Origin of the sequence: Sphingomonas aurea, assembly GCF_030678875.1 — a bacterium.
GTDB classification, from domain to species: domain Bacteria; phylum Pseudomonadota; class Alphaproteobacteria; order Sphingomonadales; family Sphingomonadaceae; genus Sphingomonas; species Sphingomonas aurea.
The window spans coordinates 110,329-165,827 of the sequence record NZ_JAUUDS010000007.1 but is presented as its reverse complement, the minus strand read 5'-3'; the positions used below and the strand labels follow the sequence as shown (position 1 = coordinate 165,827).

General features: G+C 69.0%; 56 protein-coding genes and 2 pseudogenes (2 of these 58 only partly in view). 26 read left to right on the top strand and 32 right to left on the bottom strand.

Annotated elements, in window-relative coordinates:
• The 17 genes from fliD to Q5H91_RS13355 form a co-directional block, all read right to left on the bottom strand.
• A protein-coding gene (gene fliD / locus Q5H91_RS13435; RefSeq protein ID WP_305173930.1) for a flagellar filament capping protein FliD crosses the window boundary here: on the bottom strand, positions 1 to 1,088 show its 5' portion. 373 nt of this gene lie to the left of the window's left edge; 1,088 of the gene's 1,461 nt are visible here — the first part of the coding sequence; its start codon is at positions 1,086 to 1,088; the stop codon falls past the left edge of the window.
• 69 nt (positions 1,089 to 1,157) lie between these two features.
• A complete protein-coding gene (locus Q5H91_RS13430) occupies positions 1,158 to 2,285 on the bottom strand; it encodes an EscU/YscU/HrcU family type III secretion system export apparatus switch protein (protein ID WP_305173929.1) in 1,128 nt (375 codons plus the stop codon).
• Positions 2,286 to 2,291: 6 nt separating this feature from the next.
• Positions 2,292 to 3,065: a flagellar biosynthetic protein FliR gene (gene fliR, locus Q5H91_RS13425; RefSeq protein ID WP_305173928.1), complete on the bottom strand. Its 774-nt coding sequence runs from the start codon at positions 3,063 to 3,065 to the stop codon at positions 2,292 to 2,294.
• Positions 3,066 to 3,072: 7 nt separating this feature from the next.
• On the bottom strand, positions 3,073 to 3,342 hold the full coding sequence (gene fliQ / locus Q5H91_RS13420) for a flagellar biosynthesis protein FliQ (RefSeq protein WP_188657693.1): 270 nt from the start codon (positions 3,340 to 3,342) through the stop codon (positions 3,073 to 3,075).
• Positions 3,343 to 3,496: 154 nt separating this feature from the next.
• On the bottom strand, positions 3,497 to 4,378 hold the full coding sequence (gene fliP, locus Q5H91_RS13415; protein WP_305173926.1) for a flagellar type III secretion system pore protein FliP: 882 nt from the start codon (positions 4,376 to 4,378) through the stop codon (positions 3,497 to 3,499).
• Positions 4,375 to 4,641, bottom strand: coding sequence for a flagellar biosynthetic protein FliO (locus Q5H91_RS13410; protein WP_305173925.1), 267 nt, complete (start codon positions 4,639 to 4,641; stop codon positions 4,375 to 4,377). Before Q5H91_RS13410 ends, fliP begins: the two co-directional genes overlap by 4 nt.
• A 4-nt stretch (positions 4,642 to 4,645) precedes the next feature.
• Complete coding sequence (fliN, locus tag Q5H91_RS13405) at positions 4,646 to 4,948, bottom strand: flagellar motor switch protein FliN (protein ID WP_305173924.1); 303 nt, start codon at positions 4,946 to 4,948, stop codon at positions 4,646 to 4,648.
• A complete protein-coding gene (locus Q5H91_RS13400) occupies positions 4,945 to 5,895 on the bottom strand; it encodes a FliM/FliN family flagellar motor switch protein (protein WP_305173923.1) in 951 nt (316 codons plus the stop codon). Before Q5H91_RS13400 ends, fliN begins: the two co-directional genes overlap by 4 nt.
• Before the next feature lie 3 nt (positions 5,896 to 5,898).
• The gene (locus Q5H91_RS13395; RefSeq protein WP_305173922.1) at positions 5,899 to 6,552 is read right to left on the bottom strand and encodes a flagellar basal body-associated FliL family protein; all 654 of its coding nucleotides are present in this window, start codon (positions 6,550 to 6,552) and stop codon (positions 5,899 to 5,901) included.
• Positions 6,553 to 6,569: 17 nt separating this feature from the next.
• A complete protein-coding gene (locus Q5H91_RS13390; RefSeq protein ID WP_305173921.1) occupies positions 6,570 to 8,795 on the bottom strand; it encodes a flagellar hook-length control protein FliK in 2,226 nt (741 codons plus the stop codon).
• Positions 8,796 to 8,819: 24 nt separating this feature from the next.
• Positions 8,820 to 9,236, bottom strand: coding sequence for a hypothetical protein (locus Q5H91_RS13385; protein ID WP_305173920.1), 417 nt, complete (start codon positions 9,234 to 9,236; stop codon positions 8,820 to 8,822).
• Between the two features lie 17 nt (positions 9,237 to 9,253).
• Positions 9,254 to 10,573 carry a FliI/YscN family ATPase gene (locus Q5H91_RS13380; RefSeq protein WP_305173919.1) on the bottom strand — a complete coding sequence of 440 codons (1,320 nt, stop codon included), beginning with the start codon at positions 10,571 to 10,573 and terminating at the stop codon, positions 9,254 to 9,256.
• A gap of 8 nt (positions 10,574 to 10,581) precedes the next feature.
• A complete protein-coding gene (locus Q5H91_RS13375; RefSeq protein ID WP_305173918.1) occupies positions 10,582 to 11,322 on the bottom strand; it encodes a FliH/SctL family protein in 741 nt (246 codons plus the stop codon).
• Positions 11,315 to 12,322, bottom strand: coding sequence for a flagellar motor switch protein FliG (gene fliG / locus Q5H91_RS13370; RefSeq protein ID WP_370655264.1), 1,008 nt, complete (start codon positions 12,320 to 12,322; stop codon positions 11,315 to 11,317). The genes Q5H91_RS13375 and fliG overlap by 8 nt, the downstream gene beginning before the upstream one ends.
• On the bottom strand, positions 12,319 to 14,010 hold the full coding sequence (gene fliF, locus Q5H91_RS13365) for a flagellar basal-body MS-ring/collar protein FliF (protein WP_305173916.1): 1,692 nt from the start codon (positions 14,008 to 14,010) through the stop codon (positions 12,319 to 12,321). Before fliF ends, fliG begins: the two co-directional genes overlap by 4 nt.
• A 6-nt stretch (positions 14,011 to 14,016) precedes the next feature.
• On the bottom strand, positions 14,017 to 14,373 hold the full coding sequence (gene fliE, locus Q5H91_RS13360; RefSeq protein ID WP_305173915.1) for a flagellar hook-basal body complex protein FliE: 357 nt from the start codon (positions 14,371 to 14,373) through the stop codon (positions 14,017 to 14,019).
• Positions 14,370 to 15,680, bottom strand: coding sequence for a sigma-54 interaction domain-containing protein (locus tag Q5H91_RS13355; RefSeq protein WP_305173914.1), 1,311 nt, complete (start codon positions 15,678 to 15,680; stop codon positions 14,370 to 14,372). Before Q5H91_RS13355 ends, fliE begins: the two co-directional genes overlap by 4 nt.
• Positions 15,681 to 15,952: 272 nt before the next feature.
• Between Q5H91_RS13355 and Q5H91_RS16595 the strand changes: the two are divergent.
• Together Q5H91_RS16595 and Q5H91_RS16590 are read left to right on the top strand one after the other, a co-directional pair.
• Positions 15,953 to 16,363, top strand: a pseudogene (locus tag Q5H91_RS16595) (flagellin N-terminal helical domain-containing protein); the annotation flags it as partial.
• Positions 16,364 to 17,065: 702 nt separating this feature from the next.
• Positions 17,066 to 17,320 (top strand): annotated as a pseudogene (locus Q5H91_RS16590) (flagellin); the annotation flags it as partial.
• Positions 17,321 to 17,441: 121 nt separating this feature from the next.
• Here the strand turns inward: Q5H91_RS16590 and Q5H91_RS13345 are convergent.
• The 9 genes from Q5H91_RS13345 to Q5H91_RS13305 form a co-directional block, all read right to left on the bottom strand.
• Positions 17,442 to 17,969 carry a hypothetical protein gene (locus Q5H91_RS13345; protein WP_305173912.1) on the bottom strand — a complete coding sequence of 176 codons (528 nt, stop codon included), beginning with the start codon at positions 17,967 to 17,969 and terminating at the stop codon, positions 17,442 to 17,444.
• 80 nt (positions 17,970 to 18,049) lie between these two features.
• On the bottom strand, positions 18,050 to 18,778 hold the full coding sequence (locus Q5H91_RS13340; RefSeq protein ID WP_305173911.1) for a sigma-70 family RNA polymerase sigma factor: 729 nt from the start codon (positions 18,776 to 18,778) through the stop codon (positions 18,050 to 18,052).
• Entirely contained in the window at positions 18,775 to 20,853 is a 2,079-nt protein-coding gene (gene flhA / locus Q5H91_RS13335) for a flagellar biosynthesis protein FlhA (protein ID WP_305173910.1), read from the bottom strand. Before flhA ends, Q5H91_RS13340 begins: the two co-directional genes overlap by 4 nt.
• A 1-nt stretch (position 20,854) precedes the next feature.
• Entirely contained in the window at positions 20,855 to 21,706 is an 852-nt protein-coding gene (locus Q5H91_RS13330; RefSeq protein ID WP_305173909.1) for a lytic transglycosylase domain-containing protein, read from the bottom strand.
• Between the two features lie 92 nt (positions 21,707 to 21,798).
• Positions 21,799 to 22,113, bottom strand: coding sequence for a flagellar protein FlgN (locus Q5H91_RS13325; protein WP_305173908.1), 315 nt, complete (start codon positions 22,111 to 22,113; stop codon positions 21,799 to 21,801).
• Positions 22,100 to 22,387, bottom strand: coding sequence for a flagellar biosynthesis anti-sigma factor FlgM (gene flgM, locus Q5H91_RS13320; protein ID WP_305173907.1), 288 nt, complete (start codon positions 22,385 to 22,387; stop codon positions 22,100 to 22,102). The genes Q5H91_RS13325 and flgM overlap by 14 nt, the downstream gene beginning before the upstream one ends.
• Before the next feature lie 69 nt (positions 22,388 to 22,456).
• On the bottom strand, positions 22,457 to 22,963 hold the full coding sequence (locus Q5H91_RS13315; RefSeq protein WP_305173906.1) for a flagella basal body P-ring formation protein FlgA: 507 nt from the start codon (positions 22,961 to 22,963) through the stop codon (positions 22,457 to 22,459).
• A complete protein-coding gene (locus Q5H91_RS13310; RefSeq protein ID WP_305173905.1) occupies positions 22,960 to 23,469 on the bottom strand; it encodes a hypothetical protein in 510 nt (169 codons plus the stop codon). Before Q5H91_RS13310 ends, Q5H91_RS13315 begins: the two co-directional genes overlap by 4 nt.
• Positions 23,466 to 24,116, bottom strand: a complete 651-nt coding sequence (locus Q5H91_RS13305; RefSeq protein WP_305173904.1) for a motility protein A — start codon at positions 24,114 to 24,116, stop codon at positions 23,466 to 23,468. Before Q5H91_RS13305 ends, Q5H91_RS13310 begins: the two co-directional genes overlap by 4 nt.
• 245 nt (positions 24,117 to 24,361) lie before the next feature.
• Between Q5H91_RS13305 and flgB the strand changes: the two genes are divergently transcribed.
• The 13 genes from flgB to Q5H91_RS13240 all read left to right on the top strand — a co-directional run bounded on the left by flgB (position 24,362) and on the right by Q5H91_RS13240 (position 35,174).
• The gene (flgB, locus tag Q5H91_RS13300) at positions 24,362 to 24,709 is read left to right on the top strand and encodes a flagellar basal body rod protein FlgB (protein WP_305173903.1); all 348 of its coding nucleotides are present in this window, start codon (positions 24,362 to 24,364) and stop codon (positions 24,707 to 24,709) included.
• A gap of 2 nt (positions 24,710 to 24,711) precedes the next feature.
• Entirely contained in the window at positions 24,712 to 25,122 is a 411-nt protein-coding gene (gene flgC, locus Q5H91_RS13295) for a flagellar basal body rod protein FlgC (RefSeq protein ID WP_305173902.1), read from the top strand.
• 3 nt (positions 25,123 to 25,125) lie between these two features.
• Positions 25,126 to 25,821, top strand: a complete 696-nt coding sequence (locus Q5H91_RS13290; protein ID WP_305173901.1) for a flagellar hook assembly protein FlgD — start codon at positions 25,126 to 25,128, stop codon at positions 25,819 to 25,821.
• A 36-nt stretch (positions 25,822 to 25,857) separates the two neighbouring features.
• Complete coding sequence (locus tag Q5H91_RS13285; protein WP_305173900.1) at positions 25,858 to 27,171, top strand: flagellar hook protein FlgE; 1,314 nt, start codon at positions 25,858 to 25,860, stop codon at positions 27,169 to 27,171.
• Positions 27,172 to 27,194: 23 nt separating this feature from the next.
• The gene (locus Q5H91_RS13280; RefSeq protein ID WP_305173899.1) at positions 27,195 to 27,944 is read left to right on the top strand and encodes a flagellar basal body rod protein FlgF; all 750 of its coding nucleotides are present in this window, start codon (positions 27,195 to 27,197) and stop codon (positions 27,942 to 27,944) included.
• 11 nt (positions 27,945 to 27,955) lie between these two features.
• The gene (gene flgG, locus Q5H91_RS13275) at positions 27,956 to 28,747 is read left to right on the top strand and encodes a flagellar basal-body rod protein FlgG (protein ID WP_305173898.1); all 792 of its coding nucleotides are present in this window, start codon (positions 27,956 to 27,958) and stop codon (positions 28,745 to 28,747) included.
• Positions 28,744 to 29,451, top strand: a complete 708-nt coding sequence (locus Q5H91_RS13270; RefSeq protein WP_305173897.1) for a flagellar basal body L-ring protein FlgH — start codon at positions 28,744 to 28,746, stop codon at positions 29,449 to 29,451. Before flgG ends, Q5H91_RS13270 begins: the two co-directional genes overlap by 4 nt.
• Positions 29,452 to 29,462: 11 nt before the next feature.
• Entirely contained in the window at positions 29,463 to 30,566 is a 1,104-nt protein-coding gene (locus tag Q5H91_RS13265) for a flagellar basal body P-ring protein FlgI (protein WP_305173896.1), read from the top strand.
• On the top strand, positions 30,563 to 30,898 hold the full coding sequence (locus Q5H91_RS13260; RefSeq protein ID WP_305173895.1) for a rod-binding protein: 336 nt from the start codon (positions 30,563 to 30,565) through the stop codon (positions 30,896 to 30,898). The genes Q5H91_RS13265 and Q5H91_RS13260 overlap by 4 nt, the downstream gene beginning before the upstream one ends.
• A 9-nt stretch (positions 30,899 to 30,907) precedes the next feature.
• Complete coding sequence (gene flgK, locus Q5H91_RS13255; protein WP_305173894.1) at positions 30,908 to 32,242, top strand: flagellar hook-associated protein FlgK; 1,335 nt, start codon at positions 30,908 to 30,910, stop codon at positions 32,240 to 32,242.
• Between the two features lie 5 nt (positions 32,243 to 32,247).
• Positions 32,248 to 33,147 (top strand): flagellin N-terminal helical domain-containing protein, encoded by a 900-nt coding sequence (locus Q5H91_RS13250; RefSeq protein ID WP_305173893.1) that lies wholly within the window; start codon positions 32,248 to 32,250, stop codon positions 33,145 to 33,147.
• Positions 33,148 to 33,401: 254 nt separating this feature from the next.
• Entirely contained in the window at positions 33,402 to 34,265 is an 864-nt protein-coding gene (gene motA, locus Q5H91_RS13245) for a flagellar motor stator protein MotA (RefSeq protein ID WP_305173892.1), read from the top strand.
• On the top strand, positions 34,266 to 35,174 hold the full coding sequence (locus tag Q5H91_RS13240) for a flagellar motor protein MotB (RefSeq protein WP_305173891.1): 909 nt from the start codon (positions 34,266 to 34,268) through the stop codon (positions 35,172 to 35,174).
• Between the two features lie 164 nt (positions 35,175 to 35,338).
• On the opposite strand, the gene Q5H91_RS13235 is transcribed toward Q5H91_RS13240, so the two are convergent.
• Entirely contained in the window at positions 35,339 to 36,649 is a 1,311-nt protein-coding gene (locus Q5H91_RS13235) for a sugar MFS transporter (RefSeq protein ID WP_305173890.1), read from the bottom strand.
• A 138-nt stretch (positions 36,650 to 36,787) separates the two neighbouring features.
• Between Q5H91_RS13235 and Q5H91_RS13230 the strand changes: the two genes are divergently transcribed.
• The 3 genes from Q5H91_RS13230 (at position 36,788) to Q5H91_RS13220 (ending at position 43,212) form a co-directional block, all read left to right on the top strand.
• On the top strand, positions 36,788 to 37,933 hold the full coding sequence (locus Q5H91_RS13230) for an aldose epimerase family protein (RefSeq protein WP_370655263.1): 1,146 nt from the start codon (positions 36,788 to 36,790) through the stop codon (positions 37,931 to 37,933).
• 23 nt (positions 37,934 to 37,956) lie between these two features.
• Positions 37,957 to 39,750 (top strand): IlvD/Edd family dehydratase, encoded by a 1,794-nt coding sequence (locus tag Q5H91_RS13225; protein ID WP_305173889.1) that lies wholly within the window; start codon positions 37,957 to 37,959, stop codon positions 39,748 to 39,750.
• Positions 39,751 to 39,975: 225 nt separating this feature from the next.
• Positions 39,976 to 43,212, top strand: coding sequence for a glycoside hydrolase family 2 TIM barrel-domain containing protein (locus Q5H91_RS13220; RefSeq protein ID WP_305173951.1), 3,237 nt, complete (start codon positions 39,976 to 39,978; stop codon positions 43,210 to 43,212).
• Positions 43,213 to 43,473: 261 nt separating this feature from the next.
• Here the strand turns inward: Q5H91_RS13220 and Q5H91_RS13215 are convergent, their stop codons facing one another.
• Complete coding sequence (locus tag Q5H91_RS13215; protein ID WP_305173888.1) at positions 43,474 to 44,223, bottom strand: Crp/Fnr family transcriptional regulator; 750 nt, start codon at positions 44,221 to 44,223, stop codon at positions 43,474 to 43,476.
• Positions 44,224 to 44,404: 181 nt separating this feature from the next.
• Between Q5H91_RS13215 and Q5H91_RS13210 the strand changes: the two genes are divergently transcribed.
• From Q5H91_RS13210 to Q5H91_RS13190, 5 genes are all read left to right on the top strand, one after another.
• A complete protein-coding gene (locus tag Q5H91_RS13210; RefSeq protein ID WP_305173887.1) occupies positions 44,405 to 46,048 on the top strand; it encodes an NAD(P)/FAD-dependent oxidoreductase in 1,644 nt (547 codons plus the stop codon).
• Positions 46,049 to 46,087: 39 nt separating this feature from the next.
• Positions 46,088 to 46,687 carry a pseudouridine synthase gene (locus Q5H91_RS13205; protein WP_305173886.1) on the top strand — a complete coding sequence of 200 codons (600 nt, stop codon included), beginning with the start codon at positions 46,088 to 46,090 and terminating at the stop codon, positions 46,685 to 46,687.
• An 88-nt stretch (positions 46,688 to 46,775) separates the two neighbouring features.
• A complete protein-coding gene (locus tag Q5H91_RS13200) occupies positions 46,776 to 47,921 on the top strand; it encodes an 8-amino-7-oxononanoate synthase (protein ID WP_305173885.1) in 1,146 nt (381 codons plus the stop codon).
• Positions 47,918 to 48,541: a dethiobiotin synthase gene (gene bioD, locus Q5H91_RS13195; protein ID WP_305173884.1), complete on the top strand. Its 624-nt coding sequence runs from the start codon at positions 47,918 to 47,920 to the stop codon at positions 48,539 to 48,541. The genes Q5H91_RS13200 and bioD overlap by 4 nt, the downstream gene beginning before the upstream one ends.
• Complete coding sequence (locus Q5H91_RS13190) at positions 48,538 to 49,785, top strand: adenosylmethionine--8-amino-7-oxononanoate transaminase (protein WP_305173883.1); 1,248 nt, start codon at positions 48,538 to 48,540, stop codon at positions 49,783 to 49,785. The genes bioD and Q5H91_RS13190 overlap by 4 nt, the downstream gene beginning before the upstream one ends.
• Here Q5H91_RS13190 and modC read toward each other — a convergent pair.
• The 3 genes from modC to modA are packed head-to-tail and all read right to left on the bottom strand — an operon-like array spanning position 49,775 to position 52,076.
• The gene (gene modC, locus Q5H91_RS13185) at positions 49,775 to 50,551 is read right to left on the bottom strand and encodes a molybdenum ABC transporter ATP-binding protein (protein ID WP_305173882.1); all 777 of its coding nucleotides are present in this window, start codon (positions 50,549 to 50,551) and stop codon (positions 49,775 to 49,777) included. The two genes, Q5H91_RS13190 and modC, sit on opposite strands and share 11 nt — an antisense overlap.
• A complete protein-coding gene (gene modB / locus Q5H91_RS13180; protein ID WP_305173950.1) occupies positions 50,548 to 51,234 on the bottom strand; it encodes a molybdate ABC transporter permease subunit in 687 nt (228 codons plus the stop codon). The genes modC and modB overlap by 4 nt, the downstream gene beginning before the upstream one ends.
• A 53-nt stretch (positions 51,235 to 51,287) precedes the next feature.
• Positions 51,288 to 52,076, bottom strand: a complete 789-nt coding sequence (modA, locus tag Q5H91_RS13175; protein ID WP_305173881.1) for a molybdate ABC transporter substrate-binding protein — start codon at positions 52,074 to 52,076, stop codon at positions 51,288 to 51,290.
• An 80-nt stretch (positions 52,077 to 52,156) separates the two neighbouring features.
• On the opposite strand from modA, the gene Q5H91_RS13170 reads away from it, so the two are divergent.
• A complete protein-coding gene (locus Q5H91_RS13170; RefSeq protein WP_305173880.1) occupies positions 52,157 to 53,230 on the top strand; it encodes a beta-N-acetylglucosaminidase domain-containing protein in 1,074 nt (357 codons plus the stop codon).
• A gap of 185 nt (positions 53,231 to 53,415) precedes the next feature.
• A complete protein-coding gene (locus Q5H91_RS13165) occupies positions 53,416 to 54,060 on the top strand; it encodes a PEPxxWA-CTERM sorting domain-containing protein (protein WP_305173879.1) in 645 nt (214 codons plus the stop codon).
• A gap of 52 nt (positions 54,061 to 54,112) precedes the next feature.
• On the opposite strand, the gene Q5H91_RS13160 is transcribed toward Q5H91_RS13165, so the two are convergent.
• Positions 54,113 to 54,853, bottom strand: coding sequence for an arylesterase (locus Q5H91_RS13160; protein ID WP_305173878.1), 741 nt, complete (start codon positions 54,851 to 54,853; stop codon positions 54,113 to 54,115).
• Positions 54,854 to 54,855: 2 nt separating this feature from the next.
• Here Q5H91_RS13160 and Q5H91_RS13155 point away from each other — a divergent pair, with 2 nt between their 5' ends.
• Positions 54,856 to 55,499 carry the 5' portion of an ABC transporter ATP-binding protein gene (locus Q5H91_RS13155; protein ID WP_305173877.1) on the top strand. 49 nt of this gene lie beyond the right edge of the window, so only the first 644 of its 693 coding nucleotides appear in the window; it begins with the start codon at positions 54,856 to 54,858; its stop codon lies beyond the right edge, outside the window.

Sequence of the window (55,499 nt, the reverse complement as noted above, 5' to 3'; positions counted from 1 at the left end):
ATGCCCAGGTCGGCGAGCGTCTGCGGCCCGCCGGTCGTCGAGGTCGCCAGCTTTTTGGTGGTCAGCGTCGACAGGGCGCGGGTCAGCGCCGTCGCGGTCGTATCGGTGCGCAGCACGCCATCGACGCTGTTGGTTTCTTCCGAGATCAGGCTCTTCAGCTCGTTGAAGGTCGCGACGACATCCTGCACCGCCTGGGTCAGCGCCGATCCGGGCGCGGTGGTGCCCAACGTCACCGACGGGGTCGTCGCCGAGGTGGTCGATACCAGGTCCAGCTTCACGCCTGTCAGCAGGTCGGAGATGGAGTTGGTGGGGCGCGAGAAACTAGCGCCGTCCAGCGTCAGCAGCGCGTCCTTCGCGGTCGCGCCGATGGTGGTGCCGGTCGCACCTGCGCCGACCGACAACGTCGCCAGCCCCTGCCCCGCATCGGAGGCGTTGTCATCCGTGCCGACGATCTCGAACGCCTGTGCCGCGCCGGTCGAACCCTTGATGGTCAGGCGGACGCCGCCATTGTCGTTGACCAGCGTGGTCTGCAGCCCGGTCTTCGCCTTGATCTGCGCGGCGATCTGATCGAGCGTCGCATTCGGCGCGATGGTGATCGGCACGCTCTTGGTCGGCGACAGCGTCGTCGTGCCGTTGGTCGTGACATAGCTGCCGATATTCACGGTCAGCGTGCCACCACGGAACGCCTGCGTCGCGGGTATGGCAGTCTTGGTGGTGGCGGCCTGCGCCCCCGCCAGCTGCTCCACGGTCATCTGGGCCGACAGACCGGCGACGTTCGCACCGGCGATCGCCGACACGTTCACCACGCCGGTGCTGGAGCTGTAGGGCTGGGTGGTCAGCGTCCCGCCGTTCACCAGCGACTTCAGCGCACTGTCGAATCCGGTGATCCCCGCCTTCAGCTTGGCAACGCCCGAGATCTGCGCGGTCAGCGCGTCCGACTTTTTGGTGAACTGGCTGTTCTTGGCCGAGAATTGTGCATCGACCAGGCTCGACACCAGCGACTTGATGTCGATGCCCGATCCTGCGCCCAGCGTCTGCGCGATCGACGTGCTGCTGCTCGAGCTGCTGGTACTGCTCACCGTGGTCATGACGCGTTCTCCGGCATGTCTGGGTTAACGACCGGATGGCGCGGATATTAAGCGCGAATCGGTCGGCGATCAGGCGGTTTTCTGGCCATTCTCGTCGAAGCGCGCGGTCGGCGGCACGTCGACCGGCGGGGCGCTGCCGCCCGCCTGGACGTTGACGCCGAACACGAACGCCAGCACCGTCGCGATCGGCAGGTACAGGTCGTCGCGAACCTCCTGCCCCTCGCGGCTGGTATAGTAGACGGCGCGGGCGAGCTGCGGATATTCCAGCACCGGCACCGCGATCTCGCCGGCCAGCTCGCGGATCGCCAGCGCGGTGGCGCCGCGACCCTTGGCGACCACCACCGGCACCTGGTCCCTGCCCCGGTCATAGCGCAGCGCGACCGCGAAATGGGTCGGGTTGGTAAGCACGACATGCGCCTCCTGCACCGCCTTGCGCATGCCGCCCGACAGGATCTCGCGCATCTTGGCACGCTGGTGGCCCTTCGCTTCCGGGTTACCCTCGCTCTCCTTGTGCTCGTCGCGGACCTCCTGCTTGGTCATACGCATCTGGCCCATGCGGCGGATGATCTGGATCGGCACGTCGATGCCGGCGATGGCGACGAGACCCATGGCCATCGCGATCATGATCCCGGTGAAGGTGCCGCCGACCTGCTGCAACGCATCGTCGAGGTTCGACTGGGCAAGGCCCAGTGTCGAACGCGACGCCTTCCACAGCATCCAGCCGCCGACGCTGCCGAGCAGGACGACCTTCAGCAGCGACTTGCCCAGCTCGATCCAGCCGTTCATCCCCAGGATGCGCTGGAGGCCGGAGGCGGGATTGATCCGCTTGAACTTGGGCGCCATCAGCCCGCCGTTGAAGCTCGCCCCTCCCAGCATGACGCCGCTGACCACCGCCGCGACCAGACTGATCGCGAGCAGCGAGCCGACCGGCATCGCCAGCCGCCAGCCCGCCTGCGCCAGCGGACGCCAGGGCGAGAAGCTCTCGACATCGCCACGCCCGAACTGGAAGCTCGCCGCCATCACCTCGCGGCAGGCGGCCAGCAGAGCCGGGCCCATGAACACCAGCCAGGCGACACCCGCCAGCACGACCAGCGCCGTCGCCAGATCGCGCGAGCGCAGGACGTTGCCGTCGTCGGCCGCCTGTTGCTTGCGCTTGGCTGTCGGGGCTTCTGTCTTTTCGCCGCCTCCCTCGGACATGGCGCGTCAGCCCAGGATGATGGTCTGGAGCGCGCCCAGACTCTCGCGGATGATGACGAGCATGTAGTCGCCCATCGCCGGGAAGGCGACGGCAAGCGCGATCACGCCGACGGCAAGGCTGGCCGGCATGCCGACCGAGAACAGGTTGAGCGCCGGCGCCGCCCGGCTCATCATCCCGACGACCAGGTTCAAACACAGCAGCAGGAACCCCACGGGCAGAGCCAGCAGCAGTCCGGCGAGGAAGGCATAGCCGCCGAAGAAGGCGATCGCCCGCAGCCGGTCCGCGCCCAGCCAGGCGGCACCGGGGGGCAGCGCCTCGTAGCTCTTCACCAGCATGTCGACCAGGACGAGGTGACCGTCGACGGACAGGAACAACAGGGTCAGCATCACCGACATGAACTGGCCGAGCGCGGGCGACGAGCGGCCGTTCTGCGGGTCGATCGACGAGGCGAAGCCGATCCCCATCGTGCCGCCGATCATCTCGCTGGCGATCAGCGGCGCGGCGAACGCGGTCTGGAGGATGAAGCCCATCGCGAGGCCCACCAGCGCTTCGGCGGCGACCGACACGAAGGTGCCGACCGCGAAGACATTGGGCGGCGGCACGATGCTGTGCGTCGACAGGACCAGGATGCCGATCGCCCCGGACAGCGACACGCGCACGGTCAGCGGCAACGACACCGCGCCGAACACCGGCGCCGCGACGAACGCCGCCCCGATCCGGACCATGACAAAAACCAAGGCCCAGATCTGCGGTTCGATGGCAAGGCCCAGCCCCAGCATCGTCCGGCTACTTCACCAGGTCTGGAATACGCTCGAACATCCCGATCGTGAAATCGCTCAGCAGCCCAAGGATCAGGCTACCGAAGATCAGGATGGAGAATGCCACCACGACCAGTTTCGGCACGAAGGTGAGCGTCTGCTCGTTGATCGAGGTGGCGGCCTGGATCATGCCCAGGATCAGCCCGGCGAGCAGCGCCGGCACCAGGATCGGCGCGCTGGCGAGCGCCAGCACCCACATCGTCTGGTTGGCGACGGTCAGGAAATAATCGGCGTCCATCGTCTCTTCCTAGATCCTCCCCCGGCGGGGGAGGTGGCAGGGCGCAGCCCTGACGGAGGGGTGTCCCCCGGTTGTGGCATCTCCGGACGGCGACACCCCTCCACCACCGCTTCGCGGCGGTCCCCCTCCCCTTTCAGGGGAGGAGTGATCGGCTTCACGTCACGAACGAGTTGGCAAGACTGCCCATGGTCAGTGCCCAGCCGTCGACCAGCACGAACAAGAGGAGCTTGAACGGCAGCGAGATGATCGTCGGCGACAGCATCGCCATGCCCAGGCTCATCAGCACGGTCGCGACCACCAGGTCGATGACGATGAACGGCAGGAAGATCAGGAAGCCGATCTGAAACGCCGTCTTCAATTCCGAGGTGATGAAGGCCGGCAGCAGGACCGAGAAGGGAATGTCCTTGGCACTGGCGAACGGCCCGGTTTTCGCCATGTCGGAGAACATCTTCAGGTCCTTGATCCGCGTCTGCTTGGTCATGAAGTCATGCAGCGGCGCGCCGGCGGTCGAGATCATCTGCGTGCCGGCCAGCTGCCCGGCGGCATAGGGCTGAATCGCGGTCGTGTTGATCTGGTTGATCGTCGGCGCCATGATGAACAGGCTGAGGAACAGCGACAGGCCGATCAGCACCTGGTTGGGCGGCGTCTGCTGAAGGCCAAGTGCCTGGCGCAGCACCGCGAGCACGATGATGATCCGGGTAAAGCTGGTCATCATCAACAGGATGCCCGGCAGGATCGTCAGCAGGCCCATGATGATGAGGACCTGGAGCGACAGCGACAAGGGCGCCGACTGGCCCTGCTGCCCGCCCAGCTGCCCCAGCGCGCGGTCGACCGCGTCGCCGACGCCCGGCACCGGCGCGCCCGGCGCACCGAGCGGCGTGGCTTGCGCGAAGGCGGGCGCCGCGACGATGACCGCCAGCAGCACGGCCAGCACGATCCACACCAGCGTCGCCATCGGCGAGCGGGCGGGCCGTGCGGGTTCGCGCGCGCGGACCAGCGCGGGGCCGCTGCCCCGCCGTGTCACGGAAATGCTCACTGGTCGGCCCCGATGCCGGTCTTGTCGATCAGCGCGACACCGCCGCGACCGACAGAGACGAGCAGCCGCTTGCCCTCGAAATCCAGCACCGCGAGGCGCAGGCCGGGCGAGATCATCATCGTCTCGCGCACCGCGATCAGCCGGTTGGACTGTTTGCCGGGCATCCGCCCCTCCAGCTTGCGCCACAGATACAGGCACCCGATCATCAGGCCGCAGACTAGCGGCAGCAGCACGACCAGCTTCAGGATGTAGGACCAGAGCATCGGATCAGCCGCGCTTCTCTGGCGAGACCAGCTCGGTCATGCGCACGCCGAAACGCTCGCCCACCGTCACCACCTCGCCCCGGCCGATCAGCGTGCCATTGACGAACACGTCGAGCAGTTCGCCCGCCTGCCGGTCCAGCTCGATCACGCTGCCCTCGCCCAGCGCGAGGAGTTCGCGCAGCGTCAGGTTGGTCGAGCCGATCTCGACCGTCAGCTTGACGTCGACATCCTGCAGCAGCCGGAAATTGTTGGCGACGCCACCGGGCACGGCGGGATCGGTCGTGAAACCGCCGGTCATGTCGTTCATGGATTCAGTCCTTCATCGGATTCGGGTTGGGCAAGCGAGGTCAGGCGGATCGCCGCCCGGCCATTGGAGGTGCCGACGGTGCCGCAGCCCAGCCGGTCACGGCCGACCATCACCGGCACGTCGGGGGCGATCGCGATCGGGATCACGTCACCGGCCTTCAGCTCCATCAGCATCGACAAGGGCACGACCGGCTCGGCGAGGACGGAGCGGACCGGGAAGCGGACGCCCATCGTCGCGCGCGCCAGCGCATTGCGCCATGCCGGATCGGGTTCCGCCTTGTCGACGACCTTGCCGGTCAGGGTGGCACCGTGCGGCTTCAGCGCGAGAACGGGATAGAGGATGTCGACGAACATCGGCTTGGCCGTGGTGTCGACGCCGACGCGGGTGACGATCACGGCGTCCTCGCCGTCGATATCGGCCGCCTGTTCCAGCCTGCCTGCCTCGAACGAGACCCGGGCCAGCGGTTCCCAGGCCGTGCCGAGCGCGTCGGCGAACATACCCGCCACCCGCACCGCCATCGCATCGGCAGCGGGCGAGAACTCCGCCGGCATCGGCAGCGGCGCGACGCCGGCCCCGCCAAAGAACAGGTCGAGCATCTCGATCAGGAAACGGCCGTCGATCACCAGCCAGGCATGGGTCGGTCCGCCCGCCGTCCCGGGTGTCATCGCCAGTGGCAGCCAGCCCGTCAGCAGGTCGCCACGCTCGGCCCGGTAATCGGCGAAGCGCTGCACGCTCAACGGCTCGGCGAACGAGCGCACCTCGCGCCGCAGCAGCGTCTCCCACACCGGCCGCAAGCCCCGCGCGAGCCGCGCGGACAGATGCTGAAGCGTGTGGAGGTCGCCGAACGGATTCAGCTTCTGTGCGCCCAGCACTGCCGCCTCGGCAGCCGCACTGTCCCCGACGCGGGGACGGGTGCGTCGATCGGTTGTTGGCTGGGCGTTAACCATGCCTCACTGAACAACGAAACTGGTAAAGTAAACGTTACTGATGCCGCCGAATCCTTCCTTCTGCTGCAACGTATCGTTGATTGCCTTGACCAGTCGCTGCTGGAGCGCGCGCTTGCCCTGCGACGAGAAAACCGCCTCCTCGCTGGTCTCGCCCAGCGCCATCAGCACCGCCGAGCGGACGGCGATGTCGTTGGTCTTCAGGTTGGTGATGACCTTTTCGTCATAGGGCGTGGACACCGCTACGCCGACCTGGACGAAATGGACCGAGTCCTGCAGGTTCGCGGTGAACTCCTTGTCCATCGCGTAATAGTTGGACGCGTAGGGGTCGCCGCCATGGCCCTCGGGCGTCGGTGCGCCCTCGACCTTGGCCGCGCCGCCTTCCTCGCCGCCGCCATGGCCACCGCCCTCGCCGCCTTCGCCGCCCTCGCCCGCGTGCTTCTGCTCGCTCTTGGGCACCAGCTTGGGCTTGTTCGGGTCTTCCTTCTCGGCCGCGGCATGGCCGCCGCCGCCGATCATGCCGGACTGCGCGGCATAGACGCCCGCGCCGACGCCGCCGCCGACCAGCACGACCAGCGCGACGACGCCGATCAGGATCTTCTTCATGCCGCCCTTCTTCTTCGGCGGCGTCTCGTCCTTGGTATCCTTCGCGTCACTCATCGGTATTTTCCTTCAGATCAGGCGATGCGGGCATCGTCGGCCTCTGCGGCCATGGTGGTCGGGCGGGCGCCGGCGGGGCGGGCCGGGGCGGCGGGCTGGCGGCCCTGCCCCTGCGGCTGGCCGGATTGGGCGCTGTTGCCCTGCGACTGGGTCTGCGCCTGCAAACCGGAGCCGGTCGACGCCTGATAGGCGGACGAGCTAGACGAGGATGAACCCTGCGGCTGCCCCTGCGGCTGCTGGCCGGTCTGCGCGGACGGCGCTGCCGCCTCGACGCTGGTCTGGCCCAGCTTCAGCCCGCGCTGGTCGGCAACCTCGGCCAGGCGCGGCTGCGCCTCCTGCAACAGGGCGCGGGTCTGCGCCTGCTCGGCGGTGAAGCGGACATGGATCGTGTCGCCGTCGCGCGTCAGCCCGATCTCGATCGCGCCGAGCGCGTCGGGGACCAGCCGGATACGAGTGTCGGCGGCATTGGCGGCATCGGCAGCGGCGTCGCGCAGCGTCTCGATCCGCTCGACCATCGCCTGTGGCCAGCGTGGCTGGGTCATGTCGAGCGGCGGCTGCTGCACCGTGTTCGCGGCGACTGGCGCGGCGGTGGCGGCAACAGGCTGAGGCGTGGCGATCGGATCGGCCGGCGCCGCCGCGTCGTTCGGGACGGCGCGCCGCTCCTGCTCGTCGGCGGCGGCGATGGCCGGCGCGAAGACAGCGGCGGCTGGCGCGGTGATGCGGACTGGGGCCGCGGCGGGCGTTGCCACGGGTATCGGCGGAGCGGCCTGATGCGGCGTGGCCGGTGCGGGCGCAACCGGAGCGGCCATGTCCGCGACGATCGGACCGACGGGATCGGCCGGCGGCGCCGCTGCGGGCTGCACGACAGGCGCGGGCTGAACGACCGGGGCCGCGGCAAAACGCCAGGGGACGCTCGGCTCGACGGGCTGCGGCGCGACGGCGGCGCGCAGCGTGACCGCACCGCTATCGGCAAGCAAGGTCGCGGTGGAGCTTGCCGGCGCCTGGGTCCGGCGCGGCGCCGCCGGTGCCACGACCGGGGCGGCGGCTGCGATGATCGGTGCGATCTGTTCGGACAGGACGGCAGGAACCGGCGCCCCATCGGTCGCCGGCATCGCGGCAGGTGCCGACGCCGTGCCGGCCGGAAGCGTCGCAGCCATGGCCGGTGCGGCGCGCTCGGTGGCGCGCTCGATCGCCGGAGTTGTCGTCTGCGCCCGTGCGGGCAGCGGGGCCGTTATGACGGCGGACGGCTGGTCGGGCATCACCATCGGCTGGGCGAGAGGAACCGCGTCCGGCGCCGGCGGTGCGGTAAGGACCACTTGCGGCGTCGATGCCGTCATCGGCTCTCGAGCGGGTGCGACAGAGACGCGTTCGGCCTTCGCGTCGGGAACCGGATCATCGGCGGCGGCTTTCCCGCGAACCGGGGCCGCCTTGCCGATAATGGATCGGGGTTCCTGCGCTACGTGCAGGGTTGGGTCGGCGATCACGGCCGGCTGATCCGTAACCACCAGCGCGGCGTCCTGCTTGGCCTGCGGCGTGACGAGGGTCGAGAGCACGGCCGGAGGTGTCGCAGCTTCGATTGTCGTTGCCGGCACTGCATCCGCAACGGCCGGCAGATCCGCCTCCTCGCTCGTCGGGGCGGGCTCGTCCCCGGTCGTCTCCCGCTTGACCGGCCGTTCCGCCACCTCACGGCGAACCGGCTTGGCGGCGAGCTTGGGCGGTGGCAGCTGCTCGGGAAGGACCGGCCGGGGCATCTCGGCGGCAGCGGGTTCCGCGGCGGCCGTTTCGGTCTCGGGCACTACGGCGTCAAGCTTGGCGACCATGCGCGGCAGCGCCTTGGGTGTCGGTGCGGCGGCGATGTCCGGCGTGCGGACCTCAGCCGCAACGGGCGCCTTCTCGAGGGTCGGGGATGACGGCGGGGCGAAGCGCGGGTCGACCGGTAGCAGCGTCGTCGCCGGCAGCACCGGTGCCGCGACCGGTTCGACGCTCATGTCCGCCAGCATCACCGGCGCGGCGATCGCGTCCGGCAGCGTCGGCAGTGTCGCGTCGGCCACCGGCAAGATCTGGCCGGAACCGGCAGGCGCCTGCCGGACGGGTGCGGCGATCGCCTCTACGCCCACGCCCAGATCCGGCAGGACAAACGCGATCGGCGACCCGGCACCGGCTCCGGCGGGAGCGGTGCCGCGCGGGGCGACGACGGCGTTGGGCAGAGAGGCGGCGAGGCTAATCATCAGGTGCTCGGGCATCCGGTCGTTACGGTCGACCGTCGATCAGCAAGGATCGTGCCGTTTGCGTGCCTGGGGCGGGGCGTTCTGCAGATCGCGCGCCTCGCGGTACAGCGCGTCGAGGCGCGCGCGCTCCATCAGCTTCTCGACCGCGCTCTGGTCGCGGTGCGCGGCGCGGCTGGTTTCGGCGGCGCGGAGCGACCGCTGCTCGGCATTCTGGACGCGGAATGCCGCGGCATCGGCGGACTGGTTCAGCCGCTCGCGGAACAGCGCGGTGCCCGCCATCGCATAGGCGCCGGTCGCGGTCGGCGTCGGCGCCACCGCCTCGACCAGCGCGGCGATGCGCTGGGTCATCAGGGTTTCGTTCGCCAGCGCGGCGGCGGCGCGCGCCTCGTCGGCGCGGGCCAGGTTCAGCTGTGCGGTGCGGACACGGTGGATGCGTGCCAGCGTCTTGCCCTGCATTGGTTCAGCCCCCCGCTTCAGCCGTCGCCGAACACGCCGGTCAGTTCGGCCGCGGCGACGTGCAGCGGCACGACCTCGTCGGCGTCCTGGCGGACATAGTCGGTGATCGCGGGATGATAGGCGATGGCCGCATCGATCGCTGGGTCGGCGCCAGCGCGATAGGCGCCCATCAGCACCAGGTCGCGATTTTCCTCATAGGTCGCCAGATGGCGGCGCAGCACGCGCGCGGCGAGGACATGGTCGCGCCCGACGATGTCGTTCATGACGCGGCTGACCGAGGGGCCGACGTCGATCGCCGGATAGACACCGCGCTCGGCCAGCGCGCGGCTCAGCACGATATGCCCGTCGAGGATCGAGCGGGCGGAGTCGACCACCGGGTCGTTGCCGTCGTCGCCATCGGCCAGCACCGTGTAGATCGCGGTGATCGAACCCGATCCGTGCGCGTCGGCGCCGGCGCGCTCGATTAGATTGGGCAGCATCGCGATGGCGGACGGCGGATAGCCGCGCGCCGACGCCGGCTCGCCCAGTGCCAGCCCGATCTCGCGGCCCGCATGGGCGACGCGGGTCAGCGAGTCCATGATGAGCAGCACGCGCTTGCCCTCGGCCCGGAACGCCTCGGCGATCGCGTGAGTGCGCAGCGCGCCGCGGATGCGCAGCACCGGGGAGTGGTTGGCCGGCACCGCGACCACGACCGAGCGTGCGCGCGCCTCGCCTGCGACCTTGGTGTCGAGGAAGTCGGCGACCTCGCGGCTGCGCTCGCCGATCAGGCCGATCACGACCACATCCGCCTGCGCGGCGCGGACCATCATGCCGAGCAGCACCGACTTGCCGACGCCAGAACCGGCCATGATGCCGATCCGCTGCCCCTGCCCCACAGTCAGCAGCCCGTTGATCGCGCGCACGCCCACGTCGAGCGGCTGGAGCACCCGCCCCCGGTCGAGCGGCCCCTGCAACTTGCCGGCCAGCGGCCAGCGGCCAGCGCCACGGATGGGACCGAGCCCGTCGATCGGCTTGCCGGCGCCGTCGACCACCCGGCCGAGCATCGCCGCGCCGACCTCCGCCTCCCCCGGTGCGCCGACCGGGCGCACCGCGGCCTTGGGCAGCAACGGCGCGGGGCCGCCAAGGTTCATCAGCAGCGTGCGGTCGCCGCGAAAGCCGATCACCTCGGCATCCACCGTGTCGCCGATCCGGCAGACGGTGCCGACCGGCAGGGTCAGCCCGACCGCCTCCATCAGCAGCCCGTCATAGGACGCCAGCCGCCCCGACACGGTCGGCGTCGGGCGGAAATCGGCATCGGCCAGCGTGTCGAGATAGTCGGCGGTGAAGCGGTTCAGCATGGTCGGAGTCAGGCAGCCAGCGCAGTGGGGAGCGGCACGCGGTCGATCGCAGCGGCGAGTTGTTCGAGCCACATCGCCGGGCCGTCCTCGACCACGGTCGAGGCGCTCTCCAGCACGAAGCTGCCGCGGTCGACGCTCGCGTCGCCGACGGCGAAGATGGTCGCGGGCAGTCGCCCGTCGAGCAGCGCGACGTCGTCGGGATGGACGCGCAGCATCGCCGATTCGGCAGCGTCGGCGAGCATGCCGGCCGCCGCGTCGATCCGCGCCGCCAGCCGGTCCGCCGCGACGCCGACATCGCCGACGACGCGCGTGACGAGCATCAGTACGGTCTGGCGCAGCCGCGCCGCCATCGCCTCGCGGTCGAGCCGGTCGGCGCCCAGCGACCCGGCGATCCCGGTCAGCAGGTCCGCGTCGCGCGACTGGGCGGCGTTGGCGGCGGCAGCGGCAGCGGCCACCCCCTCGGCATAGCCGGCGGCATGCGCCGCCTCGACGGGATCGACGAACGGGGTCGGCTCGGCCGTGGCGTCCAGCGGGTTCCAGCCGGCGGTCGGGTTCTCGGCACGATTGGCGGGGCTGAAATGCTTCGGCCCGGCTTCGCCGCCCATCCCGGCCGCACCCGCAGCCATCGGCGCGACGCGCGCGCGCGGATCGACCGCCGCGAAGCCGGTGGGCGCCGGCGCGAAGGCGGCGCGCAGCAGCCCGGCGGCAACCTCGTGACGGGCGGCGAAGCCGGCGACGAACTCAGACATAGTCGTCCTCGCCCGCGCCCATCTGAATCGTACCGTCCTTGGCCAGATTGCGTGCAATGGCGATCATCGCCTTCTGCGCCTCCAGCACCTCGGCCAGCTTCATCGGGCCGCGTGCCTCCATCTCGTCGCGGATGCCGTCGGCGGCGCGCGCCGACATGCAGCCCAGGAAACGGTTGCGAATCGCCTCGTCCACGCCCTTCAGCGACTTGACCAGCACCTCGCCGTCGACGTTGCGGATCAGCGTGCCCAGGTTCTTGTCGTCCATCTCCAGCAGGTTGTCGAAGACGAACAGCGCCTCCTCGATCGCCTTGGCGACGTCGCGGTCGATCTTGAACAGCTTGGGCATCACCCGCTGTTCGACCGACTTGCGCGCGCCCGACAGGATCTTTGCTGCCTCGCGCGCGCCGCCCAGCGTCACCTGCTGGCCACCGCCGGCACTGCTGCGCTGGGCCAGCAGCGCCTTCAGCGTCTCTACCGCCTCGGGCGTGATCGGCCCCAGCTTGGCGATGCGGTGAAGGATGTCGGGCTGCATATATTCGGGCAGTATCTCGAGCACCTGGCCGCCGACCGTCGGATCCAGATTGGCGATCAGGACGGCGGCGATCTGCGGATGCTCCTTCTCGATCATCGCGGCGATGTCGGTCGGCTCCATCCAGTCGAGCAGTTCCAGCTCACACGCTGCTTCCGCCGGGGTGATGCGGGCGAGCACGCTCTCCGCCTTCTCGGCGCCGAGCGCGCGGTTCATCACCGCCTCGACCTTGTGCCGGGGATCGAAGGTGATGCCGGTCCGCTCGCGCGCGCGGCCGACGAAATCGTCCAGCACGTCCTCGACCTCTTCCTCGGACACGTCGGCGACCGAGAACATCGCCGCGCCCAGCTGGCGCACCTCGTCGGGTTCCAGCTTCTGGAGGATCGCGGCGGCCTCTTCCTCGCCGACGATCATCATCAGCACGGCGGCCTTTTCGATGCCCGTGTACGTACGCGCGGCAGCGGTGGTCACTTGGCGTCGGCCTTTATCATGTCGCGCACGGCCAGTGCGGCGCGCGCGGGATTGTCGCGGGTGAAGCCGCGGACGGCGCCGATCCGCTCGTCATAGCCTTGCGTGTTCTGCATCTGGTCGAGGCTGACCGCAGGAGCGACCATCGGCAGCGGACCCGTGGGCTGCCCGTCCGGGCCGATCGCGGGAGCGCCGGTGGCGAGACGCGGCGCCTCCGCCTCGTCCTTCTTCTTCATCAGGGCCTTCGCCAGGGGGCGGACACCCAGCAGCAGCACCAGCAGCGCGATCAGGATCGCGGTCAGGTTGCGCGCCAGCATCGGCAGCCAGCTATTGTCGTACCATGGCGCCTTGTCGGCCATGTCGGTCGCGCTACCGGCGAACTGGCGGCTGATGACCGTGACGTTGTCCTGGCGCTGCTGGTCGTAACCGACCGCGCTCTTCACCAGGTCGGTGATCTGGTTGATCTCCATCGCGGTACGGCGACCCTTTTCGGGCTCGCGCAACACCACCGCGACCGACAGCCGCTTGACGGATCCGGGCGCCGCGCGCGTCACCGACACCTCGCGGCCCAGGTCATAGGCGCGCTGATAGCTGTCGGACTGTTTGGCGGGATCGGGCGCGGGACCACCGGCGACCGGCTGCGGGCTGCCGCTGGCACCGACCGCCGGGGTCGGCACCTGCAACATGCTGGCGGGCGGCGGCGTGTTCGACAGCGCGCCGGGGATGCCGCCGGGGCCGCCGCCGGTCTTCTGGTCGCCGGTCCACTGCCCGGTCTCGGCGCGCAGCGTGCCCTGCTTCTCATAGCTCTCGCGCGTCGCCTGGGTCTCGTCGAGGTTGACGTCGGCCTGCACCTCGGCAGAGAAATTGCCGGTGCCGAGCAGCGGGGTCAGCAGCTGCGTCAGCTGCTGGCGGTACTTGTCCTCGACCCGGCGCTGGAAGTCGATGCGCTCGTCGCCCAGCGCGGCGGTGGCGTCGCGGCCGCCCGGCTTGGTCAGCAACGCGCCGGCCTGGTCGACGATGGTGACCGAATCGGGCTTCATCCCCGGCACCGACGAGGCGACGAGGTTGATGATCGACGAGACCTGCGCGTCCGACAGGCTGCGCCCGGCCGCCAGCTTGACGATCACCGACGCGGATGGCGCGGCATTGTCGCGCACGAAGACGCTGACTTCGGGGGTGGCGAGATGGACCCGCGCCTCGATCACCGCGTCGATGTCCTGGATCGAGCGGGCCAACTCGGTCTCGCGCGCCTGGCGCAACCGCTCACCCTCGACGGCGCGGCTGACGCCCATCGGCAGCTGGTCGAGGATCGCATAGCCGCCGGGCGCCTGCTTGGGCAGGCCCTGGCTGGCGAGCAGCATCCGCGCGCGGCTGTAGCTTTCCTCGTCGACGGTGATCGCGCCGGTGCCGTCGTCGACATGCGCGCCGATGTTCGCCTGTTCCAGCGACTGCATCACCGCCGCCTTGTCGGCATCGGCGAGGCCGGTGAACAGCGTCTTCTGCGACGGTGTCGACAGCGTCGCCCAGGCGAGCGCGGCGGCGCCGACCAGACCGACGAGCATCGCCATCGGCGCGGCACGGCGGACGGCGGGCTGCGCCATCACGCCCTTCATCTGCTGAAGCGGGTTGGCGAAACGCTCGGGGATCGCGCCAGAAACGGCGGGCGTGGTGGTGGTCAGGGCAGTGCTCATCGTCGATTACACCGGCATGCTCATGATGTCCTTGTAGGCGGACAGCAGTTTGTTGCGGACTTGCAGCGTCGCCTCGAAGCCGACACTCGCCTGCTGGCGGGCCAGCATGACCTTGGCGATGTCGACCGTCTCGCCCCGCTCGTAGCTCTCGCTGATCTTGGCGGCGGCGTTCTGGCCCTCGTTGACGCTCTTCAGCGCACCGTCGAGCGTGTCGGCGAAGCTGGTCGGCTTCGTCTCGGCCGGGCCGGTCGGAACCGGCGCGCTGCTGGCGCGGGCCAGCGCTTGGTTGCGCTCCAGGATCTGGGCGCGCAACTGCATCACCCGGTCGACACCGCCGACGCCGCCCACTCCACCGACGCTCATGCGCTGGCCTTCCAGTCATTGGCGGCGGGGACGATCTCCTCGCCCTGCTCGCGGGCCTTTGCCAGGCGATAGCGGAGCGTGCGCTCGGAAATGCCCAGCCGCCGCGCCGTCTCGATCCGGCTGCCGCCACAGGCGCGCAGCGTGTCGCGGATCGCGGCGAACTCGCTCATCTGCACGACCTTGCCGAGCGACTCCGGTGCGGCAGGCGCGGCGATCGGAGCGGGTGCAGCGGGCATGGTGCGCGCGAAGCTCATGGTGACCGGGCGGTCGAACACGATGTCGGTCGCCTCGATCGTGTCGCCGCCGGCGAACAGCAGCGCGCGCTGAATCACGTTCTCCAGCTCGCGGACGTTACCCGGCCAGTCATGCGCCTTCAGCTTCTCGATCGCGTCCGTGGTCGGCCAGGGCACCACCGCGCGGGCGCCGGCGTGGCGCAGGATCATCGTCGCGGCGAGCGCAGGCACGTCCTCCGGCCGGTCGGCCAGCGCCTTGGTGGTCAGCGGGAACACCGCGAGGCGATAGTAGAGATCGGCGCGGAAGCGGCCGGCGGCGACTTCGGCCTGCAGGTCGCGATTGGCGCAGGCGATGACGCGCACGTCGATCGGCTGCGGCACGGAAGCGCCGATCGGCACCACCTCGCGCTCCTGCAACACGCGCAGCAGCTTGGCCTGGAGCGACACCGGCATCTCGGCGATCTCGTCGAGCAGGATCGTGCCGCCATCGGCCGCGCGGAAGAAGCCCTCGCCGCCCGACGACGCGCCGGTGAAGGCGCCCTTCTGGTGGCCGAACAGCAGCGCCTCGAGCATCGTCTCCGGCAGCGCGGCGCAGTTGATCGCGATGAACGGCTTGTCCCGGCGATCCGAGTTCAGGTGGATGGTCCGCGCCAGCACTTCCTTGCCGGTGCCGGTCGGACCGTTGATGAGGACGGTTATGTCGGCCTGCGCCACCCGCTCGGCCAGCGCGAACAGCGCCAGCGTCTCGGGATCGGCGGCCGTCGGCAGGTCGGGACCGCCCAGCATCGCGCGGACAAAGGCATTGCCGACCGCCGCGTCATTGCCGCCGAACGCGATGCGGTGCGGGCCGCCATCGCGCGCCGGGGCGACGTGCCGCCCCTCGGCACCCTCTGCCTCGCCGACGATCAGCGTGCGCGCCGGCAGCAGCACCGATTCGCCCTCCGCGACGACGAACAGGTCGCCGACACGCGGCTGGGTATCGGCCGCGCCGATCGCGAAACCCTGCGCGCGCAGCGACGACATCATCGCGTAGCGGTTCCGGGTGATCGCGGCAGAGGGGAAGATCGTTCGCATGGTGGTCCTCGGGTTCGCCACTCGATTGCACCGATGAAGGTAAACCGCCGGTAAACTCCTGCCCCTTGCCGGCAGATATTTTCCGGGCGCGCGCGGGCCCGCCCATGCTCGTGCATGCGGGGCGAATCCCCGCCTGCACGAGGGATCGCCCAAAACGATTGCCGTGCGATTTTCCCGCTTAAGCCGCGCCGCGCCCGGCCGTTCCTTGCTGTGACGGCTCGGCCCTCCGCTCTGGGGGCGGCGGTAGAAGCCGTAGTGGACGGAGACCAGATATGACCGTTATTGCAACCAACACCTCGGCCATGCGCGCCGCCAATGCCTCGATGAGCGCCAGCTCGTCGCTGTCGACCGCCATGGAGCGCCTGGCGACCGGCAAGCGCATCAACTCCGCCAAGGACGACGCCGCCGGTTCGGCCATCGCCAACCGCATGGCCAGCCAGGCCCGCAGCATGTCAATGGCGATCCGCAACGCGAATGACGGCATGAGTCTGGCGCAGACCGCCGAAGGCGCGATGAGCGAGGTCACCTCGATGCTGCAGCGCATGAAGGAGCTGGCGACCCAGTCGGCCACCGGCACGCTGCAGGATTCGGACCGCACCGCGCTGCAGGCCGAAATGTCGCAGCTGACCAGCGAGATCAACAACGTTTCGAAGAACACCACCTTCAACGGCGTGAAGCTGCTCGACGGCAGCCAGAAGTCGGTGAAGCTGCAGACCGGCATCAACTCCGGCGAGACGATCGGCATGGCGATGGTCGACAGCCGCGCCGCGACCCTGGGCCTGACCGCACAGGTCGACGCCGGCGTCATCGTTCCGACCGGCCCGCTGGCCAACGGCGACCTGACCATCAACGGCCAGGCGGTCGCTGCCTCGGCCGCCGATGCCAAGACGATCGCCGCGGCGATCAACGCGACGACCCCCACATCGAACGTCACCGCGACCGCCAAGAACGTCGTCACCGCGACGGTCGGCACGATCGCAGCGAACAACACGCTCGTCATTAACGGCACCACCGTCACGATGACCGCGTCGGAAAAGAGCGCCGACTCGCTCGCCGCCAAGATCAACACCACGCTGAAGGCGGCCAACTCGACCGTCACCGCCAGCACCGACTCGAGCGGTTCGCTGGTCCTGACCGAGAAGGACGGCGGCAACATCACGCTGACCGACACCAACTCGATCCTCAGCGGCGTCAAGGATGTCGAGGGATCCGCGGTGACGATGTCGGGTGCCACGGCGATCCGCGGTTCGCTGACCCTCGAAGGTCAGGCCGGCACCGGCATCACCATCGGCGGCGCGACGCCCGGCAATGCCGGCCTGACCGCGACCAGCGTGTCGGCCGTGTCGATCGGCAGCCAGGCAGGCGCCTCCGCGGCGATGGCGGTCATCGACGCCGCACTGGACAAGATCTCGGCCGGTCGCGGCGATCTGGGCGCGGTGCAGAACCGCCTTCAGTCGACGGTCAACAACCTGACCACCACCACGACCAACCTGTCGGACGCCAAGAGCCGCATCGAGGACGCCGATTTCTCGACCGAATCGACCGCCCTCGCCAAGGCGCAGATCCTCAGCCAGGCCTCGACCGCGATGCTCGCCCAGGCGAACCAGTCGCAGCAGTCGGTGCTGAAGCTGCTCCAGTAATCCGGATCGGCGCCGGCACCTGCCCCCAAGGATCGGGGTGCCGGCGCCGGCCCTTCCTTCGGGCAAGGGCAGCGAGAACCCCGGCGGTTCCCGAACAGGGAGCCGCCGGGGTTTTTTCGTGTCAGAAGGAGAAGGACGTCAGCACGAGGATGCCGGTCTGGAGCGTCTCGCGGTAGCGGACCTCCGTCTCGTTCCCGGGAGGCGGCTGGTTTTCTCGAAAGCCGTCCCCGAGCACTCTGGTGTTTGGATCCAGCACGATCCCCACACCGATGTTGAAGCTCTGCGTGCTTTTTGTGTTGTGACGGAAGCCGATCATTACGCCCATTCCAATGGCTTCAATGATCTCGCTCGATCCGGGTTGAACGGCGATGAATGGGCCGACACCAGTTTTGGCAGAGTTCGACGCGAAGAAGTGGTGCCCCTCCAGCATGATCCGCGCGCGGCCGTTATTCTGGTGCGTCACACGCACTTTACCGTCGACGATGACCGCTTCGCTGATCCGGTCGAGCTTACCGACGTCCAAGGTAAACGACAGTCCCGCCCCTAACTTGAACTTGCTCCAGTCCGCATCTGTCGCTTGCTGTGCGACAGCCGGCGCAGAGACGAGCAGCCCCGCAATTGTCAGGACCGCAGAGATATAACGTCGCATAGGAACCCCTCCCTGTTATGCAGGGTGAGGTTCCGGCAGATTGACTGGATTTGTCGATCGGAACTCGGTCCGATCCGGCGCTAGCCGCGCGCCATCGCCTTCTTCAGCTTGGCGTGCGCGCTCGCCTTGATCTGGCAGATGCGGGCGGAGCCGACGCCGAAGACCTGGCCGATCTCTTCGAGGTTGAGTTCCTCGACATAGTAGAGCTGGATCACCTGCGCCTCGCGTTCGGGCAGCGCGGCAATCGCGGCGATCAGGCGGTCGCGGGTCTGGCCGTCGGACAGCTGCGCGAACGCGTCCGGCGTGTCGTCGGCGAACCAGGGCAGGTCGTCCGAATAGACCTCGTCGATCGGGTCGAAGCGGACCGCCTCGGCCGACTGGTACTCGGCGCGCAGCCGCTCGACCGACACGCCCAGCTGGGCCGCCAATGCGCCCTCTGCGGGCGGCTGGCCGGTCAGCGCGGTCAGCTTGTTCACCGCATCGGCATATTGCCGCCGCCGCCGCATAGCGCCGCGCGTGGTCGTCGCCTGGCGGCGCAGTTCGTCGATCATCGCACCGCGCAGGCGGGTGACCAGATACTGCTTGAACGTCACCTGCCCGCGATCCTCGAAGGCGGCGACCGCCTCGACCAGCGCGACCAGACCGACCTGGACCAGATCCTCGACCTCGACGATCGTCGACATCGATCCGTGGACATGCCACGCGATCTTGCGGACCAGCGGCAGGTGCTGGCGGATCAGCGCCTCGCCCTCGCCACGCGGCTTCTGCGCGGGCTTGTAGGTCAGCGGTCCGATCGGTTGCGCGCTCATGCGGCCAGCGCCTGCTGGTGGTGCGGCCCGCCGATCACGGCAACGACCTCGACCGCCTTCTCCTCGGGCACCTCGAAGAACGACAGGACCGGCGTGTCGGGCAGGCAGGTGCGCACCAGCTTGCGGATCGAGAGGCGAAGCGCCGGCTGGACGACCAGCGCGAACGGCTTGGCCTCGGCGATCAGCGGCTGCGCCGCCATCTGCAGCGCTTCGACGATGCGGCGGCCGAGATCGGGCTCGATGACGTGGCGGCGCGCGGTGTCGGCGCGGGCGGCCTGGCCCAGCAATGCTTCCAACTGTCCCTCCAGGGTCATGACGCGCAGGGGCTCGCGAACCCCGCACAGCTTCTGGATGATGAGCGGCCCCAAGGTCGGGCGGATCGCCTCGATAATGTCCTCGGGGTCCTGCGTGCGCGGCGCGACCGCGGCGATGGCGCCGGCGATGCGGCGGAATTCCTTGAGTGAGATGCCCTCGTTCAGCAGCCCCTTCAGCACCTGGGTCAGCTGGGTCAGCGGCAAGGGCTGCGGGCAGAGCGAGCCGACCAGGTGCGCCGCGCGCTCCTTCAGCTCGTCGAGCAGGCTCTGGACGTCGTCCGGCCCCAGCAGTTCGGCGGCATGCTGGCCAAGGACGTGGTTCAGGTGCGTCGCCATCACAGTGCCCGGATCGACCACCAGATAGCCGGCGCCGGTCGCCACATCGGCATCGGCGGTCGAGATCCAGGTTGCGTCCAGCCCGAAGGTCGGGTCCTTGGTCTGCTTGCCCTTCAGCGCGCCGAACGCCTGGCCGGTGTCGAGCGCCAGCATCTCGTCCGGCGACACCTGGTCCTCGCCGACGCAGACCCCGCCGACCATGATGCGATAGGTATAGGGCGCCAGGTTGATGTCGTCGCGAACCCGGCACTGCGGCACGACGAAGCCCAGTTCCTTGGACAGCTGGCGGCGCACGCCGGTGATCCGGCCCATCAGCGGCGCACCGCGGCGCTCGTCGACCAGCGGCACCAGGCCGTAGCCGATGTCGAGATTGACCTGCATCCCGTCGGTCACCTCGTCCCAGCCGATCTTTGACGGGTCGGCAGCCTCGGCGGCGGCGGGCGCGGCCTCGACGATGACCGGGCGGCGCTCGATCTGGCGCAGCTTCCATGCTGCGAAGCCGGACATGGCGGCGAACGGCAGGATGACGAGATGCGGCATGCCCGGGAACACGCCCAGCAGCGTCAGGATGACCGCCACCGGCATCCAGGTCCGCGACGAGCCGAACTGGCTGCCGATCTGGCCGGCGAGATCCTTTTCGGAGGACACGCGGGTCACGATCGACGCGGCGGCGATCGACAGCATCAGGCTGGGCAGCTGCGCGACCAGCGCGTCGCCGATGGCGAGCAGGATATAGCTCTTGGCGGCCGCGGCGATCGACATGCCGTGGCTGACCGGGCCCAGGATCAGGCCGCCGATCACGTTGGCCGCCAGGATCAGCATCGCGGCGACCGCGTCGCCCTTCACGAACTTGGACGAGCCGTCCATCGAGCCGTAGAAGTCCGCCTCGGTCGATACCTCGACACGGCGCTTCTTGGCGTCGTCGGGGGTGATGAGGCCGGCGTTCAGGTCGGCGTCGATCGCCATCTGCTTGCCGGGCAGCGCGTCCAGGGTGAAGCGCGCCGACACTTCGGACACGCGGCCCGCACCCTTGGTCACCACGATCAGGTTGATAATCATCAGGATCGCGAAGACGAAGATGCCGACGACGTAATCGCCGCCGATCAGGAACGTCCCGAACGCCTCGATGACGTGCCCCGCCGCGCTCTCTCCTTCATGCCCATGGACCAGCACGATGCGGGTCGAGGCGACGTTCAGGCCCAGGCGGAACAGCGTGGCGAACAGGAGGACGGTCGGGAAGGCCGAGAAGTCGAGCGGCTTCTGCGCGTTCAACGCCACCATCAGGACGGCGAGGCTGATCGCGATATTGGCGACGAAGAAGACGTCGAGCAGCGCCGCCGGGATCGGCACCACCATGACGACGACCAGCAGCAGGATGGCGAGCGGCAGCGCGCTGCCGCGAGCGTTGGCGAGCATCTTGCCCATCTCAGCCGGCCATCCGTGCGAGCATCATATAGGCGAGGCGTGCGGTGTCGGGGGTCGGGCGCATCAGGCTGGCGCGCGCGGCCCCCTGCTGACCGCCAAGCCGGCCAAGCGTCGACTGTGCCCAGGCCAGCGCATCGGACGCGCTCTCGTTGCTGCCAGTCACCACGGTGGTGTCGTCGCCCATCGCCAACGCCTGCGCGGCGAAGGACAGGTTGGCGGCCTTGGTCTCGGCGACGCTGTCGGCGCCCTGCCCCAGCTTGTCGGCGAAGCGGCGATAGATGTCGCCCAGCGACCGGGCCGACCCGTCATTCTCGTAGAAGACGCTGCGGTTGGCGTGCGCCGCGGCGGGGAACAGCGCCGCGCCGCTGGTGTTCGGGTTCGCCTCCATGGCCGACAGGAACTTGGTCGCCCCGCCCAGCCCCAGGAAATGCGCCATGTAGAGGTCGGTGCCGGTCGCGTCGCGGCCCAAGGCCTGGCCGATCGCCTGGCCGTTGTCGGACGCGTGGCTGGCCGCCATCAGGCTGGCGGCGGCGGGATCGTTGCGCAGCGACAGGATCTGCTGGCGCAGCGCCGGGCTCGACACGGTGTAGCGGCCCGAAGACGTCTGGCTGATCGCGTCGGCGGCCCAGCCCATGCCGTGCTCGGCGCCGTGCTTCTTCACGACCGCGAGCCAGCTCGACTCGATGAACTGGAAGAGGCCAGTCGCCGACGAGCTGCCGGCACGCGCGCTGGCGTTCAGCCCACTCTCGACCTTTGCCTGGCCCAGCAGATAGTCGAAGTCCACGCCGGTGCGATTGCTCGCATAGGCGATGGCCGACTTGATGCTGGAGGTGGCTATTGGATTGATGCTCACGAATACCGTCCCTGTTCGGGCTGGTATTAGCAAGCATCGTGCCAGATTTTTTCGCGTGAAATCCTCCTCTTCCCGGGGGGAGGATGAAAAGGTCAGGCGTAGCTGTTCCGCAGCACCGGCTGCGCACCGGCAAAGCTGTTGCCGGTCAAGGTTTGCAGGCGGCGGCGGGTATTTGCCGCCATCAGGTTGACGTAGATGCGGCAGGTCTCGTTCAGGCGGTTTGCTTCGTCGGCCAGCTCGCGCAGGTCGGGACCGGCCGGGCCGGTGCCGGTCGCGGCGATCGCGTCGATGCCGGCCAGCTTGTCGGCGGTGGCACGTTCCAGCGCCCGCACGTCGTTGGCCTTCAGCGCGGCGATCTCCGCGTGGAGCGCGTCGATGACGCGGATCAGGGCGTCACGCCTTGTCATGCGGGTTCCAGGCGAGCTTCAGCGCGATCATCTGGTCGGCGATGGTCGAGGGGAGCAGCGGAAAGGTTCCCTTGGCGATCGCGGCCTTGATCTGCGACACGCGGTCGGCGTCCACCGGCGGTGCTGCCGCCAGTGATTTGGCGAGAGCCGTCGGATCCGGGGCGGCGACGGGTGTCGTCGTCTCGGTCGTCGTGCTGCGCACTGGCGACACAGGGGCGGATGGCGCGATGCGCGCCACGCTTCCTGTTGCCTTGATCCCGATCGATTCCATCATCTCCGCACCTTACAGCTTGGCTGACAATCGGAGAAACGACCGGCTGCGCGGTTCTTTAAATCTTTTTTTTCAATCCCAGCCCGGCAGCACGGCGCGACCGCTGGAAACCGCCACCGCCTGCACCGGTTGCGCCGCGCCGTCGACCCGCACCGCGAAGCGCGCGCCGGGTGCGGCATCGCCGGCCGCCACCCCCTCACGCGTGATGGCGAAGCCGCCGGACGCCGCCTCAATCGTCACCGGGTCGCCGCGCCGGATCACCGGCTCGGCCTTGGCGACGGGCAGCGCCCGGACCGGGGCGGCGACCGCCGCGGGTGCCCCGGCGGGTCGGTTGACCGGCACGAACAGCCGCCAGTCGGGGCCGGTGCACGAGACGACGACGGCGTCGTGCGCCTCGGTCCGCCACGACAGCGCGACCATGTCGCAGCGCTGGAGCTTCAGCCGCGCGTCGATGCCGCCCCGCGGCCCGCCCTCCGCGCCCTGTGGCTTGCCGGTGAAGGCGACGACCGCGCGGTCGAGCGCGGCGATGTCCTGAAACGCGGGCGCCGCGGCGGCGGCGAGAAGGAGAAGCGGGATCATTGCGGAGTCCTGACGGGCTCGCCGGCAAAGGCGAGCGTGATGGTGACGGCGCCGGGGCCGGTCGCGGTGGCGATGGCGATGCGGGTCGGGGCAAGCGGCGCGAGTTCGGCCGCCACCGCGCGGGCGCGGTCGGTGGCGAGGATCGCGGCAGAGCGGGTCGCGGGATCGACGTCGTTGGCGGTCGCATCGGCACTGCCGGTGACGGTCAGCTGCACGCGCGGATCGCGCAGCTCCTCGCGCGCCCATGCGGTGATCGCCGCGGTGCCGGCGGGGAGCGCGGCGGAGCCGGATGCGAAGCCGGCGAGCCGGTTGGCGGCGACCGGCATTGGCGGCTCGACCGGCTTTATATCCGTAAAGCCGCTGCGCAGCGATCGGGCGAGCGTTCCCGGCTCGGCCCGGCTCGCCTGGATCAGCACGAAGAAGCCGACCATCAGCAGCGCCAGGTCGGCCAGCGTGATGAGCCATAACGGCCGGCTCGCCACCGGCTCGGGCCACTCGTCGGTCATGCGGCGCTCTGCAAACTGGGCTGGCGCGGCGCCTGGAGCGCGGCGAGCGCGACGAGCGGCGCGTCGAGCTGCGCACGCTCGGATGCCTCGATCCGTCCGGCAGCGCGCAACCGCGCAGCGATCGGTGCGAACACGAGATTGGCGAGCAGTGCGCCATAAAGCGTCGCCATCAGCGCCACCGCCATGCCGGCGCCGATCTTGCTGGTGTCCTCCATGTCCGCGAACATGCGGGCAAGGCCAATCAGCGTGCCGACCATGCCCATCGCCGGCGCGGTCTCGGCCGCCGCGGCCCACAGCTCGGCAGCGGCGACGTGGCGGTCGATGCGGGCGCGGCGGCGGTGACGGACCAGCGCCTCGACCTCGTCAGGCTCGGCCCCGTCGACGATCATCGCAACCGCGGCGGCAACGTCGCCGTCGGCGATGACCGCACGATCGAGCTGGAACACACCGTGGCGCCGGCTGATCCGGGTCAGCGCCGCGACCTGGCGCAGCAACCGCTCCGCGTCGAATGGCGTGCGCCACAATATGCGAAGTGCGCCAACGCCGCCGACCAGGTCACGGAACGGCGTGCGCAGGATCGTGACCAGCACGGTGCCCCCGCCGACAATGGCGAGCGCGACAGGATCGAGGAGCGTCATCAGCTGCATGCCCGCGTACCTGCAAGGTGCGGGCCAGTTGCACCCTTACCCGCTCACTCAACGTCATGCCAGCGAACGCCGGATGACGAAGGGGCAATACCCCGGCAACCCTTGCCGCTCACCCGGCAACATCTTGCCGCCCACCTTGCCGTCACCCGGCAAACCTCTCTCCCGCGGCACTTTTCCACCGTCCACGGGAAAACTGGCACGCCGGTTGCTTATGTCCCGGTGCACACAGGGTGCAGGAGGCCGTCATGGCAGGAGATACGCTTTTCGGGGTACACGGGGCCGCACTCGAGGTGCGCGCCCAGCGCATGGGCGTGCTGGCGTCGAATATCGCCAACGCGTCGACTCCGGGCTTCAAGGCACGCGACTTCGACTTCCAGTCCGCGCTCGCCAGTGCAGAGCGCAGCGGCGGCACCGGTAGCCTGGACGGCGCCCTGAAATATCGCGTCCCGCTCCAGACTTCGATGGACGGCAACACCGTCGAGCTGAACCAGGAGCAGACCGCCTTCGCCGAGAATGCCGTCCAGTATCAGACGACGCTGTCGTTCCTGAACGGGCGCATCGGCCAGATCACCCGCGCGCTGAAGGGCGAATAAGCATGGCTTCCAACCCCCTCACCATCTTCCAGGTCGCCGGCCGCGCCATGTCGGCGCAGCTGCTGCGGATGAACACGACCGCGTCGAACCTGGCGAATGCGGGCGACATCGCCAGCTCGCAGGAGACGGCATACAAGACGATGAAGCCGGTGTTCCGCACCAGCTTCGACGCCGCATCCGGCCTCGCCACCGTCGATGTCGAGAAGGTCGTCACCGCCGGCTCGGAGCCGACCAAGCGCTACGACCCGGCCAACCCGATGGCCGACAAGGACGGCAACATCTGGGAAGCCGCGGTCGACGAGACCCGCGAGCTGGTCGACATGATGGAGACCGCCCGCGGCTACCAGAACAACGTCGAGGTGATGCAGACCGCCAAGTCGCTCATCATCGACACCCTCAAGATGGGACGCTGATAGATGGCTACCGCCAGCACCGCCTTTGACTCGACGCTCGCCAATCTCGGCATCGCCCGCTCCGGCGCGAGCACCACGAAGGTGTCGACCACCGGCACCAAGACGACGCTCGACCAGTCCGACTTCCTCGCGCTGATGACCGCGCAGATGAAGAACCAGGACCCGTTCTCGCCCGTCGACAACACCCAGATGGTCGCCCAGATGGCGCAGTTCAGCAGCACCGCGGGCATCAGCCAGATGAACGCGACGCTGAACACCATCGCGACCAAGCTGAACGCCGCCAGCGCATCCGATGCGATGGGCTATGTCGGCAAGGCGGTGCTGACCGCGGGCTCCACCGCCTATGAGCGGACCGGCGGCGGCATCGCCGGTGCGGTCGAGCTGGACAGCGCCGCGACCGACGTCAACGTCACCATCGCCGACCAGAACGGCAGCGTCGTCAAGACCATGCAGCTGGGCACGCAGGCCGCCGGCACCGTCACCTTCGACTGGGACGGCAAGGACGACGCCGGCAACAAGATCGAGAACGGCCCGTACACGGTGTCGGTCGATGCGGCGAACCTGTCGAAGACGGTGACCGCGCGCGCGCTGGTCTGGGCGCCGGTCGAGTCCGCCTCGCTGCCCGCCGGCGGCGAGCCCACGCTGAAGGTGACCGGTGTCGGCAGCGTCAAGACTTCCGCCGTCCGCGGCGTCTCGTAACCCAACCCCTTTCCCCCATCCCCCAGGAGCCAACCCATGTCCTTCTTCACCTCGCTTTCCGGTCTTCAGGCCTCGCAGACCGATATGTCGACGATCAGCCACAACCTGGCCAACGTCTCGACCACCGGCTTCAAGAAGAGCCGCACCGAATTTGCCGACGTCATCGCGTCGAGCGTCGCGACTGATCCGCGCAAGATGGTCGGCTCGGGCGTGGTCGTGAAGGGCAACACCCAGCAGTTCAAGGAGGGCAACCTCCAGACCACGTCGAACGCGCTGGACCTGGCGCTGGTCGGCGAAGGCTTCTTCGTGATGAAGTCGACCGGCACCAGCGACTCGGTCACCTATACCCGCAACGGCAGCTTCTCGGTCGATTCGAACCGCAACGTCGTCGACGCGCAGGGCAGCTACCTGATGGTCTATCCGGTCGACAATGACGGCAACGTCACCGCGACCGGCAATGACGGCCTGACCAACCTGCAGATCCAGCAGACCTCCGGCACGCCCAAGGGTACCGAGAAGGTCGCGACCAACGTGCAGGTATCGGCCACCTCGACGGTGAAACCGGCCACCAACGTTTTCAAGCGCGCCGACACCACCACCTACACCAACTCGGTCGCGACCCGCATCTATGACGCGAACGGCAACCCGGCGACGATGACCAACTATTACGTCCGCACCGGCGGCGCGACCCCGGCGGTCGCCGCACAGGCCGGCCCGCCCCCGGTCGCCGCGCAGGCCGCGACCACCGGCACCTGGGACGTCTATACCTATGTCGGCGACCAGAAGATGACGGTGAACGGCGCCGACAAGGTGACGCTGCAGTTCGACTCGACCGGTTCGCTGGTCGGGACGCCGGCACAGCCGATCGCGTTCGATACCTACACCCCGACTTCGGGCGCGGCGCAGCAGACGCTGTCGCTGAACCTGACCGGATCGACCCAGCTGTCCTCGGCCTTCTCGGTCAATTCGAAGACGCAGGACGGTATCGCCGTCGGCCAGCTGGCAGGCGTCACGGTCACCGACGGCGGCCTGATCCAGGCGAGCTTCTCGAACGGCGACATCGTGCCGCTGGGCAAGGTGGCGCTGGCCAAGTTCTCGACCCCCACCGGCCTGCGCCAGATCGGCAACAGCTACTGGTCGGCGACCGGCGTGTCGGGTTCGGCGACGCTCGGCGCGGCCAGTGCGGACGGCTTCGGCTCGCTGATGAGCGGCACGATCGAGGGGTCGAACGTCGACATCACCGAGGAGCTGGTCAACCTGATCGCGGCGCAGCGCAACTTCCAGGCGAACGCCAAGGCGCTGGATACCGCCAGCCAGGTCTCGCAGACCATCTTCAACATCCGCTCGTGATCGAAAGCGGCGCGGAGGCATAGATGGACAAGCTCGTCTACACGGCGGCCACGGGGCTCAAGGCGCACATGGCGTCGCAGGCCGCGATCGCCAACAACATGGCGAACGCGTCCACCACGGGCTTTCGCGCCGACCGCGTCGTCTTCGACCGGATCGAGCTGAAGGGCGGCGGGCAGACCATCGAGGCGCGCGCGCCCACCTCGGAAGAGATCACCGACGCCGACCGGGCACCGGGTGCGATCCAGCAGACCGGTCGCCCGCTCGACGTTGCGATGAACGGCGACGCGTGGCTGGCGGTGCAGGCGGCCGACGGGACCGAGGCGTATACCCGCCGCGGCGACCTGGAGATCGCGCCGTCCGGCGTGCTCCAGACCGGGGACGGGCATATCGTGATGGGCTCGTCGGGCCCGATCACGCTGCCGCCGGCCAGCTCGATCAGCATCGCTGCGGACGGATCGATCGCGATCATCCCGATGGGCGGCGATGCGACCCAGACCCAGGTGATCGACAAGCTGAAGCTCGCCTCGACCAAGGGGTCGACGACGCTGAAGGGCCTCGACAACCTGCTGCGCGTCAAGGGCGGCGGCACCCTGCCCGAGGATCTGGACGCCACCGTCACCGGCGGCGCGCTGGAGGGGTCGAACGTCAACATGACTCAGGCGCTGGTCGACATGATCGAGAACCAGCGCAGCTACGAGGTTACGGCCAACCTGATGAAAACGGCCAAGGACATGGATGAAGGGGGCGCCTCGCTGATGCGCCTGCCGAGCTGAGGGATTAGACGATGACCACCGCAGCCATGCACATCGCGCGGACCGGGCTCGACGCCCAGGACATGCGCATGCGCGTTATCTCGAACAACCTCGCCAACGTGAACACCACGGGCTTCAAGCGCGACCGCGCGGCGTTCGAGACGCTGTCGTACCAGGTCGTGACCGCGCCCGGCGCCGCGTCGACCAGCGAGACGAAATACGCCACCGGCCTGAACCTCGGCACCGGCGTCCGTGTGCAGGGCACGGCCCGCATCGACACGCAAGGGTCGTCGCAGCAGACCGGCAACGCGCTCGACCTGATGCTCGACGGCGACGGTTACTTCCAGGTGCAGCTGCCCGGCGGCCAGCTGGGCTATACCCGCGCCGGCAATTTCTCGAAATCGGCCGAGGGGCTGCTCGTCACCTCGGAGGGGTATCAGGTGATGCCCGGCATCACCATTCCCGAGAACGCGTCCGCGATCACGATCGGGCTGGACGGCACCGTCTCGGCGACCGTGCCCGGCCAGAGCGAGGCCACCCAGCTCGGCCAGATCCAGGTCGCCAGCTTCGCCAACGGCGCCGGCCTCCAGTCCAAGGGCGACAATTACCTGCTGGAGACCGCGGCCAGCGGCGCCGCCAATCTGGGTGCCGCCAACCAGGACGGCCGTGCCGGCATCCGCCAGGGTTCGCTGGAGGCGTCCAACGTCAACGTCGTCGAGGAGCTGGTCGACATGATCGAGACCCAGCGCGCCTATGAGGTCAATTCCAAGATGATCTCGGCCACCGACGACATGCTCAAGTACGTGAACCAGAACCTGTCATGATCCGCCACACCCAGGTCAGCCACGCCGCCGTCGCCGTCTTCACGGCGCTCGCCGCGCTCGCCGCCGTCATCCCCGTACAGGCCCATGCCGGGCTGTTCGGCAGCAAGAAGCCGCCGGAGGATTTCTCCGCCGCCGCGCCGCTGCCGGTCGCCCAGCCGGTCGCGCAGCCCACGGGCTCGATCTTCCAGGTGTCGGACGGCTATGCCGCGCTTTACGAGGGCTGGCGCGCCCGCAAGGTCGGCGATCCGCTGACCATCGTGCTGGTCGAGCGGACCGCGGCGTCCAAGTCCGCCAGCTCCAAGCTCGATTCGTCGGGCGGGTTCGGGATCACCCCGCCCTCGATGGGACCTCTGAAGCTGTTCGACCCGGCAGAGGCCGCGGCCAGCGGCAAGCGCAACTTCGACGGCAAGGGACAGGCGGATCAGGCCAACAGCCTGTCGGGCGAGGTCTCCGTCACCGTCGCCGCCGTCTATCCCAACGGCACCATGCTGGTGCAGGGGCAGAAGCGCGTCACGCTGAACCGCGGCGACGAATATGTCCGGATCAAGGGCATCGTCCGCACCGCCGACGTCGACCGCGACAATCGCGTGCCGTCGACCCGCGTCGCGGATGCCCAGATCTCCTACACCGGCAAGGGCGACGTCGCCCGCGCCAGCCGCCAGGGCTGGCTCAGCCGCTTCTTCTCCGCCGTCAGCCCGTTCTGAGGGACTCGTCGATGTATCGCTACTTCCGCTTCCTCCTCGCCTTCTTCGACCTGCTCTGCATGGCGGCGCCCGCCCATGCCGACCGGATCAAGGACCTTGGCGGGTTCCAGGGCATCCGCACCAACCAGCTGACCGGTTACGGCGTGGTCGTCGGCCTGCCGGGCACCGGCGACGACAATCTGGAATATACCGTCCAGAGCGTGAAGGCCGCCACCTCGCGCTTCGGCCTGCAACTGCCGCCAGGCGCCAATCCGGGGCTGAAGAACGCCGCCGTGGTGATGATTACCGCCGAGCTGCCGCCCTTCGCCAAGCCGGGGCAGAAGCTGGACATCACCGTCGCCTCAATGGGCAAGGCCAAGTCGCTGCGCGGCGGATCGCTGATCCTCACGCCGCTGCTGGGCGCGGACGGCCAGATCTATGCGATGGCGCAGGGCAACTTGGCGGTCGGCGGGCTGGGTGCCGAGGGTGCGGACGGATCGAAGATCGTCATCAACATCCCCTCCACCGGCCGCATCCCCGAGGGCGCGACCGTCGAGCGTGCCGTCGCCACCGGGTTCGAGAATGCGCCGACCCTGACCTTCAACCTCCAGCGGGCCGACTTCACCACCGCGCAGAACGTCGCGGGTGCGATCAACCAGCGGTTGGGGCTCGGGACCGCGCAGGCGGTCGACGCCGTGTCGGTCGCGGTCCGCGCGCCGGTCGGCGCCGATGTGCGCGCCACGCTGATGTCGACGATCGAGAATCTCGACGTCACCTCCGCCGAGCCGCCCGCCAAGGTCATCGTCAACGCCCGCACCGGCACCGTCGTCATCTCGTCCGCCGTCCGTGTCGGCACCGCCGCGGTCACCCACGGCAAGCTGACCGTGCGGATCGACGAGAACCAGCGGATCAGCCAGCCCGCCCCCTTCTCCGGCGGCCAGACCGCGGTCGAGGACCGCTCGAACATCTCGGTCAATGAGGAGAAGAAGCCGATGTTCCTGCTCAGCCCCGGTCCCAAGCTGGCCGATGTGGTGAAGGCGGTGAACGCGATCGGCGCGAGCCCGGCCGACCTGGTCGCGATCCTCGAGGCGCTGAAGGAAGCCGGCGCGCTGAAGGCGGAGCTGGTGGTCCTGTGACGACGGTCGGCTCCACCCCCGCCGCCGTCCCGACCGCGACGCTCGCGACCGGCGGCATCTCGTCCGACTCGACGCGGCTGAAGTCCAAGGAGAACCTGGAAAAGGCCGGCAAGCAGTTCGAGGCGGTGTTCACCGGCATGATGCTGAAGTCGATGCGTCAGGCGAAGCTCGCTGATCCGCTGTTCGACAGCAAGGCGCTGGACACGTTCAAGGACATGCAGGACCAGAAGACCGTCGCCGCCATGGCCGAGCATACGCCGCTCGGCATCGGCAAGGCGATGACGGAGTTCCTGTCCAAATCTCAACCAGATCTTAACCCGACCTCCGGATAACGGCCGGTCATGAGCGATCTCCTGTCGATCGGCGCCTCGGGCGTGCGCGCTTACCAGACGGCGCTGAACGTCGTTGGCGAGAATATCGCCAATGTCGGCGTCGCCGGCTACACGCGCCGCACGACGACGATGACAGAGGTCGCGGCCGGCGTCGGCGCGGTCGAGAAGCAGGTCGCCGGCAACGGCGTCGCCATGACCGGCATCGGCCGCTCGACCGATGCCTATGCCAGCGCCGCAGTCCGCAGCGCCGGCGCCGACCTGGCCCGGACCGAGGCGAGCGCCACCTGGCTGGAGCGGATCGAGCAGTCGCTGACCGGCAACCAGCTGACGACGCGGGTCACCGGCTTCTTCACCAGCGCCACCGCGCTTGCCGCCGAGCCGACCTCGACCGCACTGCGCACCGGCATGCTCAGCGCCGCCCAGTCCGCGGCGATCGCGTTCAAGGCGACCGGCCAGTCGTTCGACCAGATGGCCACGGATCTTGACACTGCCGGCAAGCAGGCGGCCGACACGCTCAATTCGCTCAGCACCTCGCTGCTGCGCGTCAATGACGGCCTCGGCCGCACCACGCCGAACACCGCCGCCGCGGCGCAGCTCGCCGACCAGCGCGACTCGATCCTGGAGCAGATGAGCGCGATCACCGACATCGGCGTGTCGATGGATCAGCTGGGCCGCGCGACGGTGACGTCGGGCGGTGCGGCGCTGGTCGCGCGCGACGTGGCCAGCACGGTCAACTACGCTCGGACCGGCGCCAACGTCGCGCTGACCGTCGTCGGTGCGGGCGCGACCTCTTCGGTCATCACGCCCAATGGCGGCGCCCTGGCGGGTATCGTCGAGGCGGCCGAGCGGATCGCCTCGGCACGATCCACGCTGGACCAGGTCGCGACCGATTTCGTCACGCAGATCAACGCGGCGCAGGCGACCGGCGAGGATCTGACCGGCACCGCCGGCACCGACATCTTCGCGGCCTCGGCAACCAACCCGACCGACTTCAGCGTCATCCCGACCGACGGCAGCAAGATCGCCGCCTCGCTGCCCGGCAAGGGCGTGCGCAACGGCGGCAACCTGACCGCGTTCGAGGAGGCGCGCTTCGACGGCGCGTTCGAGGCGAAGCTGACCGCCGCGGTCAACGACAACGCCACCGCCTACAAGCAGAAGAGCGTCATCGCCGACGCCCAGACCGCGATCCGCAACGGTGCCTCGACCGCCCTCACCTCGAAGACCGGGGTCAATATCGACAGCGAGGCGATCGACCTGATGCGGTTCCAGCAGGCGTACCAAGCCTCCAGCCGCGTCATCCAGGCGGCACGCGACACCTTCCAATCGATCCTCGAGATCAGGTAACCGCCATGCAGGTGTCCACCTCCGCCTTCTATTCCGATACTGCCAAGCGGATGAGCGCGATGAACGCGCGCGCGCAGACGCTGCAGACGGAGATCGCGACCGGCAAGAAGATCCAGAACCCCTCCGATGCGCCCGGCGTGTCGCAGCAGCTGGCCGAGATCGCCCGCAAGGATGCCGACGCGGCGGTCTATTCGGACAATCTGAAGACGGCCGACTCGCTGCTCAGCCAGTCGGACGGCGTCCTGAAGCAGATCTACGCGCAGCTGACCCGTGCCAAGGAGCTGGCGACCAGCGCCGCCACCGGCACCCAGTCGGCCAGCGACCGCAAGATCAACGGCAACGAGCTGAAATCGGTGCTCGACGCGATCGTCGGGCTGGCGAATGTCGACAATATCCGCGGCGAGCCGCTGTTCGGCACCACGGCGAACGTGAAGGCGGTCGTCGACAATGGCGACGGCACCTTCACCTATGCGCCTACCAACGTCTCCGAGATTCCGATCGCCGACGGCCAGACCGTGCAGGCGACCGAAAGCGCGGCCAGCCTGTTCCAGCAGGACGCCGGCACCGACACGCTGTCCGTGCTCAGCAAGCTCGCGACCGCGCTGCGCGCCGGCGACGATACCGGCCAGCAGGCGGCCTCCGATTCGCTCGACAAGATCCAGGCCGCCCTCGACCAGCTCGGCGACGTCCAGGCCTCTGTCGGCGCGCGCGGCGCGCGGGTCGAGTTGCAGCAGTCGCTGATTCAGACCGCCGACACCGATCGCGCATCGCTCCGCTCGCAGCTGGAGGATACCGACATCACCTCTGCGATCGTCGAGTTGCAGCAGATGATGACCGCCCTGTCCGCGACGCAGGCCAGCTTCTCGAAGCTCGCCCAGCTGTCGCTGTTCGACTATATCCGCTGAGGTCGGCTGGCCGGTCTGCAAGGACCGGCGCATGTCTCATTGCCACCGGCAGCCCGAGTTCGTCCCAGCATTCCGGGCCACGCACGCGCCCGTCCGACGCACTGGCTGCCGGGACCGGCCCGGCATGACGACGGCGCGCTCCATTTTCCCTTGGCATCCACGCGCTTGGTAACGGGTTGTCGAGGAAATCGGGTTAATCGGGGAATCACGACGCCGGCTATCGCCGGCACATTGACCCGGGGATTGCCTTTACCATGTTTCCTGCGATCGGCCTCGTCGTCCTTTTCGGCATGGTGTTCGGCGGTTTCGCCATCACCGGCGGCGCGCTCGGCCCCGTGTTCGAGGCGATCCCGCACGAGATGCTCATCATCGGCGGCGCCGCGGTCGGCGCGCTCATCATCGGCAATTCCGGTGGCGAGCTGAAGGCGGTGGGCGGCGGCCTGGGCAAGGTGTTCAAGGGGCCGAAGTACAAGAAGCAGGATTACCTCGACACCATCTTCCTCGTCTCGAAGCTGATGAAGATGCTGCGCATGGAAGGCCCGATCGCGCTGGAGCCGCATGTCGAGGATCCGCAATCCTCCGCCGTCTTCGCCGAATATCCCAAGCTCCTGAAGGACCATACCCTCATCAACCTGATCGCCGACACGCTGCGCCTGGTCGTGGTGTCGTCGGGCACGCTCGACGTGCACGCGGTCGAGGAAGTGATGGACCATTCGATCAAGAGCCACCACCACGAGGTGGAGGGGCCGCACACCACGCTGACCAGCCTGGCCGATTCGCTGCCCGCGCTCGGCATCGTCGCGGCCGTGCTCGGCATCGTGAAGACGATGGGCTCGATCGACAAGCCGCCCTCGGTGCTGGGCGGCATGATCGGCTCGGCGCTGGTCGGCACGTTCATGGGCGTGCTGCTGGCGTACGGCGTCGTCAACCCGCTGGCCGGGCGGCTGAAGCAGGTGCTCGACGCCGATGCCGCGATCTACGACGTGGTCAAGCAGATCATCGTTGCCTCGCTCCACGGCCATCCGCAGCCGCTGGTCATCGAGGCCGCGCGCGCCGGCATCGCCCACAAGAACCAGCCCGGCTTCGCCGAGGTGTTCGACGGCCTCAGGGGCAAGTAAGTGGCGAAGGCTGCACCGCACGGGTCGAACGTCCCGCCCAAGGTCATCGTCAAGAAGGTCTATATCGAGGGCCATGGTGGCCATCACGGCGGCGCCTGGAAGGTCGCCTATGCCGATTTCGTGACCGCGATGATGGCGTTCTTCCTGCTCCTCTGGCTGCTCGGCGCGACGACCGAGAAGCAGCGCAAGGGCCTGGCCGATTATTTCGCGCCGACGCTGATGGATTCGAAGAAGCTCGGCATCGGCGGCTCCGGCCCGCTGGGCGGCGAATCGATCATGTCGAACAACAAGACCGGGCCGAAGGCGGCGGCGTCCGTCATCGCATCGATGGGCATGCCGACCAAGCAGGTGCAGGGCGGACCGGAGGTCGGCATGGGCCAGAAGGGCTCGCTGCGCTCCTCCCCCGCCGCGCGGGCCGAAGACGCGAAGAACTTCGCCAGGCTGCGCCAGCAGATCATGCAGCGCATGGCGGCGTCCGCCGACCTCGCGCGGCTGGCCAAGCATGTCCGCTTCGTGCCCACCGAGGCGGGACTGCGCATCGACCTGGTCGACGACGCCGATTATTCGATGTTCGCGCTCGGCACGACGATGCTCGACCCGCGCGCGTCGGAGCTGATCGCGATGATCGCCGGCTCGATCCGCGAGACCGCCAACCCGATCATGATTCGCGGCCACACCGATGCGGTCCCTTACGGCGATCCGCGCGCGATGAACAACTGGATGCTCGCGACCGGCCGTGCCGAGGCGACCCGCCGCCGGCTGGCGCTGGGCGGCATTCCGGAGAGCCGGTTCGAGCGGATCGAGGGCGTCGCCGACCGCGAGCCGATCATCGTCAAGGATCCGGGCGACCCGCGCAACCGCCGGGTGGCGATCACCCTGCTCTACCGCAAGGGCGTGTTCGGGCAGTAGGCGCCGCTACGCACGCTCCCGTGCTCCCGCGAAGGCGGGAGCCCAGTGAACCTTCTATCGCGGGTGGTTGGCCGCAGAGGAACTGGATCCCCGCTTTGGCGGGGAAACCGGTGACCGAGCGGACGCCGTGGTCACCCCGGCCCGGGCCGGGGTGACGAGCACGCCTACTCCGCCGCTTCGGCGGCCGGCTCGGGCAGCGCCTCGGTGACCTTGGCACCCCATAGCGCGTAGAACAGGATGTACAGCTCGCACACCGCGGTCAGCAGGAACGACGCCTGCAGGCCATAGGTGTCGGCCAGCTTGCCCTGCACCACCACCAGCGCGCCGCCGGCGATCGCCATGATGAGCAGGCCCGACCCTTCCTCGGTCAGCGGCCCCAGCCCCTTGATCCCCAGCGTGAAGATCGTCGGGAACATGATCGAGTGGAATAGCCCGACCGAGATCAGCGCCCACATCGCAACGGGACCGGAGGTGAACACGGTGATGAGCATCACCACGAACGCGCCGATCGAGAACACCGCCAGCACCGTTTCGGCCGGAATGCGCTGCATGATCGCCGAGCCCGCGAACCGGCCGACCATCATACCGCCCCACAGGAAGGTCAGGTAGCGCCCGGCCTGCTCGTGCGTCAGGTTGGCGATGTCGGGCTGGCTGACGAAGTTGACGAACAGGTTGGCGACCCCGATCTCGGCGATCAGGTAGATGAAGATCGCCGGGATGCCGAACACCAGGTTGCGATGCTTCCACAGCGAGTGGTTCTTGCGATCCTCCTTGGCCGCGCGGCTGATCGACGAGCCCATCGCCGGCAGCGGGAAGCGCGCGATGATGACCGCCAGCACGACCAGCACGACTGCCACCAGCACATAGGGCAGGATCACCGACTGCGCGTCGGCCAGCCGTTCCGCCTGGGTCAGCACCACGCCCGCCTCCGCCGTGCCGCCCTTCGAGCGGCCGAGGATCAGGTATGCGCCGAACAGCGGCGCCAGCATCGTCCCGGCCGAGTTCATCGCCTGCACCAGGTTCAGCCGCGACGACGCGGTTTCCGGCGGGCCGATGACCGCGACATAGGGATTGGCCGCGACCTGGAGCAGCGTGATGCCACTCGCGATCACGAACAGCATGACCAGCGTCACGCCGTAGGACGGCAGGCTGGCGGCCAGGATCATGCCGATCGCGCCCGCCGCCATGATGAGCAGCCCGGTCACCAGCGATTTCTGGTAGCCGATCCGCTCGATCAGCTTGGCCGAGGGGATCGACGCGAAGAAATAGGCGATGAACCACACGCTCTCGATCAGCGTCGTCTGGGTATAGTTCAGGTCGAACACGCTCTTCAGATGTGGCAGCAGCGTGTTGTTGATGACGGTGATGAAGCCCCACATGAAGAACAGCGAGGCGAGCAGGGTCAGCGCGCGGGTATAGCTCGCCCCCGCCACAGGTGTGGCCGTCACGCCCGGTGAACCGACTGGTGCCGGCATAATCCTCTCCTTTTTCGACGCCGCGTCGTCGAACGACGTCGGGAGCGTCTTGCACCCAATGAATATGTCAGACTATATTGCGCGACAATGATCGGTCAATGCGCAATTGTCGCGCGGCGGGCCGACTGGAGGGGCATGATGACGAAATCGATGGCGCTTCTCGGGACCGCCGCTGCGGTCGCTGCGCTGGGTCTGGCCGGGCAGGCGAATGCCGCGACGGCGAAACGCGCGGGCTTCGGCCAGTTGCCGGACGGCACCGCGATCGAGGCAGTGACGCTGACCGGCAGCAACGGCGTCAGCGCGCGGATCATGACGCTGGGCGCCACGCTCCAGTCGCTGAACGCGCCCGACCGGAACGGCAAGGTCGCCGACATCACGCTCGGCTATGACGACGCCGCCAGCTACGTCACCAACCCGAATTTCTGGGGCCAGACGGTCGGCCGCTATGCCAATCGCATCGCCGGCGGCAAGTTCGTGCTCGACGGCAAGACCTATCAGCTGCCGCTCAACGACAAGACCAATTCGCTGCACGGCGGCACCAAGGGCTTCGACAAGGCGGTCTGGCGGATCACCGACGTGAAGTCCGGTCCGCAGGCGAGCGTCACCATGGTGCTGACCAGCCCCGCGGGCGACCAGGGCTATCCCGGCAAGCTCGACGTCACCGTCACCTACTCGCTCGACGACAAGGGTTCGCTGACCATCGACATGGGGGCGACCACCGACGCGCCGACCATCGTCAACCTCACCAACCACGCGCTGTTCGATCTGGCCGGCGAGGGTTCGAGCGGCGGTATCTACGCGCAGCGACTGACTATCCCGGCGGCGCGCTACAACCCGGTCAATGCGGCCCTGATCCCCACCGGGACGCTGGCGCCGGTCGCGGGCACCGTGTTCGACTTCACCAAGGGCCGCGCCATCGGCCAGAGCGTGCGCGACGGCCGCGATCCGCAGATCGTCATAGGGCGCGGCTATGACCACAACTTCGCCCTCGACAAGGGCGCGACGAAGGAGCCGCAGCTCGCCGCTCGCGTCGAGGACACCGCCTCCGGCCGCGTGCTCGAGGTGCTGACGACCGAGCCGGGCGTGCAGTTCTACTCGGGTAACTTCATCGACGGCACCTATGTCGGCAAGCAGAAGCACGTCTATCGCATGGGTGACGGGCTGGCGCTGGAGCCGCAGAAGTTCCCGGATACGCCCAACCAGCCGGCGTTCGGGTCGGCGCGGGTCGATCCCGGCAAGCCCTATCACCATCGCATGATCTATCGCGTCTCGGTGGCGCGCTGACCCTTATTCCCGTGGAGCACGACGTGACCGCTTCGACCCCCAAGCTGCGCAGCCGCGCGTGGTTCGACAATCCCGCGAACATCGACATGACCGCGCTCTATCTGGAGCGCTATCTGAACTTCGGCCTGTCGCTGGACGAGCTGCGCTCGGGCAAGCCGATCATCGGCATCGCCCAGACCGGCAGCGACCTGTCGCCCTGCAACCGCCACCACCTGGTGCTGGCCGAGCGGGTGCGCGAGGGCGTGCGCGAGGCGGGCGGCATCGTGCTGGAATTCCCGGTCCATCCGATCCAGGAAACCGGCAAGCGCCCAACCGCCGGTCTTGACCGCAACCTCGCCTATCTGGGGCTGGTCGAGACGCTTTACGGCTACCCGCTTGATGGCGTTGTCCTGACGATTGGCTGCGACAAGACGACGCCGGCGTGCCTAATGGCCGCCGCCACCGTCAACCTGCCGTCGATCGCGCTGTCGGTCGGGCCGATGCTGAACGGCTGGCACAAGGGCGAGCGGACCGGTTCGGGCACGATCGTGTGGAAGGCGCGCCAGCTGCTGGCGGCCGGCGAGATCGACGATGCCGAGTTCATCCGCCTCGTCGCCTCCTCCGCCCCGTCGACCGGCTATTGCAACACGATGGGCACGGCGACGACGATGAACTCGCTGTGCGAGGCGCTCGGCATGTCGCTGCCCGGCTCGGCCGCGATCCCCGCCCCCTATCGCGACCGTCAGGAGGTCGCATACCTGACCGGCAAGCGCATCGTCGAGATGGTGGCCGAGGATCTGAAGCCCTCCGACATCCTGACCAGGGACGCGTTCCACAACGCGATCAAGGTCAACTCAGCGATCGGCGGGTCGACCAACGCGCCGATCCACCTGGCCGCGATCGCGCGCCATATCGGCGTCGACCTGCCGCTGAAGGATTGGGAGACGGAGGGACACAAGGTGCCGCTGCTCGTCAATCTCCAGCCCGCCGGCGAGTATCTGGGCGAGGATTACTACCGCGCCGGCGGCGTGCCGGCGGTCGTCAACCAGCTGATCGGCCAGGGTCTGATCGCCGAGGACGCGATGACCGTCAACGGCAAGACCATGGGCAACAATTGCCGCGGTATCGCGATCGAGGACGAGGCGGTGATCCGCCCCTATGATCGGCCGCTGGTCGCGGAGGCCGGCTTCATCGTCCTGTCGGGCAACCTGTTCGACGCGGCGGTGATGAAGACCAGCGTGATCTCGCCCGAGTTCCGCGCCCGCTACCTTTCCAACCCCGACGATCCCGACGCGTTCGAGGGGCCGGCGGTCGTGTTCGACGGGCCAGAGGACTATCACCATCGCATCGACGATCCCGCCACCGGCATCACCCCACAGACCCTGCTGTTCATGCGCGGCGCCGGTCCGGTCGGCTATCCGGGCGCGGCCGAGGTCGTGAACATGCGCCCGCCCGCGTACCTCATCACCGAGGGCGTCAACGCGCTGCCGTGCATCGGCGACGGCCGCCAGTCGGGGACGAGCGGCTCGCCCTCGATCCTCAACGCCAGCCCGGAAGCCGCGGCGATGGGTGGCCTCGCGCTGCTCCAGACCGGCGACCGGGTGCGGATCGACCTGAACAAGGGCACCGCGGACGTACTGTTGCCGCCAGAGGAGCTGGAGCGTCGTCGCGCCGAGCTGGTTGCTGCCGGTGGCTATGCCTATCCGGCCTCGCAGACGCCGTGGCAGGAGATCCAGCGCGCCGTCGTCGGTCAGATGAACACCGGCGCCATTCTGGAAGGCGCCGAGAAGTACCAGCGCATCGCCCAGACCAAGGGCCTGCCGCGCGACAATCACTGATACCCCCGCCCTCGTTCCCCCGCGCAGGCGGGGGTCCGGTGCCTTGTGGTGCGAAGGCACCGGGCTCCCGCCTGCGCGGGAGCACGACAGGGGCGGTGCGCCGTTATAGATACAGTCCGTCCGTGCCAGATTCCGATCGGCCCCTGGCTCGACGCACCCATGCCGATCGGCTATTATCCGATAAATAACGCATAACAGAGGGAGGCGCTGGTGAAGGGTTCGAGGATGCTGGTGGGCGTGGCAGCGCCGGCACTGGTGATCGCGGCATGGGCGGCAGCGGCCGTGGCGCAGGACGGTGGCCCGCGAGTCGAGCCGGTGCAGATCGATCCTTCCCGCCCCGATTGGGAGAACCCGGCGGTCTTCGCGCGGGGCAAGATGCCGGCCCACGCCACCGCCTTCCCCTTCGAGAACCGCGCCCGCGCGCTTGCCGGCCATCGCACCCAGTCCTCGCGCTTCCTCAGCCTGAACGGCGACTGGCACTTCGCGTTCAGCAAGTCGGTCGACGGCGCGCCCAAGGATTTCTGGGCACGCGACTATGACGTATCCGGCTGGAAGACGATCCCCGTGCCGTCGATGTGGCAGGCGCAGGGCTACGGCCAGGCCAAGTACAACAACATCACCTACCCTTTCCCCGCCAACCGGCCGCTGGTGCCGCACGACGACAACGAGACCGGCTCGTACCGCCGCGACGTCGATGTGCCGGCGAACTGGTCGGGACAGGACATCATCCTACATATCGGTGCCGCCGGCTCCGCCTACCGCGTATGGGTCAACGGGCAGGAGGTCGGCTACTCGGAGGATTCCAAGCTCCCCTCCGAGTTCGACGTCACGAAACTGGTGAAGCCCGGCCGCAACAGCGTGTCGATCCAGGTCCAGCGCTGGTCGGACGGCAGCTATCTGGAGGACCAGGATTTCTGGCGCGTCTCGGGCATCGAGCGCGAGGTGTTCCTGATGGCGGCGCCCAGGACGCGGATCAGCGACTTCTTCGTCCATGCCGGGCTCGACGACCAGTATCGCACCGGGAAGCTGGCGGTGGACATGACCGTCGCGCCGGGTGCCGCGGCCAGTGCCCGCTACGTGCTGATGGACGGCGACCGCGTCGTCGGCCAGGGCCGCGCGCCCATCGCCGCCGGGAACGCGCCGCGCACCCTGACCCTGTCGGGCAACGTGCCGGGCGTGAAGCCGTGGACCGCCGAGACGCCCGATCTCTACATGCTGCTGGTCGAGTTGTACGACGCGAAGGGCGCGATCCTGCAGTCGAGCTACGCGCGCATCGGTTTCCGCAATGTCGCGATCCTCGACGGGCGGGTGACGGTGAACGGCAAGCCGATCACCATCCGCGGCACCAACCGCCACGAACATGATCCCGAGACCTTCCACGTCGTCAGCCGCGCGTCGATGGAACACGACATCCAGCTGATGAAGCGGAACAACATCAACGCGATCCGCACCTCGCACTACCCCAACGACCCATATCTCTACGAACTCGCCGACCGGTACGGCCTCTACGTCATGGACGAGGCCAATATCGAGAGCCACGCGTACATGGATTATGCCAACCGGCATCCGGACGATCGCGCCAAATACCAGATCGGCTTCGACCCCGCGTGGAAGGCCGCGCATGTCAGCCGCGTGACCAACATGGTCGAGCGCGACAAGAACCACCCGTCGATCATCTTCTGGTCGCTGGGTAACGAGGCCGGCATCGGCCCCGATTTCGAGGCCGCCGCCGCCGCCGCGAAGGCGCGCGATCCGGGCCGGCTGATCTCGTACCTCGGCTGGGGCACCTGGGACGGCATTCACGACCATCGTCCCAACTGGTTCGCCGACATCTATGCGCCGATGTACGATCCGGCGGTGAAGATGGCCGATTACGCCACCAACTGGGTCTACAAGCAGCCGATGATCCAGTGCGAGTACGCGCACATGATGGGCCAGTCGGGCGGCAATCTGAAGGATTACTGGGATACGATCTACGCCCATCCCGAGAAGCTGCAGGGCGGCTTCGCCTGGGACTGGGTCGATCAGTCGATGTACCGCTATGCCAAGGACGGTCGCCGTTACTGGGGCGACGGGAGCGAATATGGTCCCAATCCGGGCGGCGACATCGAGTTCGGCGACGGCATGCTCCAGTCCGACCGCACGCCCAACCCGCAGCTGTACGAGCTGCGCAAGGTCTATGCGCCGGTCCAGTTCGACGGCTTCGACGCCGCGACTGGTCGCGTCACCGTGCGCAACCGCAACGACTTCACCGACCTGTCGGGCTACAGCTTCGACTGGGAAGTGGCGGAGAACGGCGTGCCGGTCGCCAGGGGCGCGCTGCCATCGCTGAGCACCGCGGCGCGGGGGGCAGAGGCGATCACGCTGCCGCTCGCCGGCGTCGCCCGCAAGCCGGGCGCCGAATATTTCGTGACCGTCAACGTCCGGGCGAAGGACGGCACGATCCCGCTCGTCCCCGCCGGCACGCTGATCGGGTTCGAGCAGTTCGCGCTCGCCACCGCCACCCCCGTCGTCGCCGCTGCGCCGGATGCCGCCAGCGGCAAGGTCAGCGTCGCCAATAGCGGCAGCGCGGTGACGCTGAAGGCCGCCGACGCGGAGCTACAGATCGATCGCGCCACCGGGCTGATCCGCCGCTACACTGCCGGCGGTCGCGCACTCGCGACGGGCGGCCAGCCGCATTTCTGGCGCGCGGTGACCGACAATGACCTGGGTATCGGCGTCGACAAGCAATTGGCGGTGTGGAAGGCGATGAGCGACACGCGCAAGGTCCGCTCGGTCCGCACCGATGGCGACGCGGTGACGGTGACCTATGACTTGGGCGATGGTGCCGCGACCTTCACCACCACCTATGCGATGGCACCCGACGGCAGCGTTGCGGTCACCGGCCAGCTCACCCCGGTTAAGGCGGACCTGCCGCCGCCGTTCCGCGTCGGCCTAGCCTTCGCCATGCCGACCGACATCACCACCGTCGAATGGTATGGCCGTGGCCCGCACGAGAGCTATGTCGACCGCAAGACCTCGGCGCCGATCGGCCTGTGGCGCGGTGCGATCGCGGCGCAGAACCATGATTTCATCCGCCCGCAGGAGACCGGCAACAAGATCGACGTGCGCTGGATGGAGCTGTCCGGCGCCGGCACCGGCGGCATGGGTGGTCTGCGCGTGCAGGGCGACACGCCGCTGATGATGAACGCGCTCGCCTTCCCCTATGCCGATCTCGACCGACATGAGCCGGGGACGTGGAAGTCGACCGACATCGTGCCGCACGGGCAGGTCACGTTGCTGGTCGATGGGGCGCAGTGGGGCGTCGGCGGAGACACCCAGTGGAGCGAGTTCGGCAAGCCGCTGCCCCAGTATCGCACCAAGGCGGAGCCGACCCGTGTCGCATTCCGCCTGACGCCCTTCACCGGCGCCGGCACCACGCCCGACAAGGCGCGCCCGGCGACGGCGACCGGGGAGGAGTAAGGCACGCCCGGCTGCCGCTTTCCGGCATGGGAAGCGGCAGCCGGGTAAGAAGAAGGTGGTTCACGCGGAGACGCGGAGCATGTCCCGTGCGTGTCAGCGCACTCTCACCATCACCGACCAATGATGAAAAGCCGCCGCAAGGCCGGATGCAACACCTCCGCGTCTCCGCGCCTCCGCGCGAACGACCTTCTTCTTCGCGCCTTCGCGATCATCATAGCCAGGAGCGGATACGATACCGCAAGACGGCGGGTGCCGCCCGTCCTACCCGCCCCCGCGCGACACCTGGTCGAGGTGCAGGTAGCGCGGGTTGAAATCGGCGATCTGGCTGATCGCCTGCCAGTCGTCGAAGCTGATCCGGCGTTTGTCGCGCTGGATCAGCCCCTCTGCCTCCAGCCCGCGCAACGTGCGGTTGACATGGACGGACGTCAGGCCGACCGCGTCGCCCAGCTCCTCCTGCGTCATCGGCAGGTCGCAGCGCCCGGCTTCGTCGGTCAGGCCGGACACCCGCATCCGCACCGCGAACTCGCACAGCAGGTGCGCGATCCGTGCGCGCGCGTTGCGGCGGCCGACATTGGTCACCCATTCGCGGAAGATCGACGCCTCGACCAGCGAGTCGATCCACAGCGCCTGCCCGACCATCGGCCGTTCGCGGATCAGCCGCTGGAGCGCGCCATGTTCGAGCTGCACGACCTCAAGATGACCGACCGCCTGCACGCTGTGATCCGCCACCCGCAGGAACAGGTGCTGCAGGTCGAGGAAGTCGCCCGGCAGATGCAGCGCCACGATCTGGCGTGCGCCGTCCGTGGTCAGCTTCTGCCGGAACGCCAGCCCCGACAGCGCGAACGCGCAGATGCCGCCGGCCAGGTCGCCTTCGCGGACGATATAGGCCTTGGGCCCATAGCTGGCGAGCGTGTGCGGCAGGGCGAGGATCGCGCGCCGATCGTCTTCGGACAGCGCGCACCGCATCTCCAGCTTCTCGATCATGGCGGTAAGAACGTTGGTCGCTGTCATCGTGCCGTCGATCGCGGCGTGCCTCCCTGAGCCTGAAAGCCGGCGTAGCGATGTGGCAGAAGTGCTGCTCCAACATTTGTTTCGATTGCGTGCGCAATTCAGCACGGCAGTACAGAGACTTGGGGGCACGCCGGTTGGCAGGATTGGCGTCCGGGCGCGCTGGACGCTAAAAGGGGCTGCGATGATCCGCCTGACCGAACTGTCCCTGCCCCTGCATCATGCCGACGAGGCGCTGCCCGCCGCGATCTGCCGCCGGCTGCGCATCACGCCGCGCGAACTGGTCCGCCATGTCGTCGCACGCCGCGCGCACGATGCGCGGGACAAGGGCGACATCAAGCTGGTCTATTCGGTGGACGTGAACGTCCGGGACGAAGCGGCCATTCTCAACCGCTTCCGCAAGGATCGCCAGGTCCAGCGCACCCCCGATACCCGCTACCGCTTCGTCGCGCAGGCGCCGGAGGATGCGGCCCGACCGGTGGTGATCGGCGCCGGTCCCTGCGGGCTGTTCGCCGGGCTGATCCTGGCGCAGATGGGCTATCGTCCGATCATCCTCGATCGCGGCAAGGTGGTGCGCGAGCGGACCAAGGACACCTGGGGCCTGTGGCGGCGCAGCGTCCTGAACCCGGAAAGCAACGTCCAGTTCGGCGAGGGCGGCGCTGGCACCTTCTCCGACGGCAAGCTCTACAGCCGGATCAAGGACGGCCGTCACCTCGACCGCAAGGTACTGACCGAGTTCGTGAAAGCCGGCGCCCCGCCCGAGATCCTGACCGAGGCGCATCCGCATATCGGCACCTTCCGCCTCGTCACCATGGTCGAGAGCATGCGCGCGACGATCGAGGAACTCGGCGGCGAATATCGCTTCTCCACCCGCGTCGACGGGCTCGATGTGGTCGAGGCGGCGGGCGAGCGCCGCATCCGCGGTCTGCACCTGCACGACGGCGGCTATCTGGCGGCCAGCCATGTCGTGCTGGCAATCGGCCACAGCGCGCGTGACAGCTTTGCCATGCTCCAGGCGGCGGGCGTCCATGTCGAGGCCAAGCCCTTCTCGATCGGCGTGCGGATCGAACATCCGCAGGGCTGGATTGACCGCGCCCGCTTCGGCGCCAATGCCGGCCATCCCATGCTGGGCGCGGCCGAATATCATATCTCGCACCACTGCTCGAACGGGCGCACCGTCTACAGCTTCTGCATGTGCCCCGGCGGCACCGTGGTGGCCGCCACCTCCGAAGAGGGGCGCGTTGCGACCAACGGCATGAGCCAGTATTCGCGCAACGAGCGCAACGCCAATTCCGGCTTTGTCGTCGCCATCGACCCGGCGCGCGACTATCCGGGCGACCCGCTCGCCGGCATCGCGCTCCAGCGCCACTGGGAAGAACGCGCCTTCGTCGCCGGCGGATCGTGCTACAAGGCACCGGCGCAGCGGCTCGGCGATTTCCTGGCGGGCCGCGCCTCGACCGCCCTCGGCAGCATCGTGCCCTCGTACAAGCCCGGCGTCACGCCGACCGATCTGGCGGAATGCCTGCCCGATTTCGCGGTGGCGGCGATGCGCGAGGCGGTGCCCGTCTTCGGTCGTCAGATCCCCGGATACGACCACCCGGACGTGGTAATGACCGGCGTGGAGACGCGCACCTCCTCCCCCGTCCGCTTCACTCGCGACGAGGCGTTCCAGAGCCTCAACACGCGCGGCCTGTTCCCGGCCGGCGAGGGTGCGGGATATGCCGGCGGCATCCTGTCCGCCGCGGTCGACGGCATCAAGGTCGCCGAGGCGGTGGCGCTCAGCATGGGCGCGAGCACGGCCGACGCGCAGAGCGCCGTCGCCGCCTAGATCTTCCCCCGCAAGGGGAGGATCGACTAAGGTTTCGACGTGCTCGTCCTCTTCAACAAGCCCTACGGCGTCCTGTCGCAGTTCACCGACGCGCGCAGCCCGTCGCCGCGCCCGATCCTGTCGGCCTATATCGACCGGCCCGGCATCTATCCCGCCGGCCGGCTGGACCAGGACAGCGAGGGGCTGCTGCTCCTCACCGATGACGGCGCGCTTCAGGTCCGGATCGCCGACCCGCGCTTCAAGCTGCCCAAGACCTATCTGGTCCAGGTCGAGGGCGAGCCGGACGAGGCCGCGCTCGACCGGCTTCGCCACGGCCTGATCCTGAAGGACGGGCCGACCCGCCCCGCACAGGCGGAGCGGATCGCCGCGCCCGATCTCTGGCCGCGCGACCCGCCGATCCGCGTCCGCCAGTCCATCCCGGACACCTGGCTGCGCGTTACCTTGCGCGAAGGCCGCAACCGCCAGGTCCGCCGCATGACCGCCGCGATCGGCCACCCGACGCTGCGGCTGGTGCGCTGGCAGATCGGCGACTGGTCGCTCGACGGGCTGGCGCCGGGTGAGTGGCGGGAAGCAGGCATCACCCCAAATCCGTCATCCCCGCGCAGGCGGGGATCCATAAACGCTGACCGTCGAACCTAGAGGCGCGACGTCGGCGCGTCTGGATCCTGGCCTGCGCGAGGATGACAGGGGAGCAGGGAGACACTTGCCCCGATCGACCCGCACCGACATGACACCGGCCGTGCACCACCCCGCTCCCTTCGCGGCGCAAGCCGCCGACCTCGCCGCGCTGCGCGATGCCGGCCGCCTGCGCAGCCTCGCCCCGCGCCGGGCGATCGACTTCTCCTCGAACGACTATCTCGGCCTCGCCCGCTCGCCCCGCCTGCGCGCCGCTGTCGCTGCCGCACTCGATCGCGGCGTATCGGTCGGCTCGGGCGGGTCGCGGTTGCTGCGCGGCAACGACCCGGAGCATGAGGCGCTGGAGGCGGAGGCTGCCGCCTTCTTCGGCAGCGAGGCGGCACTGTGGTTCTCCAGCGGCTATGCCGCTAACGCCGCGTTGCTCGCCACCCTGCCCCAGCGCGGCGACCTGATCGTCCATGACGCGCTGGTCCATGCCAGCGCGCACGAGGGAATGCGCCTGTCGCGCGCCGCCGCCCTCCCCGGCGGCCACAACGATGCCGGCCAGGTGCACGACACGATCGCGACGTGGCGCAAGACCGGCCACACGGGGCGCGTCTGGATCGCGGTCGAGAGCCTCTACAGCATGGACGGCGACCGTGCGCCGCTATCCGATCTGATCGCCGTCGCCGATCGCCACGACGCGGTGCTGCTCGTCGACGAGGCGCACGCCACCGGCGTGTTCGGTGACAGGGGCCGCGGGCTGGCCGAGCATCTCCACGGTCGCGCGAACCTCATCACGCTGGCCACCTGCGGCAAGGCGCTGGGGTGCGAGGGCGCGCTGGTCTGCGGCCCCGCCATCGTCCGCGACGCGCTCGTCAACCGCGGCCGTGCCTTCATCTTCTCCACCGCCCCCTCCCCGCTGATGGCCGCCGCGGTGCGCGAGAGCCTTCGCATCGTCGAGGGCGAGCCCGAGCGTCGCGCTGCCCTGACCGCATTGGTCGAGGAGGCCGCGCGGCTGTTCGCCCCGCTCGGCATCGCCGCGACCGGCAGCCAGATCGTGCCGGTGCCGGTCGGCGACGATGTCCGCGCCATGGCGATGGCCGCCGCGCTCCAGGCGCGCGGCTTCGACGTGCGCGGCATCCGCCCGCCGACCGTGCCGCCCGGCACCGCGCGGCTGCGCCTCTCGCTGACCCTGAACGCGACGCCGGCCGACCTGTCCGCCCTCGCCGAAGCGCTTGCCGAGGTATGGGCATGAGCCGCTATGTCGTCACCGGCACCGACACCGGCATCGGCAAGACCGTCTTCGCCGCCGCGCTGACCGCCGCCATTGATGCACATTATTGGAAGCCGATCCAGGCCGGGCTGGAGGATGGAGAGGGCGACGCCGACATCGTCGGCCGCCTCGCCGGTATTCCCCGCGACCGTGTCCTGCCCGAGGCATATCGCCTCGCCACCCCCTGTTCGCCGCACCGCGCGGCGGAGATCGACGGCGTCGCCATCGACCCCGCCAGCCTGATGCCGCCTATCCAGGCGCCGCTGGTGATTGAGGGCGCCGGCGGGGTGATGGTGCCCGTCACCCGCGACCTCGTCTTCGCCGACCTGTTCGCCCGCTGGCACCTGCCGGTGATCCTCGTCGCGCGCACCGCACTTGGCACGATCAACCACAGCCTGTTGTCGATCGAGGCGCTGCGCCGCCGAAACGTCGCCATCCACGGCATCGCCTTTGTCGGTGACGCGGTCGAGGACGGCGAAGCGACCATCGTCGCCATGGGCCAGGTCCGCCGCCTCGGCCGCCTGCCGCAGCTCGACCGCCTGGACGCCGCGACGCTCGCCGCCGCCTTTGCCACCCATTTCCGCGTGGAGGACTTCGCGTGACCGACAGCCCCGTCTGGCACCCCTTCACCCAGCACGGGCTGAACGAACCGATCCCGCTCGTCACCCATGCGGAAGGCGCGCTGCTCCATATCGAAGGCGGTGGGACCATCGTCGACGCGATCTCGTCCTGGTGGGTGACCACGCACGGCCATGGCGATCCCCGCATCGTCGCCGCGATCCGCGATCAGGCGGCGCGGCTCGACCAGATCATCTTCGCCGGCTGGACGCATGAGCCGGCCGAGACGCTGGCGGCGGGCCTGCGCCGGATCATGCCGCCGGCGCTGACCCGCGTCTTCTTCTCAGATTCGGGGTCGACCAGCGTCGAGGTCGCGTTGAAGATGGCGCTCGGCTACTGGGCGCACCGCGACGAGCCCCGCGCGCGCATCCTGGTGATGGAGCACAGCTATCACGGCGACACGATCGGCGCGATGTCGGTCGGCGCGCGCGGCGTGTTCAACGCGCCCTATACGCCGCTGCTGTTCGACGTTGACACCATCCCCTTCCCCGCTGCTGGCCGGGAACAGGCGACACTCGACGCGCTGGAGGCCGCATGCCGCGGGAAGCCGGCCGCCTTCATCGTCGAGCCGCTGATCCTGGGGGCCGGCGGGATGCTGGTCTATCCGGCCCATGTGCTGGCAGAGATGCGCGCGATCTGCGCCCGCCACGACGTGCTGTTCATCGCCGACGAGGTGATGACCGCCTGGGGCCGCACCGGCACGCTGCTGGCGTGCGAGCAGGCCGGCGTCGTGCCGGACATCCTCTGCCTGTCCAAGGGCCTGACCGGCGGCGCGGTGCCGCTCGCTGTCACGATGGCGACCGAGCCGATCTATGCCGCGCACCTGTCGAGCGACCGCGCGCGGATGTTCTTCCACTCGTCGAGCTACACCGCCAACCCGATCGCCTGCGCCGCCGCCAACGCCAATCTGGCGATCTGGCAGGACGAGCCGGTCGCCGATCGCCTCGCCGACCTGACGGCCCGCCAGACGACGCATCTTGCTGCGGTCGCCGCCCTCCCCGGCACCGCCAACCCGCGCCAGCTCGGCACCATCATCGCGATCGATCGCGCTGGCACAGAGGGCGGCTATCTCGCCGCCAGCGCACCCGCGATGATGGCGATGGCGCGCGAAGCCGGCGTGCTGCTGCGCCCGCTCGGCCCGACGCTCTACGTCATGCCGCCCTATTGCATCACCGACGACGAGCTGGCGCGCGTCTATGACGTGATCGCGACATTGGTCACCAGCTGACCCGAACCACTGCGCCCTCGGGTGCCGCCAACCCCGGTACCGCCACCTCCACACCGTCGATCAGCGCCACGCCTTCGCGCATCGCCCGTCCCGTCACTGCCCGCTCGGGCAGCAGCTCGGCGGGTGACCCCTGCGCCGTCACCAGGCCATCGGCGATCATCACCACATGGTCGCCGAGCAGCCGCGCCTCCTCGACCGCGTGGGTGACGTAGAGCATCGGCAGCCCGAACCGCGCCTTCAGCGCGCCGACGAAGGCCAGCACCTCCGCGCGCCGCGCGGCGTCCAGCGCCGATACCGGCTCGTCGAGCAGCAGCAGTTCGGGCTGGCTGAGCAGCGCCCGCCCGATCGCCACGCGCTGTCGCTCGCCCCCCGACAGGTCGCGCGGGGAGCGTAGCAGCAGGTGGCCGATCGCCAGCACCTCAACCACCGCGTCCCAGCCGATCCGGCGCTCGCCCCTTGCGCGGGTCAGGCCGTAACGCAGGTTCCGCTCGACGTTCAGGTGCGGGAACAGCCGCGCATCCTGATGAACCAGCCCGATCCGCCGCCGCTCCGCCGGCACAAAGCGACCGGTGGCGGTATCGGTCAGCACCCGCTCGCCCAGCATCACCCGTCCGCGCTCGGGCCGCGCCAGCCCGGCGACCACCGCCAGCGTCGCCGACTTGCCAGCGCCCGACGGCCCGAACAGTACCGTCACCCCATCTGCCGGCCCCTCGAACGCGAGGTCGAGCCGGAACGCGCCCAGCTGCCGCACCGCCTCGACGATCATCGGGCCGCCCGCCGCCGCCCGATCGCCAGCAGCAACTCCGACAGCAGCAGCCCGGCAAGCGCCGCCGCCAGCGAGATCGCGGACAGGCGCAGCGCCGCGCCCTCCCCACCCGGCACCTGCAACGCCGCATAGATCGCCAGCGGCAGCGTCTGCGTCTCGCCGGGAATGCTCGCGGCAAAGGTGATGACCGCGCCGAACTCGCCCAGCGCCGCCGCGAAGCCCACCACCGCCGCCGCCAGCAGCCCGGGCGCGGCGAGGGGCAGCACGATGGTCAGCGCGCGGTCGACCGGCCCCGCCCCCAGGCTGCGCGCCGCCTCTTCCAGCGCCGGATCGACCGCCTCGATCGCCTGCCGCGCCGCGCGCAGCATCAGCGGAAACGCGCACACCCCCGCCGCCAGCGCCGCACCCGCCGGGGTAAAGGCCAGCCGCACGCCCCAGGCGGCGTCCAGCCAACGCCCCACTGGCCCCTCGATCCCGAACACCAGCAGCAGCGCGAAACCGGTCACCACCGGCGGCAGGATCAGCGGCGCGTGGAGCAGCGCGTCGAGCAGCACCCGCCCTGGGAACCGGTGCCGCGCCAGCAACCACGCGAACGCCGTCGCCGCGATCAGCCCCCACAGCGTCGCCCAGCCGGCGACCCGCAGGCTCAGCGTCAAGGCCGTCCACTCCTCGGGCGTCAGCATGTCAGCCGCGAGCCCCATTATTGCTGCGCAGTGCTGGCAATGACGCCACGCTGCTAACCGATCGGCCGGAAGCGATAGCGGCGAAAGATCGCCTGCGCCTCCCGCCCGGCCAGGAAGCGGTAGAAGGCGGTCGCCCCCGGCCGCGCGTCGCGGAGCACCGCCGCCGGATAGACGATCGGCGCGTGGCTCGCCGCCGGGAACACACCGACGACCCGCACCGCCGGATCGGCGGCCGCGTCGGTCTCGTACACCACGCCGAGCGGCGCCTCCCCCCGCGCGACATAGGCGAGCGCGGCGCGCACGTCCTGCGCCGGGGCGAGCCGCGCCGCCACCTGCTGCCACACGCCCAGCCGCGTCAGCGCCTCCTGCGCGTAGCGGCCGGCCGGCACCGATTTCGGCTCACCGATCGCCAGCCTTCCCCCCGCACCCAGCGCCGCCGCCAGCGGAAAGCCCGGCCGGATTACCAGCCGCAGCCGGCTGCGCGCCGGCGCGACCAGCACCAGCCGCCCGCCGAGCAGGTCGCGCCGCGCGCCCGGCATCAGCCGCCCGGCCTGCTGCAAGCGGTCCATCCACTGCGCGTCGGCCGAGACGAACAGGTCCGACTGCGCCCCTGCCTCCACCTGCCGCGCGATCGTGCCGCTGGCCGCGAAGGAGAAGCGGACCGCCTGCCCGGTCCGCGCCGTATAGGCCTTGCCCACCGCGCCCAGCGCATCGGTCAGCGAGGCGGCGGCGAATACCGTCAGCGCCGGCTTGTCCTGCGCGGGGGCCGCGACCGGCAGCATCAGCAGGGGCAGCGCGGCCATCCAGCCGACCAGGCGGCGGCGAGCGGGGGAGAACATCATATCCGCCCGGATATACCGCCCACGGCGGGCGGGCAATGCTCCGGCTGGACAGGCGACCCGCCTTCCGCGACCGTGATCGCATGACCCATCCCATTCCAGACCTCGGCATCGTCGAGGGGTTCTTCGGCCCGCGCTGGTCCTGGGCGGAGCGGACCGCGGTGATCGATCACCTCGCCCCCTCCGGCTATCGCTTCTATCATTACGCGCCCAAGGCCGACGCCCATCTGCGTCGCGACTGGCGAACCCCCCATCCGGAGGCCGAAGCGCGGGCGATCGCGGCCTTCGCCGATCACTGCCGGGCGCGGGGCGTCCGCTTCGGCATCGGCCTGACTCCGTTCGAGTTGCACGCGGATTTCGACGCGGCCGGCCGCGGCGCCCTTGCCGAGCGGCTCGCCAGCCTCGACGCGCTGGGGCTCGACGATCTGGCGATCCTGTTCGACGACATGCGCGGCGACGTGCCCGAACTGGCCGAGCGGCAGGCGGCGATCACCGCCTTCTGCGCCGAACGGACCCGCGCGACCCGGCTGTTCATGTGCCCGACCTATTATTCCGACGACCGCGTTCTCGACCGCGTCTTCGGCGCACGGCCGGCCGACTATCTCCAGACGCTCGGCCGGCTGCTCGATCCGGCGATCCGCGTCTACTGGACCGGGGAGGAGGTCTGCGCGCGCGAGATCACGCCGGGTCACCTGCGCGACGTCGCCGAGCGGCTCGGCCGGCCGGTCTGCCTGTGGGACAATTACCCGGTCAACGATGGCCCGCGCATGTCCGATCACCTGCACCTGCGCGCCTTTACCGGGCGGTCCGCGGCGAACGCGGCCTGGCTGAGCGGCCACGCGATCAACCCCGCACTCCAGCCGCTGCTCGGCTGCATTCCCGCCGCGACCCTGCCGATTCTTTATCGGAAAGCAGAGGCTTACCGGTACATGGAGGCGTTCCGCAGTGCAGCAAAATCGATCGCCGGACCGGAACTGGCGGCGATGCTGGAGGCGAATATCCTGTCGTTTGATGATGCCGGGCTGACGCGGCTCACCACCGGATCGGCAGCGATGCGCGCGCGCTACGCCAAAATCGACCATGATTGCGCCCGGGAAGTGCTGAAATGGCTGGATTTCGGCTATCATGTGTCAGCCGAAAACGTGCAGACACAGTAGATCGCGCAAAACGTCCCACATCGGGACATGGCTCCTACATGGTAAAAATAATTTTTAGCATACGTCTGCTGCACTGCAACCTTTCCAGAGTGTTGTCGTTGGGCCGCTGAATGCTCGGAGGCGAAAATTTGACTGGCACGGTGCCGGTTGGATGACGACGGCATTCGCCCAAAGGGAGTATCAGTATGACGACCAAGTTCTTGGTAGCGGCCGGCCTGCTCGCCGGTTTTGCCACCCCCGCAACCGCCGCGACCCTGCTGCTGCAGAATGGCAGCACCGCCACGTTCGCCGCTCCGGCCGGAACCGTCATCGATTTCAGCTCGGCTCTCCCCGCCAGCTTCACCGCCAGCTACAGCAACGCCGCGATTGTGACCGGTGACCTGGTCAACGCCGCGGCCCAGCCCGCTTTCAGCGATGGCAGCGCCTATCTCGCGGTCGGCCAGGCCGGCAGCGCCACGCTCGCCAGCACCGGCCTCGGCTACCAGTCGGTCAGCTTCTTCATCGGGTCGATCGACTCGTTCAACTCGGTGCAGGTGCTCAGCACCACCGGCCAGTTGATCGCGTCCTATGCCGGCACCGCCTTCACCGCGACGCCGAACGGCAACCAGGAACTGTCGACCACCAACCGTCGCATCACCATCACCCGCGACGCGACCGACGCGCTGATCGGCGGCATCCGCTTCCTCAGCGACGGCAACGCGCTCGAGGTCGACAACGTCGTTTTCGCCGTGCCCGAGCCGTCGACCTGGGCGCTGATGCTGCTCGGCTTCGGCATGGTCGGCACCGCGACCCGCTATCGCCGTCGCAGCCGCCAGGTCGTGTACGGCTGATCTCAGCGTACCAGTAATGGCATGCCGTCGGACTCACCGGTCCGGCGGCATGTCAGCGTTTGGCGTCCTGCAACTGCCCCGCCACCATCGGCGCCATCCGGTCGGCGATCTTCGCGATCCCCTCGGCCGTCGGGTGGACATGGTCGGCCTGCATCAGCGCCGGCGTGCCGATCACGCCGTCGAGGATGAACGGGTAGAGCCCGGCATCATAGCGCTTCGCCAGATCCGGCCAGATCGGATCGAAGCGCGCGACGAAGTCCGGCCCCAGATTGGGCGGCGCGCGCATGCCGGTCAGCATGACCGGGATCTGCCGCTTCTTCAACTCGGCGAGCATCGCATCCAGATTGGCGCGCGTCTCCGCCGGCGAGATCTGGCGCAGCACGTCGTTGCCGCCCAGCCCCAGCATCACCAGGTCCGGCTTGCGCGGCAGATTGTCGAGCGCGAAACCCAGCCGCTGGCGCCCCGCCGCGGTGATGTCGCCCGACACGCCGGCATTCACCACGGTCGCGTTGATGCCCGCCGCCCACAGCCGCTTCTGCACCCGGTCGGGCAGGCTCAGCCCGCGTCCGACGCCATATCCGGCATAGAGGCTGTCGCCGAACGCCAGCACCAGCCGCTCCGGCCCCTGTGGCCGGACGACCGCGGCGTCGGCCGTCGCGCTCGGCGCCGGCGTCGCCGCATTCTCCGCCTGCGGCGCATCTGCGCGCCCGCAACCGCCCAGCAAGGCTGGCGCGGCCAGCAGCGCGGCGGCATAGCGACTTGCGTTTCCTATCCTCAATCCGGCAGCTCCCATCGATGACGATATCCGATATGGCCATCGCCGCCCGCGGTGTCACCCTGACGCTGGGCAGTGCGGGCGCGCCGACCACGATCCTGAAGGGTATCGACCTGTCCGTCCCCGCCGGCACCAGCGTCGCGCTGCTCGGTGCATCGGGGTCGGGCAAGTCGTCGCTGATGGCCGTCCTGTCGGGGCTGGAGCGCGCCACCGCCGGCGAGGTCCGCGTCGCCGGGCTCGACTTCACCGGGCTGGACGAGGACGCGCTTGCCCGCGCCCGGCGCGGTCGCATCGGCATCGTGTTGCAGGCGTTCCACCTCCTCCCCTCGATGACCGCGCACGAGAATGTCGCGGTGCCGATGGAGCTGGCCGGCATGGCGGACGCATGGCCCCGCGCCGCCGCCGAGCTGGAGGCGGTCGGCCTCGGCCATCGCCTCACCCACCTGCCGGCCCAGCTGTCCGGCGGCGAGCAGCAGCGCGTCGCCATCGCCCGAGCGCTCGGCCCCCGCCCACCGCTCGTCTTCGCCGACGAGCCGACCGGCAACCTCGACGTGACCACCGGCACCGCGATCATGGACCTGCTGTTCGAGCGCCGCGCCGCCACCGAAGCGACCTTGGTCGTCATCACCCATGACGCCGCGCTCGCCCGCCGCTGCGACCGCAC

What these genes read in the sequence shown, in the direction of transcription:
- Q5H91_RS13430 (WP_305173929.1), bottom strand. Translation starts at nt 2,285, where the DNA reads ATGTCCGAGGGAGGCGGCGAAAAGACAGAAGCCCCGACAGCCAAGCGC.
- fliR (WP_305173928.1), bottom strand. Translation starts at nt 3,065, where the DNA reads ATGCTGGGGCTGGGCCTTGCCATCGAACCGCAGATCTGGGCCTTGGTT.
- fliQ (WP_188657693.1), bottom strand. Translation starts at nt 3,342, where the DNA reads ATGGACGCCGATTATTTCCTGACCGTCGCCAACCAGACGATGTGGGTG.
- Q5H91_RS13410 (WP_305173925.1), bottom strand. Translation starts at nt 4,641, where the DNA reads ATGCTCTGGTCCTACATCCTGAAGCTGGTCGTGCTGCTGCCGCTAGTC.
- fliN (WP_305173924.1), bottom strand. Translation starts at nt 4,948, where the DNA reads ATGAACGACATGACCGGCGGTTTCACGACCGATCCCGCCGTGCCCGGT.
- Q5H91_RS13400 (WP_305173923.1), bottom strand. Translation starts at nt 5,895, where the DNA reads ATGGTTAACGCCCAGCCAACAACCGATCGACGCACCCGTCCCCGCGTC.
- Q5H91_RS13395 (WP_305173922.1), bottom strand. Translation starts at nt 6,552, where the DNA reads ATGAGTGACGCGAAGGATACCAAGGACGAGACGCCGCCGAAGAAGAAG.
- Q5H91_RS13390 (WP_305173921.1), bottom strand. Translation starts at nt 8,795, where the DNA reads ATGCCCGAGCACCTGATGATTAGCCTCGCCGCCTCTCTGCCCAACGCC.
- Q5H91_RS13385 (WP_305173920.1), bottom strand. Translation starts at nt 9,236, where the DNA reads ATGCAGGGCAAGACGCTGGCACGCATCCACCGTGTCCGCACCGCACAG.
- Q5H91_RS13380 (WP_305173919.1), bottom strand. Translation starts at nt 10,573, where the DNA reads ATGCTGAACCGCTTCACCGCCGACTATCTCGACACGCTGGCCGATGCC.
- Q5H91_RS13375 (WP_305173918.1), bottom strand. Translation starts at nt 11,322, where the DNA reads ATGTCTGAGTTCGTCGCCGGCTTCGCCGCCCGTCACGAGGTTGCCGCC.
- fliF (WP_305173916.1), bottom strand. Translation starts at nt 14,010, where the DNA reads ATGAGCACTGCCCTGACCACCACCACGCCCGCCGTTTCTGGCGCGATC.
- fliE (WP_305173915.1), bottom strand. Translation starts at nt 14,373, where the DNA reads ATGAGCGTCGGTGGAGTGGGCGGCGTCGGCGGTGTCGACCGGGTGATG.
- Q5H91_RS13355 (WP_305173914.1), bottom strand. Translation starts at nt 15,680, where the DNA reads ATGCGAACGATCTTCCCCTCTGCCGCGATCACCCGGAACCGCTACGCG.
- Q5H91_RS13345 (WP_305173912.1), bottom strand. Translation starts at nt 17,969, where the DNA reads ATGCGACGTTATATCTCTGCGGTCCTGACAATTGCGGGGCTGCTCGTC.
- Q5H91_RS13340 (WP_305173911.1), bottom strand. Translation starts at nt 18,778, where the DNA reads ATGAGCGCGCAACCGATCGGACCGCTGACCTACAAGCCCGCGCAGAAG.
- flhA (WP_305173910.1), bottom strand. Translation starts at nt 20,853, where the DNA reads ATGGGCAAGATGCTCGCCAACGCTCGCGGCAGCGCGCTGCCGCTCGCC.
- Q5H91_RS13325 (WP_305173908.1), bottom strand. Translation starts at nt 22,113, where the DNA reads ATGACAAGGCGTGACGCCCTGATCCGCGTCATCGACGCGCTCCACGCG.
- flgM (WP_305173907.1), bottom strand. Translation starts at nt 22,387, where the DNA reads ATGATGGAATCGATCGGGATCAAGGCAACAGGAAGCGTGGCGCGCATC.
- Q5H91_RS13315 (WP_305173906.1), bottom strand. Translation starts at nt 22,963, where the DNA reads ATGATCCCGCTTCTCCTTCTCGCCGCCGCCGCGGCGCCCGCGTTTCAG.
- Q5H91_RS13310 (WP_305173905.1), bottom strand. Translation starts at nt 23,469, where the DNA reads ATGACCGACGAGTGGCCCGAGCCGGTGGCGAGCCGGCCGTTATGGCTC.
- Q5H91_RS13305 (WP_305173904.1), bottom strand. Translation starts at nt 24,116, where the DNA reads ATGCAGCTGATGACGCTCCTCGATCCTGTCGCGCTCGCCATTGTCGGC.
- flgB (WP_305173903.1), top strand. Translation starts at nt 24,362, where the DNA reads ATGGCAGGAGATACGCTTTTCGGGGTACACGGGGCCGCACTCGAGGTG.
- flgC (WP_305173902.1), top strand. Translation starts at nt 24,712, where the DNA reads ATGGCTTCCAACCCCCTCACCATCTTCCAGGTCGCCGGCCGCGCCATG.
- Q5H91_RS13290 (WP_305173901.1), top strand. Translation starts at nt 25,126, where the DNA reads ATGGCTACCGCCAGCACCGCCTTTGACTCGACGCTCGCCAATCTCGGC.
- Q5H91_RS13285 (WP_305173900.1), top strand. Translation starts at nt 25,858, where the DNA reads ATGTCCTTCTTCACCTCGCTTTCCGGTCTTCAGGCCTCGCAGACCGAT.
- Q5H91_RS13280 (WP_305173899.1), top strand. Translation starts at nt 27,195, where the DNA reads ATGGACAAGCTCGTCTACACGGCGGCCACGGGGCTCAAGGCGCACATG.
- flgG (WP_305173898.1), top strand. Translation starts at nt 27,956, where the DNA reads ATGACCACCGCAGCCATGCACATCGCGCGGACCGGGCTCGACGCCCAG.
- Q5H91_RS13270 (WP_305173897.1), top strand. Translation starts at nt 28,744, where the DNA reads ATGATCCGCCACACCCAGGTCAGCCACGCCGCCGTCGCCGTCTTCACG.
- Q5H91_RS13265 (WP_305173896.1), top strand. Translation starts at nt 29,463, where the DNA reads ATGTATCGCTACTTCCGCTTCCTCCTCGCCTTCTTCGACCTGCTCTGC.
- flgK (WP_305173894.1), top strand. Translation starts at nt 30,908, where the DNA reads ATGAGCGATCTCCTGTCGATCGGCGCCTCGGGCGTGCGCGCTTACCAG.
- Q5H91_RS13250 (WP_305173893.1), top strand. Translation starts at nt 32,248, where the DNA reads ATGCAGGTGTCCACCTCCGCCTTCTATTCCGATACTGCCAAGCGGATG.
- motA (WP_305173892.1), top strand. Translation starts at nt 33,402, where the DNA reads ATGTTTCCTGCGATCGGCCTCGTCGTCCTTTTCGGCATGGTGTTCGGC.
- Q5H91_RS13235 (WP_305173890.1), bottom strand. Translation starts at nt 36,649, where the DNA reads ATGCCGGCACCAGTCGGTTCACCGGGCGTGACGGCCACACCTGTGGCG.
- Q5H91_RS13230 (WP_370655263.1), top strand. Translation starts at nt 36,788, where the DNA reads ATGACGAAATCGATGGCGCTTCTCGGGACCGCCGCTGCGGTCGCTGCG.
- Q5H91_RS13220 (WP_305173951.1), top strand. Translation starts at nt 39,976, where the DNA reads ATGCTGGTGGGCGTGGCAGCGCCGGCACTGGTGATCGCGGCATGGGCG.
- Q5H91_RS13215 (WP_305173888.1), bottom strand. Translation starts at nt 44,223, where the DNA reads ATGACAGCGACCAACGTTCTTACCGCCATGATCGAGAAGCTGGAGATG.
- Q5H91_RS13210 (WP_305173887.1), top strand. Translation starts at nt 44,405, where the DNA reads ATGATCCGCCTGACCGAACTGTCCCTGCCCCTGCATCATGCCGACGAG.
- Q5H91_RS13200 (WP_305173885.1), top strand. Translation starts at nt 46,776, where the DNA reads ATGACACCGGCCGTGCACCACCCCGCTCCCTTCGCGGCGCAAGCCGCC.
- bioD (WP_305173884.1), top strand. Translation starts at nt 47,918, where the DNA reads ATGAGCCGCTATGTCGTCACCGGCACCGACACCGGCATCGGCAAGACC.
- modC (WP_305173882.1), bottom strand. Translation starts at nt 50,551, where the DNA reads ATGATCGTCGAGGCGGTGCGGCAGCTGGGCGCGTTCCGGCTCGACCTC.
- modB (WP_305173950.1), bottom strand. Translation starts at nt 51,234, where the DNA reads ATGCTGACGCCCGAGGAGTGGACGGCCTTGACGCTGAGCCTGCGGGTC.
- modA (WP_305173881.1), bottom strand. Translation starts at nt 52,076, where the DNA reads ATGATGTTCTCCCCCGCTCGCCGCCGCCTGGTCGGCTGGATGGCCGCG.
- Q5H91_RS13170 (WP_305173880.1), top strand. Translation starts at nt 52,157, where the DNA reads ATGACCCATCCCATTCCAGACCTCGGCATCGTCGAGGGGTTCTTCGGC.
- Q5H91_RS13165 (WP_305173879.1), top strand. Translation starts at nt 53,416, where the DNA reads ATGACGACCAAGTTCTTGGTAGCGGCCGGCCTGCTCGCCGGTTTTGCC.
- Q5H91_RS13160 (WP_305173878.1), bottom strand. Translation starts at nt 54,853, where the DNA reads ATGGGAGCTGCCGGATTGAGGATAGGAAACGCAAGTCGCTATGCCGCC.